Below are 57671 nucleotides of genomic sequence, written 5' to 3'. Positions count from 1 at the left end.
GGACCATTGCATACGGAAATCAGCTTTATTACAATCCAGGCATTCCTAAAGCTCAGGAGTTCATTGTCGGCGGTATAGAAGAAGTCGTGAAAAACTACGATATTGATGCAGTGCATATGGATGATTATTTTTACCCGAATAAAATAGCCGGTGTGCCGTTCCCAGATCAAGAAACGTATGAAACATATGGAAAAAAGGCATTTACGCATATAGAGGATTGGCGAAGAGATAATGTGAACCAATTGGTCAAGCAAATCAACGACACCGTGAAGAAAGTAAAGCCGTATGTGAAATTTGGTATTAGCCCATTTGGAGTCTGGCGCAATATAAAGGATGATCCGACTGGTTCAAACACCACAGCAGGGATGACCAATTACGATGATTTGTATGCTGATACAAGAGAGTGGATTCAGCAGCACGATATCGATTATGTCACCCCGCAAATTTACTGGAGCATCGGTTTTCAGGCGGCCGCCTATGACGTGCTCACGAAATGGTGGTCAAATGAAGTAAAGGGAGAGCCTGTTCATCTGTACATTGGTCAGGCGACGTATAAAATCAATCAAAACAGTGATCCTGCTTGGTCTGATCCTGAAGAATACTTTCGGCAGATCCAGCTGAACAGGCAGTCGCCTCTCGTGCAGGGAAGCATGCACTTTAGCCTAAAAGATATCAACCGTAACCCTTTGAATGTCAAAAATCGATTGATAGAAGACGCCTACCGTAAACCGGCTCTCATTCCAGAAATGCCTTGGCTTCATCAAAAAGCGCCAAAAAAACCAATCATTCAATCTATTAAAAAAACAGCAGATGGTGCGGCTTTACAGATCAAAAATGATCCGCACTCTACCGCATCCTATTATGCCGTCTATCGATTGACGACGAAAGGAACATATGAATTGCTTCAAACTGTTAGAAAAGAAACCGGCACGCTGACATCTGTCAAAGATCTTTCAGTTCATCAGAATAAGAGTGATATTTACAAAGTAACGGCTCTCAATCGACTACATCACGAAAGCAAGCCTTCTACAAAAAGAGTGAGATAACGAAAAAGCATGAATGAGGATTTTCTTCGTTCATGCTTTTTTCTATTATTTTTGTTTTAATTTTCTGAATTCAGCCAAGCTTGGCATGAAGCAGCCACTTGATTAATAAATATGATAGAAAATAGCCAAAGGGGGAAATATGATGGATTTTGAATTAACGAAAGAACAGCAAATGATCCGGCAAATGGTCAAAGAATTCGCCAAGGGGGAAATTGCACCACTCGCTCAAACCATTGATGAACAAGCTGTATTCCCAGCCCAAACTTTTCAAAAAATGGGGGAGCTCGGCTTGATGGGCATTCCTTTTCCAGAGAAATACGGAGGCTCAGGAGGAGATACAATCTCATATGCGCTCGCTGTAGAAGAAATCGGAAAACAGTGTGCCAGTACAGGTCTTAGCTATGCCGCGGCCGTTTCCTTAGGCGCAAGCCCGCTTTATTACTTCGGTACAGAGGAACAAAAAATGGATCACCTCGTCCCGCTGGCATCTGGAACAGCACTCGGTTCTTTTGGATTAACGGAGCCAAATGCAGGATCAGATGCAAAAGGGACGAAAACAAAAGCGGTCAAAGACGGACAAGAATATGTGATTAGCGGGGAGAAATGCTGGATCACAAATGCCAATTTTGCCAGAACCATTATCGTCACAGCGGTCACGGATCATGATGAGCACGGCCAGCCGATCATCTCCGCCTTCATTGTAGAAAAAGGGCAAAAAGGGCTGACCATTACAAATCCATACGACAAAATGGGGGTTCGCGGTTCAGATACAGCTGAAATCATTTTAGACAACGTACGTGTACCAGCGCATCATATATTAGGAGACCCAGCCAAAGGCTTCAAGCAATTTTTATATACATTAGACGGGGGACGCATATCCATTGCTGCCTTATCAGTTGGCATTGCGCAGGCTGCACTTGATGCCTCACTATCCTATGCTAAGGAAAGGAAGCAATTTGGGCAGACTCTTTCTTCCTTTCAAGCCATTCAGTTTAAGCTGGCAGATATGGCGATGCAAATAGAACTCGCTAGACAAATGGTGTGGAAAGCGGCCTGGCTGAAAGATCATGGCAAGCCATTTACAAAAGAAGCTGCCTACGCCAAACTTTTCGCTTCAGAAATGGCGACAAAAGCAAGTCTTGATGCTGTCCAAATTCACGGAGGAACAGGCTATATGAAAGAGTGCGGGGTAGAACGGCTTGTGAGAGATGCCAAGCTCATGGAAATCGGAGAAGGCACCTCTGAAATTCAGCGTTTAGTCATCGCAAGACAATTGTTAGCTTAAACCTGTTATGAAAACGCTTACTAATGATGGAGGAGGAAAATCATGATGTCGATTCATCCGCAAACGATTGGCTCCCTATTAAAAGAGAAAAAGGAGCAGCACCCAGCACATGAAGCCATTGTGTATCCAGAACGTTCATTACGTTATTCATACGAAGCGTTTTTTAGCGAGGTCAAAGAAACAGGAAAAGGTCTTATGGCATTAGGCGTTCAAAAAGGAGATCATATCGCCATCATGGCACCCAATGTACCTGAATGGCTCATGCTGCAATTCGCCTGCGCCTCCATTGGAGCCGTTCTTGTCACCGTGAATACGAACTTTCAATCACAAGAACTCGCTTACTTACTAAAGCACTCTGATAGCAGCATGCTGTTTATCGTTGATGGGTTTAAAGAGACATCATATGTCAGGATGCTTGAAGACCTCATCCCAGAGCTTCAAACAGCTCATCAGGGCGAAATCACTTCAACAGCATTTCCATATTTAAAAAGTGTCGTCTATATTGGCGAGCGCACGCCAAAGGGCATGCGCAGCTGGGACAGTATTCAAGCTGCTGCCAAAAGAACGGAGGATGATGAATGGCAGAAACGAATGGAGGAGCTGACGCCTGATGACGTCATTAATATGCAATATACGTCAGGGACTACCGGCTACCCAAAAGGCGTCATGCTCAGCCATACAAACATCGTCTGCAATGCCAGTCAAATCGCAGATTGCATGAAGCTCACCCGTGAAGACCGCATGTGTATCCCCGTGCCGTTTTTTCATTGCTTTGGGTCTGTTCTTGGCGTACTTGCTTGTCTCGCAAAAGGTGGCACGATCATTCCAATTGAATCTTTCCACCCAGAGCGAGTCCTTCAAACAGTGGAAAAAGAGAAGTGCACGGTTCTTCACGGCGTCCCGACAATGTTCATTGCAGAGCTTGATCATCCGAATTTCCACAAGTACAATCTGTCTACATTACGCACCGGCATTATGGCAGGATCTCTCTGCCCATCCCATGTGATGAAAGCCGTCATTGAACAAATGGGTCTGAAGGAGCTCACGATTGCCTACGGCCAGACTGAAAGCTCACCTGTCATTACCCAAACGAGAACGGATGATTCATTTGAAAGGCGGGTTCAAACAGTCGGCCGGGCGCTTCCTCACATCGAAGTGAAAATCACCGCCCCAGGTACCCCATATGAAGTACCAAGAGGAGAACAAGGCGAGCTGTGCACGAGAGGCTATCACGTGATGAAAGGCTACTATAAAAATGAAGAAGCCACAAATGAAGTCATTGATGAGGACGGGTGGCTTCATACAGGAGATTTAGCGGAGATGGATGAGGATGGCTATGTGAAAATCACAGGACGGCTGAAAGATATGATCATTAGAGGCGGAGAAAATGTTTATCCAAAAGAGATTGAAGACGTTCTTTACACGCATCCAGCCATTCTTGATGCACAGGTCGTCGGTCTTCCTGACGAGACTTACGGAGAAGAAGCCGCCGCATTCATTCGGCTCAAACAAGGTTGCGCGGTGACGATTGAGACATTAACCAGCTACTGTCAGTCACAAATGGCACGCTACAAAATTCCGAAATATTTTTTCATCACAGACGAGTATCCGATGACCGCCTCAGGGAAGATTCAAAAATTTCGTCTGAAAAAACAGGCGCTTGATCTAATAAAGGAGTGAGGGCAGCGATGTTCAAAAAAGTATTGATTGCCAATCGAGGCGAAATTGCTCGTCGAATTATTCGGACTTGTAAAAGGCTCGGGATCAACACCGTGGCTGTTTATTCAGAGGCAGATCAGCATGCGCTTCATGTGCAAGAAGCAGACAGCGCCTATCTGATTGGAGGTGCAAAAGTATCTGAAAGCTATTTAAACATGGAAGTGATCATTGAGGTAGCCAAGCAGACAAATACAGACGCCATCCACCCTGGGTATGGCCTTTTATCAGAAAATGCCGCCTTTGCTGAACGGTGCCGCAGCGAAGGAATCGCTTTTATTGGTCCATCTGCACAGGTCATTCAGCGCATGGGGAATAAAATTGAAGCGAGAAAAACGATGGATCATACGGGAATCCCCATTGTACCTGGCGTTTCAGCACCTCTCCATGACGCAGAAGAAGGAGTCAGTAAAGCGCAGTCACTCGGTTATCCGATCATGCTCAAGGCATCCAGCGGAGGCGGAGGTATCGGCATGCAGCTTGTCCGAAATGATGAGGAGCTGCGTAAAGCTTTCGAGGGAAATCAAAAAAGAGCGCAAAGTTTTTTTAACGACGGGACGCTTTATATGGAAAAGGTCATTGAAGACGCGCGGCACATTGAAATTCAAGTCCTTTTTGATTCATTCGGCCACGGGGTTCACTTATTTGAGCGCGACTGTTCACTCCAGAGAAGACACCAGAAAATCATCGAAGAAGCACCAGCTGCCTGTCTCGATGAATCCGTAAGACAAGAGATGGGACGGGTGGCGGTGAAAGCAGCCAAAGCCATCGGCTATGAAAATGCAGGGACAATTGAATGTTTAGTCGATCAAAATCAACAATTTTACTTTCTAGAGATGAACACGAGATTACAAGTAGAGCACCCTGTCACAGAAGAAATTACAGGTATTGATCTTGTCGAGGAGCAACTGAAAATCGCTGCATCAGAGCCGCTTTCCTTCAATCAGGAGGACATTCATCAAATCGGGCATGCCATCGAGGTCAGAATCTATGCGGAGGATCCCGTCACCTTTTATCCGTCACCAGGAACAATCACTCGGCTGTCTATACCAGAAGCTCCCTATATACGCCATGAATCAAGTGTGACAAACGGGAGCGTCATTACCCCATATTACGATCCAATGATTGCGAAGATGGTCGTTTACGGTGATACACGAAAACTTGCAATAGAACAATTAAACGCTGCGTTACAAGCATATGAAATAGAAGGGGTCAAAACCAACTTACCACTTTTGAGGGAAATGGCTGGATCATCTGCTTTCTTACGTGGCAGCATCACAACCGATTTTCTCATGAAAAAAAGGGAGGGGAACCGTTCATGAAAACGGTCACGATACAAATGGCGGGAAACTTATGGAAGCTTCTTGTGAAACAAGGCGATGAAGTGCAAAAAGGGCAGGAGGTCGCTATCTTGGAATCAATGAAAATGGAGATTCCAATAGTGGCAGAAGAGGCAGGTGTCATCAGCAAAGTGTATAAAGCAGAGGGAGAATTTGTCGATGAAGGGGAGGTTCTTCTAGAGCTGACAGAATAGGAGGGAGCGAGATGGCATTACCAAAACGTGTACTTATTAGGGAGGTCGGCCCGCGGGACGGATTGCAAAATGAATCCACTTGGCTGGACACAAGTGAGAAGCAAAGATGGATTGAACTGCTCACAGCAGCCCAGCTCCCTTATATTGAAGTGACCTCATTTGTTCATCCTAAATGGGTCCCAGCCTTAAAAGACGCCAAAGAATTAGCCCAATCCTTACACAAAAAAGGCGACATCACCTATGCAGCACTCATTCCTAACGAAAAAGGCTTAGCTCACTTTTTTGAAGCAAATCTTGACACAGGCGCTATGTTTATCTCTTCGAGTGAAACGCATAACAAAAAGAATATGAATCAATCCATCCACGAAACACTTCCTGTCATCAAACAAATGACAGCTGATTTAAAAGCAGCCGGAAAACACACACGCGCATATATTTCCACCGTGTTTGGCTGCCCTTATGAACATCAAGTGCCAATGGATCAAGTATTGCGGTTAACGGATATACTGCTCTCTTATGGCATTGATGAAATATCACTTGGCGACACCATTGGAGAAGCCCATCCGCTTCAAGTAGAAAGGCGCTTAGACATTTTACTTGAACGTTTTCCTGCTGATAAAATCGCTCTTCATTTTCATGATACGAAAGGGATGGGTCTTGCCAATATTTATACGGCATTAAAAGCGGGAATCACCACATTTGACGCCTCTAGTGGCGGGCTAGGCGGCTGTCCATATGCGCCTGGCTCTAGCGGAAATGTCGCGACAGAAGATGTCGTGCATATGCTTCAAAAACTAGGAATCGAAACCAATATCGATTTTCCATCATTGATAAAAGCGGCAGAATGGATCGAAACAAAAGTAAATCGAACCCTGCCTAGTCATTGTTTACGTGCTTTTCACTCTCATACTACTTCATAAAGGATGAATGTGACATGACATCATTGGTCAATTTTACGATACAAGATGAACAGATTGGGATCATGACCTTAAACAGACCAGAACAAGCAAATTCCCTATCTGCTGCGATGCTTGAGGAGATCAATCAACTCATTCAAGAAATCAAACATGATGAAAGCATCCGCTGCCTGCTCATGACAGGAGCTGGTTCTAACGTTTTTTGCGCAGGTGCTGATTTAAAAGAGCGACGATTGATGACAGAAGAAGAAGCAAAAGCGGCAGTTCTGTCAATTCAGCAAACCTTTACAGAAATTGAATCCCTTCCTGTACCTGTTATTGCCGTCATGAATGGACACGCACTTGGCGGTGGACTTGAGCTCGCGCTAGCTTGTGATATTCGCATCGCACGAGCCGGAGCAAGACTCGGTCTGCCAGAAACAGGACTAGCTATCATACCAGGGGCAGGAGGGACGCAGCGGCTTCCGCGTGTCGTCGGACTCGGTAAAGCAAAAGAACTGATTTTCACAGGTGCTTCATTACAAGCTGAAGAAGCCATTCAAATTGGACTAATTGAGCACCTCTCTTTAGCAGATTCCCTTATGAATGACGCCATTTCTCTCGCAAAACAAATCGCCAAAAACGGCCCAATTGCTTTAAAAGAAGCGAAACGAGCGATTCAAATGAGTCTTGATCACGATCTGCGTACAGGTTTGATGAAGGAATACGAAGCCTATGTACGGCTCATTGATACAGAAGATCGAATGGAGGGCCTTCAAGCTTTCCAAGAAAAACGAACGCCTCAATACAGAGGCAACTAGCAAGAAAGGGGAATGGGCATGATTGAAGAATACGAAGTGAAAAAACAGCGGATTGTCAAAGGAGGAGCGGAACGATACCATCAAAAAAACAAAGAAAAAGGAAAATTGTTCGTCCGTGACCGGCTCCAGTTGCTATTAGATCAGGATTCGTTCATTGAGGATGCGATGTTTGCCGAGTGTAAAGATGAGCATTTACCAGCAGATGGTGTTGTCACAGGGACAGGGCGGATGAATGGGCAAACCGTATGCGTTATGGCAAATGATTCTACTGTCAAAGCTGGATCATGGGGCGTCAAAACGGTAGAAAAAATCATTAGAATCCAAGAAACAGCGGAAAAGCTCAACTGCCCGATGCTGTATTTAGTCGACTCTGCGGGTGCAAGAATCACCGATCAAATAGCAATGTTTCCAGGCAGAAGGGGAGCGGGACGTATTTTTTATAACCAGGTGAAGCTGTCTGGACGTATCCCGCAAGTTTGTTTACTATTTGGTCCTTCTGCGGCAGGAGGTGCTTACATTCCTGCTTTTTGTGACATCGTTGTGATGGTTGAAGGGAATGCCTCGATGTATTTAGGCTCTCCGAGAATGGCCGAAATGGTGATTGGAGAAAAAGTAACACTTGAAGAAATGGGCGGAGCAAACATGCACTGCAGCATATCAGGATGTGGTGATATTTTAGCAAAAACCGAGGAAGAAGCGATTCAAATCGCTCGCGACTATTTAACCTACATGCCTGCCAACTATACAGAGAAACCAAAACCGGCAGCCGCAAAAGCACCTAAAGCATCTGAGATGACCATCCAAGGCCTTATTCCTAAAGGGCAAAATACCCCTTTTGATATGTATCAGCTCATTGATTTACTCATTGATGAAGGATCATTTTTTGAAATCAAAAAACTGTTTGCCGCAGAGCTCATCACAGGCTTTGGCCGAATGAACGGGCAGCCTGTCGGTCTTATTGCTAACCAGCCGAGGGTAAAAGGCGGGGTGCTGTTCCATGACTCAGCTGATAAAGCCGCTAAGTTTATTCAGCTATGTGACGCCTTTCATATCCCGCTCCTTTTCCTTGCGGATATACCGGGATTTATGATCGGAACAAAAGTGGAACAAGCTGGTATTATCAGACACGGGGCGAAAATGATCTCCGCTATGTCAGAGGCAACCGTTCCGAAAATATCAGTCATTGTGCGTAAAGCATACGGTGCAGGTTTATATGCAATGGCAGGACCAGCGTTTGAACCAGACTGCTGTCTCGCTCTTCCATCGGCACAAATTGCTGTCATGGGGCCAGAAGCGGCTGTAAATGCTGTCTATGCAAATAAGATTACTGAATTGCCTGTTGAAGAGAGAGCTGCATTTATCCATGAGAAACGCAAGGAATATCAAGAAGATATGAATATATATGAGCTTGCTTCTGAAATGATTGTCGACGGCGTCATCCCGTTCGACCACTTGAGAGATGAGCTTTGTCATCGCTTCCAAGCCTATTCCTCAAAAGAGATGACATTTACAAGACGAAAACATCCGGTTTATCCGGTCTAAAGGGGGCACCCTCATGATGAACCTGAAACCAGCATGGATACCGGAAGAGCAAATGATCAAACAGACACGTCTTTACAAATGGATGAACTCACTTGGTTTTTCTACTTATGATGCATTCTACAAAGCTAGTATCGAGCGTACCGATTGGTTTTGGAGAGAAGCCGAAAAGGCGGTCGGTATCAAGTGGAAAATGCCGTACGAAGCCGCATTAGGTCAAGATTCATTCATGTGGCCGAACTGGTATAAAGGCGGTCAACTCAACATAACCGAAACGGCCGTGGACAAATGGGCAGAGAACGCAGAAGCGCAGCATCAGCCAGCCGTGATTTGGAAAAACGAGACGGGAGAAGAGAGGAGATGGACGTATCTCGATCTACAGGAAAAGGTGAATCGCCTCGCTGCTGGCTTTTTGAAGAATGGGCTTCAAAAAGGAGATGTGGCAGTCATTTATATGCCGATGCTTCCTGAAACGGTCGCTGTCATGCTAGCCTTTGCGAAAATTGGCGTTATCTTTAGCCCCGTCTTCTCCGGGTATGGAAGCGAGCCTCTTGCCGTACGTATTCGTGCGTCAGGTGCAGCCATTGTCGTCACAGGCTCTGGCATGACGCGCCGCGGGAAGAAGATCAATATGCGGGAATGTGCAGCAGAAGCCATAGGCAAAACCACGACCGTCAAAACCGTCATTGTACACACCTCCTCTCATACTGAATATGAAGGAGATATCAGGCTAAATGATTTGTTAAAAGAAGAGCCGATAAGTGAAACGACCTATCTCTCAAATGAAGAGCCTCTCATGATCTTATACACTTCTGGAACGACTGGTACGCCAAAAGGAGCAGTCCATACACACGCAGGATTCCCTGTAAAAGCCGCTTTTGATGCCGGTCTTTGTATGGACGTTGCAAAAGGAGACCGCTTGTTTTGGCTCACAGACATGGGCTGGATGATGGGGCCATTTCTCGTCTTTGGGGGCTTGATCAATGGAGCTGCGCTTGTTTTATATGACGGCGCACCCGATTATCCAGATGAACAGCACCTCTGGTCATTCATTCACGAGCAAAAGGTCACCCACTTTGGGCTTTCTCCTACGTTTGTTCGATCTGCGATGCAGCAAAATCTTGCAGGTATAAAGTTGCCGCATGTCAAAGCCATCATTTCTACAGGTGAGCCGTGGAATGAAGCACCATGGCAATGGCTTTTTGACAAAATCGGTCAAAAGCACATTCCGATCCTAAACTATTCAGGAGGAACAGAAGTCTCTGGCGGAATTGTAGGAAGTACGCTGCTTCGCCCAATTAAGCCAGTCCTTTTTAATGCGGCGATTTTAGGAATGGCAGCTGATGTATATAATGAAGCAGGTCAGAGCGTCATAAATGAAGTAGGAGAGCTCGTTGTGAAAAAGCCATGGGTTGGCATGACATGTGGGTTTTGGAAAGATCCTAAGCGTTATGAAGACACGTATTTCAAACGATTTGATGGGGTATGGACACATGGGGATTGGGTGGTGCAATCAGAGGATGGCACGTTTCATATCACTGGCAGATCAGATGATGTCATTAATACAGCAGGAAAACGAGTCGGTCCAGCAGAAATTGAATCCATTCTTGTCGGACACCCAGCTGTACACGAGGCAGCAGTGATTGGGGTAAAGGATGAGGTGAAGGGGGAGGCACTTGTATGCTTCATCGTGACCAGCTCACAGTCTTGTGACGAAACAAAACTGATTCAAGAGCTCAAATCACATGTTGGTTCACATGCAGGAAAAGCGCTCACGCCAAAGGAAATTCATCTTATTTCAGCTTTACCGAAAACAAGAAACGGAAAAATCGTCCGGCGTTTATTAAAAGGAGCTTATGAACAGCAGCCTTCACCAGATCTTTCTTCTTTAGACAATCCTCATGTGTACAAAAGCATTTGCGAGTACTTGAAACGGAAACAGAACAGCATGTAAACAAGCCCTTATATCGGTGTTCAGGTCTGCGTGCCGGTACTCTTTCTTCCTAGGGCTGCAAAGATTTTCTATCACACTGAAAAAAGACAGGAGAGTGTCCTGTCTTTTTCTATTGCACATGAAAATTCGTGCCATCTGTTGTTTCTTTGACAATCCCTGCCCGAACGACAAAATCACCGAAATGTTCTTGGTCTTCTCGTTCTTTTGCATAGCGGGGGAGAAGAGCGCCAAGCTCGTTTAAAATCTCTTCCTCACCAACATTTTCACGGTACAGCTTACTTAATCTGCTGCCATCAAATGCAGCACCAAGATACATGTTGTATTTGCCAGGTGATTTGCCGATAAAGCCAATTTCACCTAGCGCATGACGGGCACATCCATTTGGACAACCAGTCATACGAATCGTGATTTCTTTATCACTCAAGCCGTTTTCTTCAACAATCTCTTCTATTTTATCAATCAAGCGCGGGAGGTAGCGTTCTGCTTCTGCCATCGCTAAGCCGCATGTTGGAAGAGAAACACAAGCCATTGAACTGCGGCGGAGTGCAGAGTGCTGCTGACCATCTGATAAGCCGAACTCCTGAATGAGCTGCTCGATTTGTTTCTTTTTATGAGAAGTGACATTTCCAATGATCAAATTTTGATTCGCTGTTAAGCGGAAGTCACCTGAATGAATCTTTGCGATTTCACGAATACCTGTCATCAGCGGATAATCATCATAATCTATGATGCGTCCGCCTTCTACAAACATCGTATAATGCCATCTGCCATTGATGCCTTTTACCCAGCCATAGCGGTCCCCATTATGATCAAAGTGATAACCTCTTGCGTCTAAAAGGGCAAACCCGAGGCGGCGCTCTAGCTCTTCTTTTACATTCTCAAGACCAAGGCGGTCCACTGTATATTTAAAACGGGCATTTTTTCGCACCGAACGGTTTCCATAGTCACGCTGAATGGTAATCACTTGTTTCGCAATCTCTACAACTTGTTCAGGTGTACAAAAGCCAATCACCTTTGCAAGCTGAGGATAGGTCGCTGTATCCCCATGAGTCATGCCCATTCCGCCGCCAATTGCGACATTAAAGCCGATCAATTGCTCATTTTCGATGATCGCAATAAAGCCTAAATCCTGCGAAAAGACATCAATATCATTAGCAGGAGGGACCGCCACACCAATTTTGAATTTCCTTGGTAAATAAAGCGGGCCATACATCGGTTCAACTTCCGTATCTGGCGTTGCCGCAACCTTTTCCTCATCAAGCCAAATTTCGTGATACGCCCTTGTTTGCGGGAGCAGGTCATCACTTAATTTTTTCGCCAGCTCGTAGACATCATGGTGCACTTCTGATTGATAGGGGTTTGATGTACACATGACATTCCGGTTCACGTCGCCGCAAGCAGCAATTGTATCAAGCATAGTAGAATGAATGTCTTGTATGGTTTTTTTCATGTTCCATTTTAAAATACCGTGAAGCTGAAAAGTTTCACGAGTAGTCAGCTTTAACGTACCGTTTCCGTATGTGTGAGCAAGCTCATCCATCACAAGCCACTGCTTAGATGTGGCGATTCCGCCAGGCAGGCGTACGCGCAGCATAAATTGATAGGCTGGCTCAAGTTTTTGTTTCTGCCGTTCATTTCTGAGGTCTCGATCATCCTGTAAATAGCTGCCGTGATGCTTCATCAGGCGATTGTCATCATCAGGAATTCCCGCTGAAATCGGATCAAGCATTACTTCTTTTAACGTACCCCGTAAATAATCACTTTTTTCTTTGATTTCTTCTACGTCGCTCGGAGGTCCATCCGGCGCTGTTAATGCTGTCTTCACCATGTAAGTAAAAGCTCCTTTCTTTCAAGCATCAAGTCCATTAATATACGTCGCGCTGATAGCGTTTTTGCTGCTGCAAGTTAGCTAGATAGCTTTCTGCTTTCTCTTTGCTCATCGCTCCTTCTTCTTGGATAATCGATAGAAGGGTATGATGAACATCATGCGCCATATGCTTTTCATCTCCGCAAACATATACATAGGCACCTTGCTCCAGCCATTCGAATAATTCTTTACTTTGCTTCTTCATTTGATGCTGAACATATACTTTTTCCTCTGAATCTCTTGAAAAGGCCACATCCATTTTCGTTAAGACGCCATCTTTTAACCACTTTTGCCATTCGGTTTGATATAAGAAGTCCGTCACAAAGTGCTGATCGCCGAAGAATAACCACGATTTTCCGCTTGCACCGATTTCTTCTCGTTCCTGCATAAACGAACGGAAAGGGGCGATACCTGTACCTGGTCCCACCATAATGATCGGTGCATCAGGGTTTTCAGGAAGCTTAAAGTTTTGATTGTGCTGAATATAAACAGGCAGCGTATCACCTGGTTCTAAGCGCTCTGCGCATAGAATGGAGCAGACACCTTGACGTTCTCTCCCGTGCGCATCATATCTCACAGCACCGATCGTCAAGTGAACTTCTTCTTCATTCGCTTTCAGACTGCTTGCAATCGAATAAAGGCGGGCAGGAATTTTTCTTAAAATCGCAGTAAAGTCTGCGGCTGTTCCTTCAAAAGGACCGAAGTCGCGTGCAGCATCGACTAAATCTCTTCCTGCTAAATACGCTTTTAACTTTTCTTCATTTCCTTCTTCAAAAAGGGCATGGAGTGCTTCATTTTTCGTCAAGTCCGCCAACTTTTGAAGAAGGGGTTTTGTTAATACTGTAATCTCAAAATGTGAGGTAAGTGCTTCTTTTAAAGGAAGAGTGTCACCGTTTTTATGAACAGTTACGGCTTCTTCCACGCTCCATCCACATGTCGTGATCAGTTCATCAACAAGCGCAGGATCATTTGTTGGATAAATTCCAAGGCTGTCACCTGGTTCATAAACAAGTCCTGATCCTTCTAGTGAAAGCTCCAAATGGCGGGTCTCTTTGTTAGAGCCGCGGCCATTTAGATTGATATTTTCAAGAACTTCCGCATAAAAAGGATTCGTTCTTGAGTATTCAGAAGCTGCTGTTTGGCTGTATGCTCCTGCTGAATCTTGCGGGAATGCTGCGGCTTCACCTTCGCTAAGTGACGCTGTCACCCCTTGAAGCCATTCAGAAAACGGCTCATCATAATCAAGGTCACAATCCACTCGATCTGTCAGGCGCGTTCCGCCAAGTTCTTTGAAGCGCTCATCAAATTCTTTTCCAGTCTGACAGAAGAATTCGTAGGAGCTGTCGCCAAGTGAAAGAACAGAAAAGCTTAAATGATCGAGCTTTGGCGCACGTCTACCATGTACATATTCATGGAAAGAAAGGGCATTATCAGGCGGATCTCCCTCGCCATGTGTGCTGACGATCATCAGTAAATTGTGTATTTTTTTCAGATTATTTGGTTTAAAGTCTGACATAGAAGAGAGCGTCACTTGAAAACCTTTCTCCTCAAGATGCTGTGCTGTCTTTTTCGCTAATCCTTCAGAATTACCTGTTTGTGATCCATAAAGGACGGTCACATCTTTACTGACAGGCTGCGCAGGTGCTGCGGCAGAAGGAGAAGGGGCTTGAGTAGCTGTTTCTGATCCGGCTAGAGCTGCTTGTGCTGATAAATAACCGGTAAGCCAAATTTTTTGTTGATCTGTTAAAGTCGGAAGCAGTTGATTAAGCAAGTCTGCCTGCTGCTGACTAAACGGACTGTTCAATACATGAAGTTGCAACGATATCCACCTCACAAGGAATATAAACATAGATTAATTCGATAGGAATTATATATATAGGTTCAATTTGAACTTTACCGAAAGTTTGCCATTAAGTAAAATATATAATATTGATTGTCATGATTAAGATTTCTAATACCTTTACAAGATGAATGAACTTGAGGATAAATTATCTTAAATGTATAAAGTATCTTAAGAAAATGCGCCGTAATATAAGCCGTTTTGATCTAAGAATGCTAGACTTGAAGAAGCATTGAAGGGGCGTATAAAGTTGATGCAATTTAAATTTAAAAAAATAATAAGTGTTCGATTTGTCATCGTGATTTTTTTCATTTTATTAGGAGGGTGCCACTCTACAACAAAGGACAATATAAAGAATCCACACAATCAAAATAAAATAGCAACGCCTTTTTCAAAAAAAGCATAGTGCTATATAAAGGGGAGACTGGTTTACTTCTTATTAACAATAAAACTCCTATAAAACGCGATTATTCATTAGATACTCCTCTTCTTGTCGATAAATATAAACACGATCTCATCATAATGGATTTAACGAAAGTTGATACTAAAGAGCTGTCACAGGGGCAAACGATTGAGATTTGGTTTGATGAGTTACAAGAATCGTTTCCTCCAAAAGCAACAGTCGAAAAATACAACATCATTATGGATAAGAATAAATAAGGGAGTAGTAAGCAGTTCTTAAAATTCGAAATGGGTTCTTATTAATTAAATAAAAAGGGGAGAAAAACCCTAGAGTTTTTCTCCCTTCTCAATTTATGCCGTTGGCAGTCCCATCACAGCTTTCACTTCTAAATATTCCTCGATGCCGAAGTCTCCCCATTCTCTTCCGATACCTGATTGCTTAAAACCGCCAAATGGGGCAAAGTAATCTGTTTCGGCATTGTTAATGGTGATTTGGCCAGCGCGAATATGTTCAGCGACATATTTTAATGTTTTTTCATCTTTTCCAACAACATACCCGGCAAGACCATACACTGTATCATTGGCGATCTCAAGGGCATGATCAAGATTCTGATACGTGATGACACTCATGACTGGTCCAAAGATTTCTTCTTGTGCAATGGTCATGTCATTTTTCACATTGGTGAAAATGGTATGCTTGGCGAAATATCCTTTATCGATTCCGTCTGGCTTTCCAGTTCCCCCAGCAAGAAGGGTAGCACCTTCTTCGATTCCTTTTTCAATATAAGATTGCACGGTATCCCATTGCTTTTTAGATACAAGCGGGCCTGTAGCATGATCTTCTCTTGGATCACCAACTGTAAACTTCGGCAGGGCGTTCAGCAGCGCTTTTTCAAACTTGTCTTTCATTGATTCTGGAATAAGCACACGCGTAGCTGCAGAACACACTTGACCTGTATTCATCGCAATATGATGAACAGCGGTTTCTGCTGCTATATCCACATCTGCATCATCTAAGACGATAAGAGGGGATTTCCCGCCAAGCTCAAGAGCCACTTTCTTCACATTGTCCGCAGCGTTTTCCATAATTTTAGAGCCAACAGCACCTGATCCAGTAAATGAAACAAAGTCAATATCAGGATGTGAGCTAATGCCGTCACCAATCACGTCACCCGTTCCGTTTACTAAGTTGAAGACTCCTTTTGGTACACCAGCTTCATCAATAATTTCTGCAAGAATCATTGCAGCAAATGGTGTAATTTCCGCTGGTTTTAAGACAACCGGTGAGCCTGCCGCAATGGCACCTGCGATTTTAAGAGATGTCTGATTCGTTGGGAAGTTCCACGGTGTAATCAATCCGCTGACGCCAATCGCTTCTTTTATAATGGTATGTCCGCCGCGGTCCTCGGTAAATGTATAAGATTTAAGTGCTTCCGCTGCTTTAGAAAAATGTTCATAGCCCATTTTGTAATGAACTTCTTCTGATACTTTTAGCGGTGCACCGAGCTCTTGTGTCATCACTTCTACAAGTTCATCCTTGCGTTTTTCGTAGCCGCGCACAATGTTTTCCAGCATCTTCACTCGTTCATTTCGAGATGTTTTTGAGAAAGAAGGGAAGGCGGCACGAGCTGCTTTCACTGCCTTATCTAAATCTTCTTTTGTTCCTAAGCTAATGGTGCCAATGACTTCCTCGGTCGCAGGGTTGATGACCTCTGTCGTTTCGTTTCCTGTTGATGCAACCCATTCTCCGTTAATAAAATGTTTCTCTTGATTTCTCATTCTGACATGTCTCCTTTTTATATGTGATTCATTCAATATTCTGTTTTCAGCTGATATAAAACTGTACCCACTGTGAAAAATCTAAAACGAACAAACTGCAAAAGAAAAAGTTTCTGATATAATACGCAATGTGGGACATATGTCCTTTTCAACCGGCAGGCATGTATCATTTAATGGAACTAGACTGAAAAAAGAAGGAGCTTTTGAACGAATGAAAGGTGTTATTTTCGCTTTATTAGGAGGCGCTTGTATTACACTACAAGGCGTAGCCAACGCAAGAATTAGCCAGGATATCGGTACATGGCAGGCAGCCACCATCACGCAGCTGACCGGCTTTATCATCTCGCTCGTCATTTTACTCATCGTACGAGACGGACACTTCAGGGAATATCGAAAGGTGCAGCCACTTTATTTAATAGGCGGCGCATTTGCAGCGATTATTATTTTTAATGAAGTCACCGCGATTCAAATCATCGGTGTGACACTCACTATCGCAGCGTTACTCATTGCACAGCTTGCTTTTACCTTTGCAATTGATGCAAAAGGATGGTTTGGTGTACAGAAGAAGAAAATGAAATGGCCACATTACGCAGGAATTTTATTGATGGTCACAGGTGTGATCATTTTAAAACTATAAAGGAGGGCGTCAGATGGAGGAGCTTCAAGATGAATCTCTTTTTGCCTCATATATGAAAGCACATCAATTAGAAAGTGTCTTTCATCAAAAGCTCATATCACACGTAAGTTTGTGGCGCTATGAGCAAGGGGAGCTCGTTTGTTCAAAAGGGGATAAGAGGGAGTACCTGTACTTGTTAGTGAAAGGAAAATTAAAGATTTTCACGACAACAAAAGAAGGGAAAACCTTTATTCTTAGCTTTAAACATCCCCTTGAAGCGATTGGAGATATTGAATACGTTCAGCAGACTGACATGGTCAATACAGTCGAAGCTGTCACAGAAGTACATATGTTAAGAGTTTCTCATCAAGCGCTCATGCGTCATGCGAAGGATGACGCGCGCGTGTTAACCTTTCTGCTAAAAGGCATCACAAACAAATTTTATACAAAATCAAACGATTTGAGTTTCCACCTGTTATATCCTGTGGAGGTCAGGCTTGCAAGCTACTTATTGTCTGTTATCACAGATGACGACAGCGCGAGCGCCCTTCGTCTCACTGATGCGGCAAGCTTAATCGGTACGAGCTACCGTCATATTAACCGAGTCATTCAGCAATTCAGTGAAAAAGGATTGATAGAAAGGCAGAGAGGAAAGATTACGATTTGTGACCGCAAAGGGCTCCTAGAAATAGCAGAGCACAACATTTATGAATAGAAGAAATGAAGGGATTTATATATGATCATAGGAATAGTATTAGCCATCACGGCTGGCGCACTCGTCAGCTTACAAACCATTTTTAACAGTAAGGTCAATGAGCAGACAGGCTCTTGGTCAACGACAACCCTCGTTCTTGGAATGGGCTTTATTGCTTCTCTCCTTATGGGGCTCTTACTAGAGGGGACTGGCATGTTTCGATTAAGACATATGGAAGCCTGGTACTGGATCAGCGGGGCCATTGGGGTAGGAGTGGTCATTTGTCTTGTTCAGAGTATCAAACGTCTTGGACCGACTTATGGCATCTCGATTGTCCTCACGTCACAGCTGGGCTGCGCGCTTTTGTTTGATTCGCTTGGCTGGCTTGGGTTAGAAAAAGTAGAATTCTCTTTGACAAAACTATTAGGTGTTATTGTGATTGTAGCTGGGATCTTGGTGTTTAAATTGACCAAATTGGAGTCGGCAGAAACAGATCAATCGCAAGAAAAAGGGCTGCCACAAGAGTAGCTGCCCTACTTTATATCAATCGCCGCCATAAAACCGTTATCGCGGATAATCCATTTAAAAGGAGCCTTTTCATCAAAGGCTTTTTTTTCTGTCCATAAGCGCTCGCATGAAGGACTGTTCGATCTTTAGCTACGAGATAACTGTAGGCGATTTTTCGTTCAATTGCCTGTGTAAGTGATAACGCAAACGGGGCACTGTCAATGACCAAAATTGACTCTGTGTTTAAAAAACTAGACCTCGCATCTAAGTTATATGTCCCAATAATACTCAAGTAATCATCAATCACCATTGATTTCGCATGAATGGAATACGGGCCTTCATATTCATACAAGTGAACGCCTGTTTTCATCAGTTCCTTTTTTGTGCTTAAATACCCTGCAAAGGCCAACGGATTTGGCGTCGCTGTAAGAGAATTCGTAACAACTGTCGTCTGGATCTCACTAGGTAAGGGAGTGAGTCCGGCTTTCATTGGGCGTGTTGGGATGACATATGGCGTCTGTATGAGCACAGAACGCTTTGCCCGGTGCGCAAGATCGTTCAGCTTTTTCAACACAAGCGGCCGCTTATTAAAGCGTTCCACAGGATTTATAAAAAAAGCAATCTGTTTCACAGAAATGGTATCTGCTGCCCAGTTAAAGGATGACATCACAAAAGGTTCTTTCGTGCGCATGGCTTCTTGATAGGATCTGAGCAGCTGTTTTCTTAGCTTTAACCCTTTTTTCGCTTTTGCCTTGGAAAACACATCTTTTGTTCTTTTCGTAAAATCATGATTCCATAAATAAACGAAATATTGCTCCATTTCATCTAACACTTTTCCCTTTTTCGCGTTATATAGAAGCACATCACGGTCAAAAGCAAAGTCTTTGGGCGGCTGGTCTGCAAAGTATTTATCACCGATATTTCTTCCGCCCATTACAGCCACTCGGCCATCTGCTAGTAGCAGCTTATCGTGTAGCCGATTATGCCACGTCCATGGCTTGAACAAACGAAAGGGCTCATAAAAACGAATCGACATGTTCGGATGATTTGCTACCGCATAGCGCAAATGCTTTAGCGGCCCGCGCAAACTGTGACAGATGCCATCTAACAACAGCTGCACTTTCACACCTCGATCAGCTGCTTCAATTAAAGCACCTAGTATCCATTCGGCTGTTTTTCCCTTTTGAATGGAGTAGTAACTGAGGCGGATCATCTTCTTTGCCTCACGAATCATTTGGAGCCTCACCTGACCAGATTCAAACCCGTCGTCAAGAAGCATCACTTGATTTGTCCCCTGATCGTCTCCTGAGATAGAAGAGGCTTTATAAATGCAATGTTCTTTGCATGTTTTTCGAACCGGTAAATAAAACAAGACAAATGCGGTCAAAAATACATAGACGACATAAAGAAGGATGAGATAAAACAAAAGATGAAGCAACATGATCAGCTCCTTTCACACAGACACAACTTTTCCTTAGTGTATGTCAAATATGAAATTTCACTCATTTTGGCTCTCTAACAAAATACGTGACAAAAGAATCAGCTTGTTTTTATTGGGCATTTAATTATAGTATGAAATGAGTAAGGGGGAATCGAATTGAATGAACCACTATTTAACATTCCAAGCGAAGTGTATCAAACGCTAAGTGAAACAGAACGTTATTTACTCCATTATATTCACCAGCATTTAGAGGATATCTCCACCTTATCCATCGTCACATTGAGTGAAAGAGCGAATGTGTCGACAGCCACAATTGTCAGGCTGATGAAAAAAATTGGCTACAACGGCTATACATCCTTTAAATATCGATTGAAACAAGAAAAGAAAATGACCGATGCAAGCGATCAGCTCAAAAACATTGATGAAGACATTAAACTAGCGATTCGGAAAAACGAAGAAGAGGTTTTAAAAACGATCCAGCTGCAAAGTATTGGGCAAATTGAAGATGCCGTTCAAAAAATACATAATGCGGACAAAATTTATATTTTCGGCAGAGGCTTCTCAGAGATGATTGCCAAAGAAATGACCATCAAATTACAGCTCATCGGAAAAACATGCGAAGTACATGACGATCCGAATATCATTCGGCTGAAATCGAGAGACATCAGTAAAAACGAACTTGCGATCTTTGTTTCATTAAATGGCGAAACAGCAGAGCTCGTTGAAGCGTGTCAAAATCTTAGCATGAGGCAAGTCACGACCATTACCGTCACAACGAGAATAGATTCTACATTAAGCAAAATATCAGATATGACTCTAGTCGGATATAAAGGCGAACAATCTTTCTTCCCAGATTATGAGGTCAGATCGCGTTTGTCTCTTCATGTCATTGCCCGCATTTTACTAGATGCCTACGTGATTCGAATGAAATAATCAATAAAGAAGCCTTCGAGACTTTGATCTAGAAGGCTTTTTGTCATGAAAACCTTTACACAATCTGAAAACATTTTCACTCCAGCGTATGAGATACTTTCTTTAGAGAAAAGAAAGAAGGTGAAACCAATTGATATATACCTGCACCTTAAATCCTGCTATTGACCTATATATTGCATTAAAAGAAATGAAGGCAAATGCAGTCAACCGCACCGAAGATGAAGATTATCAGCCGAATGGCAAGGGAGTCAATGTCTCCATTATGCTAAAGAAATATGGATTCACCAGCACTGCATTAGGATTTATTGCTGGGTTTTCAGGCTCTTATATTGAACAATCCTTAAAGGACCTTTCCATTCAAACCGATTTTATCTCAGTTGAAGGAATTACCCGCATTAATGTTTTTATTAATACGACAGAAGAATACAAGCTCGTGAACCAAGGACCTGCGATTGAAGAAAAAGCACTTCACGCCTTTCGTGAAAAAATAGCGGCCATCCCGCAGGGGGACATCCTGATCATGTCAGGCAGCCTGCCAAAAGGCGTACCAGCCAGCATTTTTTCAGAAGTAGCAGCTATTTGTCATCAGAACAACGTCAAGTTTATTTTAGACACAAGCTCCGCAGCAGTTCTTGAGACGCTTCAATACAAGCCGTATTTATTAAAACCGAATGAAGAAGAAATCGCTGCTTTTTTCGGCAAAACACAGCCTATGTCAGAAAAAGAACTCATTGAATCAGGAGAAAAGCTCATTGAGATGGGTGCAGAGCAAGTGCTTATTTCCCGCGGGGGAGAAGGGGCTTTGTTCATTACGAAAGACGCCGTCTTAAAAGGAAACGCACCGACAGGCATTGTAGTAAATACAGCTTGCTCTGGAGATGCGATGCTCGCAGCCTTTCTTAGTAAACAGCTTGAAGGTCATTCACCTGAAGAGTGCTTACGTTACGGCATTGCAACTGGCGCATCTACTGCATTTTCTAAAGGCTTAAGTGATTTACATGACATTCATTCATTAATTGATCAAGTACACATTGACAAGATATAAGGGGGAATAGACATGAGCCGCAAAAAAATTGTCGCTGCAACTGGCTGTCCAACAGGCATTGCACACACATTTATGGCAGCTGAGGCATTAAAAATAGCTGCTGAGCAACTAGGGGTCGACATCAAAGTCGAAACGCATGGTCAAGTAGGAATTGAAAACGCTTTAACCGATCAAGACATTCTGGAGGCCGATGGGGTCATTGTCGCAGCTGACAAAGATGTAAATACAGATCGTTTTCACGGCAAACCACTGATTGAAGTGCCTGTTGCGAAGGGTATCCGCACGCCAAATGAACTGATCCAAGGCATTATCAATGGAGAAGCTCCCGTTCATCAAGTGAAAGGAAGAGCTACTGGAACAGAAAAAACATCTGCTTCTTCTTCACCAGCTCAACAAAAGTCGGCGAATAAGTGGATACACACCATCTACAAACATTTAATGAACGGTGTATCACACATGCTTCCATTTGTTGTTGGAGGCGGGGTCTTAATTGCTTTATCTTTTCTATTCGGTATTTACTCAGCTGATCCTCAGCATGAAACGTATCATCCGTTTGCAGCCTATTTGAAAAGCATTGGTGGACTCGGCTTTAGCTTAATGGTGCCTATTTTAGCAGCATTTATCGCTGATTCAATCGCCAGACGACCAGGGATGGTTGTCGGATTTATCGGCGGCCTGCTTGCAAACGATGGAGGCGCTGGATTCTTAGGTGGTATTATCGCAGGTTTCGCAGCAGGGTATATCATCGTACTCCTTCAATTCCTGCTTCAAAAATTACCTGCATCACTTGACGGATTAAAATCAATCTTCATCTATCCTGTCATCGGTATTTTCTTAATTGGGGCTGTGATGACACCTCTATTAGTTCCAATCACGGGGCTAAATAATTCATTAATGGATTTTCTCTCAGCTGTTCAATCCACGAATCCGCTGCTCTTAGGTTTAATTGTTGGAGCGATGTGTGGATTTGACATGGGAGGACCTTTTAACAAAGCAGCCTATGTCACAGGAACGGCTTTACTTGCAGAAGGTAACCTTTACTTTATGGCAGGTGTGTCAGCAGCATGTATCACACCACCGCTTATTATTGCGATTGCCACAACGATTTTCCGAAAACATTTCACACCGCAGGAACGAAATGCAGGGGCCATCAACTATATTCTAGGAGCGACACATATAACAGAAGGGGCCATCCCATTTGCGGCAAAGAACCCGATCGTTGTCCTGCCAATTATCATGTTTGGTTCCGCCATCTCTGCTATATTGACGTATCTCTTTGGCGTACAGGTTCCAGCTCCGCATGGCGGATTCCTTGTCCTTCCAGTCGTCACAGGTGCATTCCAGTGGGTACTATCCATACTGATCGGATCACTTGTAGGTGCCATTCTATACGGACTTTATCGTAAAAAAATAGACAAACCCGCAGTTTAATAGGGAGGAAGAGAAATGATGGAACATATTTATATGAATCTTCATGAAACCGCGTCGTCACAGGCTGGCGTTTTCGCAGCCATTGCTGACATTGCCTACAAAGCAGGTATTTGCACATCACCAGAAGATGTTAAAAAAGGCTTAGCTGAAAGAGAAGCACTGAGCACAACTGGATTTCAAGATGGATTTGCCATTCCACATACACAAACAGACGCCATCACAAAACCAGCACTCGTGATCGTACGCACGGAAACAGGCATTGAATGGGACGCTTTTGATGAGAAGCCTTGCTTTTTCTTCTTATCCTTACTGATCCCCAAAAATGAAGCAGGGACCACTCATCTAAAGGCCCTTTCTGCCCTTTCACGAGGATTAATGGATGAAGCGAAACGACAAAAGCTGCTTGAAACAAGAACAAATGAAGACATGCTAACTGTATTAGAAACAGATATTTTAACGAGAGAGGATGTTTGATCATGCCTTTACTATCAACAACACCGATGCTTGAGACTGCGAAAAAAGAAAAATACGGAATCATTGCATTCAATGTACATTCCTTTGACAGTATTTATTGGGTGCTCGAAACGGCGGCAGAATTAAAGTCACCTGTCATTTTGCAAACAACGGTTGGAACCGTTCAATCTCTTGGAGCAAAAGCGATTGCAGATACAGTCAAAGCGGCGGCTGATCAATATCAAATCCCAATCGGTCTGCACCTCGATCACTGTACGGACTTTGATGTGATTCTCACCTGTATTCGCGCGGGATATACATCCGTCATGATCGATGCATCGATGCATTCATATGAAGAAAATGTTCGCCGCACAAAAGAAGTGGTGGACCTCGCATTAAAAATAGGGGTGAACGTTGAAGCAGAATTAGGCAAGGTAGGCGGCGTAGAGGATGATATCGTCGTCGATGAAAAGGATGCTGAAAAAGCCATTCCATCAGAATGCCGTCAATTTGTAGAAGAAACTGGGGTACCAACTTTAGCACCTGCAATTGGTACCGCACATGGCATTTATAAAGGGGTTCCGGATATTGACTTTGACCGCATTGAACAAATTGCATCACTGGTCAATGTTCCCCTTGTGCTGCACGGCGGTTCCGCTGTACCGGATGAAGACGTCAGACGATGTGTGGCACTTGGTATGGCAAAGGTCAATGTCTCAACTGAATTAAAAAATGCGTACTCTGAAGCCATCCGCGATCATTTTTCAAACGAACCAGAAAGCTTAGATCCACGTATGTATTTACAAAAAGCAAAACAAGCAGCAAAAGATATGGTCACATCGAAAATACGGATCGTTGGCAGTGAGGGCAAAGCCCTTCCTCTATATCAGTGAAACAAAAAAGCAGAGCCGCTTAAGCTCTGCTTTTTCACATTATTCGTTTTCTTTCATTTCATTTGATGTGTGTACCCGTGCATTTCCCATAAACAGGACCGTAATCGCTGCAAGGGCAATAGGAAACAATGCAATCAAAAATAAGTACGTAATACTTTGTGACATCGCATCGATGACTTTATTTAAAATATCAGGCGGAATTTGTGAGCGAGCACCTTCTTGAAAAATGGCTTGTGGATCGCCAATTTGAGAAGGGGCGCCTTTTATTCCGCTAAAGGCATCTGCTAAGCGATTCGATAGGACATTTGTTTGAATCGTCCCAAAAATCGTGACACCAAGTGTCATCCCAAGCGATCTCATAAATGAATTGGTCGAGTTTGCACTGCCTCGGTAACGAGGAGACAGATCATTCATTGAAGCTGACGGCAGAAGGGAGAAGCTGAATCCGACACCAAATCCTGATATCATCATAAAGAGTGTGAGCCAAAGTCTAGCTGTATCTGGTGACATATTGGCAAGGAGCAGCATTCCCGCGAAAAATGAAATAACAGAGATCGCCATAAGACGTCTAAAAGGCACTTTCGTCTGCATCGTTCCGCCAATCATACTGCCAATGACAGACCCAATCATCATCGGTGTTAAAATGAATCCTGCACTAGTGGCAGATTCACCGTACACCGCTTGAACGAAAATAGGAATGAAGACGGCAAGAATAATAAATGTTCCACCATATAAAAACGCCAAAATTTGAGATGTCGCAAATAAACGATTTTTAAACATCCAAAATGAAATAATCGGTTCCTCCGCTTTACGCTCAACAATAAAGAAGATGGTACCAAACACAAGAAACACGGCAAAAAGTGTGAGGATTTGCACCGAATCCCACGCATAAGATTTACCACCAAGCTCAAGAGCGAACATCAAGCTCACAACCGCCACGACAAGTGTGATAGCACCTGACCAGTCAATTTTCTGCTTGCGATGTTCTAGCGATTCCCGGTAGTATCTGGCAATCAAGACCACACTAACAATACCAATTGGCACGTTAATATAGAAAACCCAATGCCAGCCGATTGAATCTGTGATAATAGCTCCTAATAGAGGTCCTAGTACACTCGATAAACCAAACACTGCACCAAACATACCGGACATTTTTCCGCGTTTTTCAGGCGGGAAGATATCAAAGATGATCGTAAACGCGATTGGAAGAAGGGCACCGCCTCCAAGCCCTTGAATGGCTCGGTAAATAATGAGCTGATCCATCGTTTGTGCGATACCGCACAGCGCAGATCCAATTAAAAAGAAAATAAGTCCAAACAGAAAAAAACGCTTTCGACCATACATATCAGAAAGCTTTCCGTAAATCGGCATTCCAGCCATTACTGCCACCATATAAGAAGCCGTCACCCAAGCAAATTTATCAAAACTGCCCAAATCTGCTACGATGCTTCCCATTGCTGTTGCAACAATGGTATTGTCCATCGCCGCCATAAAAATTCCTAACAGCAAACCGATGACAACTAAGCGAGTGGATGCCTTGCCTTTATCCACATGATTCATTCATTTACCTCCTGCTTACGTTCTCTCCTTATTTTTGCTATGATCAACTTAAATATAAAGGAAGAGAACATTTATCTTGATGATCAAGATAAATTGATTTTAAAGGGAGGAGAACAAGTTGTCAATAAAGAACGACGCAGAAGACAGAGCAGACCTGATCATCCATACAATGAGGCGCCTCGCCACACGAACGGTTTTATTCCACCAAGCGGCCGCACAATCGCTTGGCCTTTTCCCAACAGACCTCAAATCAGCCGATTTATTAAACGAACTCGGTCCGCTCACAGCAGGAGAATTAAGTGAAAAAACAGGTCTTAGCTCAGGTGCGGTCACAGCTCTGATTGACCGCCTTGAAAAAGCGGGCTACGCCAAAAGAGAAAAGGACCCAAAAGACAAACGAAGAGTCATCATCGTTCCATTAACAGCAGGGAAATCACAAGTAAAAGAACTCTTCCAATCCTTATTGACATCAACAAAGCAGCTTACAAACGAATACAAACGAGAAGAATTAGACTTAATCATTCAATTTATTACCGAAGCAGCAGATATTATGGACCAAGAGCTACAATTGCTTAAGTCTAAGTCGTAAGAGAGCACACTGTTGCGGGTGTGCTTTTCTATAAGTTGTTCAAATAAGGTAGCGAGGATTATAATTGGCTCAATTAGTGGTCTCTTCTTACCATGGAAGTGCTCTATAACCTTGTTTACATTGGAACATCTCAAATGATTTTAGTAAAGGATGGTTTAAAAATCGTGTCTTAATGATTACTGACGATAGCGGAGCTAAAGCGTTCTAATAAAACACGGTTCATGACATATTAAGTACTTTTTTGTATCTTTATTCCTATTTAATGACAAACTTTGTGTTGGTAAAATTGACCTTGTCAATGAATAGGAAGGAGTGAATTCTTCTGGGGAAGATACTTGATGCAAAAGCACTAACAAGTGCCATGGATGCAAGGGCAAAACACTACCAGGAACTCCGCGAACAATTGGTAGATTTAAAAAAAGCATTACAAGGTGTTTCTAATCTTGGTGATGATTTCACTGGAAAAGGTGCCGATAACATTAAAAGCTTTTATAAAGAACTGGCTGGAAATGTAGATATGTTTATCAGCTTCATTGATAAGCAAAAAGCCTTTCATGAAGGTGTTTCTGGGACACTAGATGATACAAACTTTGGCGGCGACACCTTTGTAGAAGAACACTTTTTAGACAACGCTGTACATATGGGCATCAAAAATGCCAAAAGCATTGTGAAGGATCAAGAAAAGGCGCTTAAAACGATTTTTCAAGACATCGACGACCTCATTTCACTAGAAGTATTTGATAGTCAAACCTTTGATGAAAAAATTGCAGATGCGGAAGACGAGCGAAAAAAGACAGTGAAAGACCTAAGAGAGCTTGATCAAAATTTAAAAGATGAATATGCTTTGTCAGAAACGGAGCAGCAAGCTACAATGGCATTGTACGCAGAAATGATGAATGCCACAAATGATGGAAAAGCGATTTCGCCAATGAATTTTGACAAGAAAGCTTATCAAAATAGCGAAATCTACAAGGCAAAAAGCGATATTGAAAAGCAAACTTCTGAATATCTCAAAATCAAAAAAGAACAAGAAGAAGCCCGCGAGATCGCAAAGGAACAAGAAGCACTCGCTAACCGTCCTTGGTATGAAAAAGCACTCGATTATGGCGGAAATATCGTCAATGAATTGACAGGCGTGAACGATGCAAAACGCGCCGCAACAGGCGTTGACCCGATCACAGGCGAAGAACTTACCGCAGGACAGCGCGTCGCCGCAGGCGGCATGGCAGCGGCAGGCTACATCCCTATCGTCGGTTGGGCAGGACGCATTTTCAAAGGCGGAAAAGCCGTCTATAAAACGACCCAAGCCACCTCAGCCGCAGTCAGAGCAGTCGACATTTACAAGACATCGCAAAAATCCTTTGACGCCTTAAAAACATCGCAAAAAGGCTTATACGGCCTCACCGCCACCAACGGTTTCAGCGAAGCGATCACAGGCCGAGATATGTTTGGAAATAAAGTCTCGAAAGAACAGCAGGAAGCGAGTATGAACGCCGCGCTGGGAATGCTTTTGCCGTTTGGGGCGAAAGGGATTCACGGTAAAATAGGGGTTAAGGCTACAAATAAAAACAAGTCATATGAGCAATCTCGAAATGAAGCATTGGTTTGGTTGGAGGAAAGAGGCTTCAAATCTGAAAAACAAACCTTTGGAAAATTTGGATATACTAGAAATAAACCTATAGGTAGACAAACTGAGGATGGTAAAGTAGGTTTCCGAATCGAACATGATAGTAGAAGTGGTGCTCATATTAACGTTTGGGCTGGGAAAGAAAAGGGACCGCATTTTCAATTTGATGCATCCGAAAAAACAGTTAAAAAAATACAAAAACATTTTAGATAAAGGGGTTAATTTTATTGAATACTTATGATGAAGATCTAATAAAGGATTTGGAATTAAAAGACCTTCTTAATTGTGTCAAAGTAAATAAAAATCCAGAAATTTATTTAGATTTAATAGAACAAAAATTTGAATTTGATGGGTCGAAAATAGATTGGTTACAAACTAATAACCATCATAGTAAGAACTCAAATAATGAATCTTTACTTCCTGATGCTCTTCTATTTATAACTGAATTAAAAGAAAAATATTTAGCTAATAACTTACAAGTAATTTACATAGGGGATAATCTTACAGAGTTTGGGTACCAGTTTGAATTAAAGCATATAGAAGAGTTACTAGTCTATTTTTTAGATATCCCACAGCATCACTACTTTGTACCATTAGAAGGTGATTGGTGTATTTGCATTTCTTATGAAAACTATTTGGATTTCGGTTTTAGTTTAAACAAGAAATAATTTTAAGCGTCACGTATAGGAAAAATAAAAGATTATAGAAAGTAGAAAAACCTTGTTTGACTTTATGCCTTTCAAGGTTTTTGCGTTTATTGGGCTTTAAACCGAGAAAAAGCCGACAAAAAGGGAACCTTTTTCAGCGTGGATCATCAGTACATATTGTGTGAATAAGAATGCCAAAAGCATTGTGAAGGATCAAAAAAGGCATGTGAAACGATTTTAAGGACATTCATGACCTCATTACGAAGGGTTTGTTTCTATCACGAAAAAAAGACAAAGGACTAAAATAAACATTACAAGTCTGAAAGCATACTCATACGGGTGTGCTTTTTCTTATAGCAAAAGAACACCCAAAAAGCTGCACAGCATTTGCTGAAGACATTTGGGCTTCTTTGATGCATGTGAGTTGATTAGACTTATAACCAAAGGGAAGAAGGGAGGAATTCGAACTGTATTTAACCAAAAGGGGCACGACTTTATTATCGATGCTGCTTCACACAACCTCTTATCTATCAATTGAAGATTTACAGAATCGACTGAATGTCTCTACTCGAACCGTCTACTCTGAAATCAAACGAATGAATAGCTGGCTGAAAACTCACCAGCTTAGTGGCGTTCAGCGAAAAGATCAACTTGGCTACTACTTAAATCCACATGAAAAAGAAGTCATTATTCAAAAAGCTGACACCATTCTTGTCGGTAACGATTATGAACCATGTGTAAAGGAAAGAAGGGCGATCCTGCTCTTATCCATTGCATGCAATGAGAAATATCTAAAAATAGATGATTTTATGAAGCTGACCAAAGTGAGCCGGAATACATTGCTTGAAGATATGAAACAGCTAAAAGAAGCACTTTCAAAGCAGCAGCTCACGCTTCACTATCAGGCAGCCTGTGGCTATTTGATTTCAGGAAAAGAAAGAGCGATTCGATTGGCGCTGAAACCTTATATTCATTCCATTCGCACCATGATAAAAAACGAAAAAGTGTTTCCATCTTTTTGGTTAAAAGGGCCAATTTCATATAAGCGGTTAAAGCATCTCCTCCAGCAGTCAGAACAAGAGCTCAAGCTCGAGTTTGCAGATGAAATGCTGGATCAGCTGTCTTTGGATCTCTTTTTCTACTTTAAGCGGATGAAGCTAGGGCGTGCTGTACACCTTTCAAACGAAGAAAAGCGTACATTGCAGGAAACAGATGAATGCTTGGCGGCTATTCGTTTCATGGCACGAATTCAAAGAGAAACCGGCCTTCAAGTTCATGATGATGAAATCTATTTTCTTAGCACTCTATGGCTCAGCGCCAAGAAACAAAAGCTTCCATCAAGTCAAAAGCCAGAAGAGCATCTCATTCGCACCATTGCCAGACAAATGATTTTTGATTTTCAGCGGTATGCTTGTATCTCCTTTCAAGAGTACGAAGCCTTGGAGCAAAACTTAACCATGCATCTCATCCCAGCCTATTACAGACTCATTTATCACATTGATATCAGCAATGAATTAACAGAATCTATTAAAAAAACACAGCCAGAGGTGTTTGACATCACTCAAAAGGTCGTATGCCATTTAGAAAAGGCGACCTGCTCAAAGATAAGTGATCATGAAATTGCTTACGTGGCGATGCATTTTGGTGGTTGGATGAGAAGAGAAGGAATTTCGCCAATTGTGCGGCGTTCTGTATACATTGTTTGCGGCGAAGGAATTGGCACAAGCCATATGCTAAAAACACAGCTTATCGAATTAATCGGTTATATCGAAGTTCGTGATCTATTATCAAAGCGATCATATGAAGAAATGTCATCCATTGATGTCGACTTTGTTGTGTCAACAACACCTATTTCGTTTAAAGGAAAGCCCGTTCATCTCGTTCATCCCATCCTTACTGCCTATGAGAAAAAAACCTTACTTCAATATGGAGAAGGTGCAGAAACTAGGTTTGATGAGAAAAATGTGAACGTTTTATTCAAGATCATTCAACAGCACACCATCGTACAAAATGAAAAAGCACTGCTTCGTGATCTTAAAGAGCTACTTCATCCCGCATATGTATCCCATCAGAAAGGGTGGAAACCAGTGTTAAACGATTTATTAACAGAAAAAACCATTCATCTCCAGCAGACAGCAGAAACGTGGCAAGAGGCCATCACAAAAGCAGCACAGCCTTTACTCGAACAAAACGCCATCCAGAAAGGTTATGTGGAGGCCATGATTCAGTCCGTTGATCAAAATGGACCTTATATTGTGATTGCGCCACAAGTAGCCATTCCACATGCTAGACCAGAGGACGGCGTGAACGAATTAAGCATGTCACTCATGTCATTCGAACGGCCCGTTTTTTTCTCTAAGGATGAAAAAAAACAGGTTCGTCTCATCATCGTGCTAGCAGCCATTGACAGTATGACCCACCTGAAAGCACTCAAACAGCTGACCATGCTGTTAAGTGATGAAAAACGGAGGGAACAACTGGTTGAAGCAAAGGAATTAGCATCGGTGCAAAAACTAATTGATCAATTTTCACAACGATAAAGGAGGAATAAGAGAATGAAAAAAATTCTTGTTGTGTGCGGAAACGGATTAGGAAGTAGCTTTATCGTAGAAATGAATGTCAAAAAAGCATTAGAAGAGTTAGGACTTGTAGCTGAAGTTGATCATACCGATCTCAGCACAAGTAAAAACGAACTGGCTGATCTATATATCGGAGCAACAGATATTATCGATCAGCTGGATGACGGCACAAGAAAGATCGCTGGGTTAAATAACTTGTTAGACCAGGAAGCCATTAAAGACGTCCTTCGCAAACATATTTAAGCCACGAAAAAGGGGGATTCACATCATGATAGAACTGATCATGAACGATATATTGGGCACACCAGCCATTCTCATCGGGTTGTTTGCACTGGCCGGTTTACTTTTGCAGAAAAAATCAGCCGCAGATACCGTGTCAGGTACCTTGAAAACAACGATGGGTTTTTTAATATTAGGAGCGGGCGCCACAGTCGTATCTGATTCACTTGGCGTTTTTCGAAAAATGTTTGAAGCAGCATTTCACATTCAAGGGGTTGTCCCAAATACAGATGCCATGGCGGCCATTGCTCAAAAGGAATTCGGGACACAGACGGCTCTCATTATGATTTTTGGCATGCTGGTCAATTTATTATTGGCAAAATTCACGCCCTTTAAATACGTCTTTTTAACAGGACACCATACCTTGTATATGGCTGCAATGCTCGCAGTCGTTCTCTCGACAGCTGGAATGCAAGGAGCGTTTCTTGTCACCACCGGTTCGATTATATTAGGGACAGCTATGGTCATTGCACCCGCTATTCTTCAGCCATTCACAAGGAAAGTCACTGGAAGCGATGATCTCGCGCTTGGACACTTCAGTACTTTCGGTTATTTTACAGCGGGAATGATCGGAAAATGGATCGGTCGTCCGGAGAGATCAACAGAAACCATTCAAGTGCCTAAATCACTCGGCTTTCTACGAGATACATCTGTGGCCATTTCAATCATGATGGCTTTGCTGTTCTTTGCGATTGCACCATTTGCTGGGATTCCCTTTATAGAACAAATGAGTGGGGGCACGAACTTCGCTGTCTTCATTCTCATTCAGGCTATAACCTTTGCTGCTGGTGTGTACATTATTTTAGCCGGGGTGCGGATGGCAATCGGTGAAATCGTGCCTGCTTTCAAAGGGATTGCCGATCGTTTTGTGAAAGGGGCAAAACCGGCACTTGACGCACCAACCGTTTTTCCATTTGCTCCAAATGCAGTCATTATCGGTTTTTTATGCAGCTTTGCAGGAGGCATCGTATCCATTTTTCTTTTACCTTTGTTTGGTTTAACTGTCATTGTTCCTGGTCTTGTCCCGCACTTTTTTTGCGGCGCTACAGCAGGAGTGTATGGCAATGCAACAGGAGGCGTGAGAGGGGCTGTCGCTGGGGCATTTGCGAATGGGTTGCTTCTTTCTTTTTTACCTGCTTGTTTATTACCTGTGTTAGGAACCCTTGGTTTTGAAGGGACAACTTTTGGAGATACAGACTTTGGTATCATTGGAATCTTGATTGGATTGATCAAGCTTTTATTTCAACTGTAAAAAGGAGGAACCTGGGAATGGCAGCCATTTTTTCACCTTCACTGATGTGCATGGATTTAACGCATTTCCGCGAACATATTCATATTCTCAACACAAGAGCAGATCGATATCATGTCGATGTCATGGATGGTCATTACGTGAAAAATATCACCTTATCACCCTTTTTCATAGAACAGCTTCGAAAACTGACAGATAGACCAATTGATGTGCATCTTATGGCAGAATACCCCCAAGAATTTTTAATCGATGCCTGCATTGATGCAGGCGCAAGCATGATCTGCTTACACCCAGAGGTCGTGCAAAGAGACGTTTTTAGAATCATTCGGCATATCCATCAAAGAGACTGCGAGGTTGGCTTTGTCTTAAATCCCGCCACACCAATTGCAGCGTTAGATTCCTATCTACATTTAATAGACCGGGTGACGATCATGACGATTGATCCAGGCTTTGCAGGTCAGCCTTTTATTAAAGAAATGCTTCAGAAAATGAAACAGGTGAAAGATGTAAAGGAGAAGGGAGGCTACTCGTTTTCAATTGAAGTAGACGGCTCTTGTAATGAGAGCACGTTCCGGCTGCTTGCTGAGGCTGGAAACGAGATCTATATTATCGGCAACTCAGGTTTATTTGGACTTCACCATCAACTTGATACAGCTTGGGAGACAATGAAGCAATTGTTTTCAAAAGAAACAGCCTCAATTGAATCACGTTAGTAAAAGAGGATGAAACCCATCCTCTTTTTTACGCAACTTTACTAAAACCTCACATCTAACCAAAACATACTCAAAAACAAAATAAAAAATCACGAATTCACACTTGAAAGCGCTTTATCAACATGTTATCCTTCAAATATCTTTAGTAAATATTTAGTCAAAAACCAAGAGGAGTTTGCCTGTGACCACACTCAAAGATATTGCTCATGATGCAAAAGTGTCCGTTTCTACTGTATCCCGTGTGTTAAATGGCGATCAAACCCTTGCCGTTTCGCACGCAACAAGACAAAACATCCTCGACATTGCAAAGAAGTTAAACTATACCCCAGTGAGAGCAAGAAAAGCCGATCAAGCAGAGGAAAAAAGCCCATCTGAATCCCCAGTCATCGGTATCGTTGTCGCTCAATCCATTGACGAAGAATTAAATGACCCCTTTTTTTCATCGATTCGAAAAGGAATTGAAAAAGAATATGCCAAACAAGGGCTCTCCACCCTCCATACCTTTCGCCTGAGAAGCATGGATAAAGGGGCGATGCTAAAGGATATTGACGGTTTGATCGTCATTGGACGAATTAGCCCTGATACGGTGGAAAAAATGACAAATCGAATGGAACACATTGTTTTTATCAATCATTATGCCGATGAGGATTTATATGATTGTGTACATGTCGATTTTGTCAGAGCGGCAGATCGAGCGATTCGCCATCTACAATTGCTTGGCTATACACATCTAGGCTATCTTGGCGGAAAGGAGCGAGAGCATTATTTCGAAGGTAATGCTGTGATTGAGGACGAAAGACAAACGACGTTTATGAAAAGAATGCAAGAGGCAGGTGGTCTTCATCTGGATGACATCCATATTGGAGAATACTCCATGCAAGAAGGCTATACGCTCATGCAGAAGGCCATTAAAAAAGGAAACCTGCCACAAGCCTTTTTTATCGGAAGTGATTCAATGGCGATCGGTGCAATGCGCGCGCTCAACGAAGCCGGTCTAAGTGTTCCTTCAGATGTATCTATTGTTGGGTTTAATGACATTGAAGCTGCTTCATTTTCAAGCCCGCCGCTTACAACCGTCAAAGTATATACAGAAGAAATGGGGGAAGTCGGTTTGAAGCTTTTGCTTGAGAGAATAAACGGCAGAAAGCTTCCTCTAAAAGTTGTCATGCCAACAAAACTCATCGAAAGAGGCAGCACATGCCTCATCCATGAAAGGGGGTGAACCGCGTTTTCAGCAAACAAAAAAGAGACAAAAAAGCAGAAAGCAAGCTGCTTCGCATGATGGCCAGATCATGCGAAGAACAAGGCAGCCTACCGGTATGCTCTCTTATCTCTTGAAAAGAATAGAATTCCAGTATAATGGACTTCTTTTGTTTCCGCAACTGCATGAATTCTACCGATTATCGTCTGAATTTTCAGTGATTAAAAGGAGGAAACCATGAATAAAAAAATCATGCTACTCACTGCGGCCTTTATCTTGACCATTCTTTTGTCTGCTTGTAGCAATAGCGGAACGTCCGAAGCAAACGGAAAGGTCACCCTAACTCTCTTTTCGACGATGAGCAACAGCGGGGAAAGAAAAGCGTTTGAAGAAGTGATTCGTAAGTTTGAAAAAGAGCATCCACATCTTCGAATCGATGCCAACTTCCCAGGCAACAGCTATGAAGATACGATCCGTGTCAAAATGGGGGCAAATGATATGCCAGATCTGTTTGACACACACGGCTGGGCCAAACTGCGCTACAGCGAGTATGTCGCTGATCTAAAAGAAATGGATTGGGTGAAACAGCTTGATCCTTCACTCGATCAAATTTTAAAGGACCAAGATGGAAAAGTATACGCGTATCCGCTGAATCAAGCAAAAGACGGGCTTAGCTTTAATGCCAATCTATTAAAGGACTATGACATTGAAGTTCCTAGAACACTTGATGAATTCAAATCGGCTTTGCTGACAGTGAAGGAAAAGAGCAAAGGAGAGGTTGTGCCGCTCTGGATACCAGGAGGAGACAACTCAAATATCGCCCAAGTCTTTGATGAACTCGCCACACCTTTATTAATCACCAGTCCAAACCATCGATACGGAAAAGATCTTGAAAACGGATCATTTGATTGGTCTCTCTATACACCGCTTGCACAGTTCATGAAGGATCTGAAGGATCAAGATCTTTTAAACAAAGATGTCCTCACAGCAAAACTATCTCAAGCACCTGAACTGATGGCACAAAACAAAATAGCTTTCACCTTTGTCGGAGGGTCTTTAGGACCTGAGGCGACAGAACTCAATCCATCGATCAAAGTAGGCACGATGCCTGTTCCTTCCATTCATGAAGGAGATAAGCAAAGCTGGATTGGGGGAGAACGGTTTACGGTCGCTGCATGGAAGGACTCCAAACATCTAAAAGAAGCAAAACAATTCATCGATTTTCTCGCAAAGCCTGAAAATGCGAAAAAAATCGCAGAAGGCACCTCCTCTGAAGCAGCCTTAAAGCAAGTTAAAGCGAAAAACTATTACTCTATGTTTTACGATCAATACGAAGAGGTGAAGATTGAACCGTATTTCGATCGAAAATACTTACCAAGCGGCATGTGGGCTGTCATGGCAACAACGGGTCAAGAATTATTAGCAGGCTCCATCACACCAGAACAATTATCGAAGAAGATGGAAGAGGAATATAAGCGTCTGAAAAAACAATAGCAGGCTCATGCTGAAACAGGAGTGAATCCAATGAATGACATCACAAAAGCACAGCAGCCAGCCGCATTCACCTCTTTACCAAAGCAGAAAATGAAAAAAAGCCAAAATTCATCCCTTTGGTGGATGTACTTGCCAGCTGTTCTCATTGTCAGTAGCTTTATCATTTATCCTTTTTTGAACGGAATTCAGCTATCTTTTACGAATTGGAATGGGTTCTCACAAACTTATGAATGGATTGGGCTTGATCAATATAAGCGTCTGCTTCAGGACCCAACCACATGGCTTGTTGTTAAAAATACGCTTCTATACGGAATCGGTAGCACAATCTTACAAAATATCATCGGACTTGGATATGCTCTTTTATTAAATCAAAGCTTAAAGATGAGAGCCATTACAAGAACAGTCATCTATTTACCTGTCATGATTAGTCCGATTGCGATGGGCTATATTTGGTATTTCGTGTTTGCTTACCAAGGCGGTGCCTTAAACGATGTGGTGACGCTTTTTGGATTTGATCAAATGAATGCGCTTGGCAATCCCCAATTAAACACATGGATCATTGTGCTCGTCAACACCTATCAATTCGTCGGGATTGCGATGATCATTTATTTAGCAGGACTGCAAAGTATTCCTAAGGATTATTATGAAGCGGCACAATTAGACGGTGCATCCAGCCTCCAGCAATTCAGGCGAATCACATTGCCGCTCCTTATACCGTCTATCACCATTAATGTTGTGCTGAATGTCATTGGCGGGCTCAAGCTCTTTGATGTCATTGTGGCGCTTACTGGCGGCGGACCGGGAGATTCCTCACAATCGATGTCGACCTTTATGTATGATCTGTATTTCAAACGTCAGGATGCAGGCTATGCAGCAACTCAAGGGGTCTTCATGGCGGTCATCATCCTTGTCATTAGTGTCGCAGCGTTGATGTATTTCAAACGAAAGGAGACCGAAGTGTGATGGAAAATGCCTTTAAACGTAAGAAGAGATGGTATACCTTCCTCGCCCTTTTGGTGACATTGCTTCATCTCATTCCATTTTATATCTTGGTAACGACATCATTAAAGGGGATAGGAGATTTCAGTTCAAAATGGCTATTTCCAAAAGCGCTTCATCTTGAAAACTTTCGCACGGCATGGACAGAGGCTCAGCTTGGCCAATCCTTTTTGAATACCGTGATCATTACGTTCAGCTCTGCTGTATGCCTTATCTTTCTTGGCTCTCTTGCAGCCTATCCGCTCGCAAGAAGAAACACAAAACTGAATAAAGCAGTTTATGTTTTATTCATCGCCATTATGGTCATTCCACCACTCACAGCCCTTGTCCCGCTCTATAAAATGGTCGTTCAGATCGGGATGATGAACACCTATCAAATCGCTATTTTAAATAATGTCGCTGCTTTTTTGCCGCTAACGATTTTCTTATACGCAGGCTTTATCCGGTCAACCATTCCAAAGGAGCTTGAAGAAGCAGCCCGTATTGATGGAGCTGGGACACTTAGAGTTTTTTTCACCGTCGTTTTTCCGCTTCTGAAACCCATTACCGCTTCTGTTTTAATCATTGCCTGTGTGTATATTTGGAATGACTATCAATTTGCCATCTTCTTTTTACAAGATAAAGAGATGCATACACTCACAGTCGCCCTATCCCATTTTTTTGGTCAAAATCAACATCAGCTTCAACTCGTTGGTGCTGCTGCGCTCATTGCAATGCTGCCGATGGTGACAATGTTTTTACTGTTGCAAAAATATTTTATCGCAGGGCTTTCACAAGGCTCTGTCAAAGGGTAGTTCAATATGGATGCGAAAAGGAGAGTCGTCTATGTCTAAAATTACATTTATCGGTGCAGGGAGTACCGTGTTTGCTAAAAATATATTAGGAGATTGTTTGTTCGTCCCTGCACTAAGCGGTTTTGAATTCGCTTTATATGATATCGACCACAACCGGCTGAAAGAATCCGAAACGATGCTCCGCCATTTAAAAGAGAACTACGGTGCACATGTGACCATTACGTCCTATCACAACCGAAAAGAAGCCTTAAAGGATGCAAAATATGTGATCAATGCCATCCAGGTTGGAGGCTACCGGCCAAGCACGGTGATTGATTTTGAGATTCCGAAAAAATATGGGTTAAGACAAACGATTGCGGATACGGTTGGCATCGGCGGGATCTTCCGCTTCCTTCGAACATTTCCTGTGATGCTTGATTTTGCAAAGGAGATGGAAGAGGTTTGCCCAAATGCTTTATTGTTAAATTACACAAATCCAATGGCCACACTGACAGGTGCGATGCTGCGCTATACACCGGTTCAAACGGTGGGTCTTTGTCATAGTGTGCAGGTATGTACAAAGGATCTATTTGCATCACTTGAAATGGATCATGAAGGCATTGAAGAAAAAATTGCTGGCATCAATCACATGGCGTGGTTATTAGAAGTGAAACGGGACGGAAAAGATTTGTACCCTGACATCAAAAGAAGAGCGAAAGAAAAGCAGAAATCACGGCATCATGATATGGTACGTTTTGAGCTGATGGATAAATTCGGCTACTATGTCACAGAATCCTCAGAACATAATGCCGAATATCATCCTTATTTCATTAAATCACGCTATCCAGAACTGATCGGTCAATTTAACATTCCGCTCGATGAATACCCGAGACGCTGCGAGGAACAAATCAACAACTGGAATACCATGAAGCATGACCTTGTGGGCAATACACAGATCACACATACTCGCTCAAAAGAATATGGTTCTCGTATCATTGAAGCGATCGAAACGAACGTTCCCTTTAAATTTGCCGGGAATGTGCTGAATACAGGAGGCCTCATTCACAACCTGCCTGAAAAAGCGTGTGTCGAAGTGCCGTGTGTTGCAGATCGAAGCGGTATCATGCCATGCTATGTCGGAGAGATCCCTGAACAATTGGCTGGACTCAATCGGACCAATATCAGTTCACAGCTCATGACAATCGAAGCAGCAATCAGCGGCAAAAAAGAACACATTTATCAAGCGGCATTACTAGATCCACACACAAGTGCTGAACTATCGATTGATGACATCATCAAATTATGCGATGAACTCATTGAAGCACATGGTGAAATGCTCCCACATTTTGCAGAACCGAATCAATATGCCGCATCAACCAACTTACAGAAATAAACCAGCCTCTACCTGATGCAACGCGCATCAGGTTTTTTTATGCTGCAAAAAAGAGGATTGACTGAAAGCGTTTTTAATATTATGATTTTTCTAAAGTTAACCAAAAGTTAATCAAAAATACACCATGAATGAATCACATTCCGGAATTATTTCTCATAAACAAATGGATGGGCGGCAACCTTTCACACGTTAGAGCAAGCTTTTATCACAACGTAAACCAAAACGACAATAATATTTGACAAAGAGTGTATACAGATGGACGCCCGTTAGGTGAGACAATGACAACCAAACACATGCTATAAGCATGACACATTTTTTCATAAAAAGGAGAGAGGGAACATGACCAAAACAGATGTACAAATGTTGAAAAATTATATTGGCGGACAATGGATTGAGGCAGAAACTAGTCAAACAGAGGCAGTATATAACCCAGCTACTGGCGAGATCATCGCAGAAGTGCCGCTTTCAACAAAAAAAGATGTCGAACGTGCGGTACTGGCAGCACAAGAAGCATTTACCACTTGGTCGAAAACACCCGTTCCCCGCCGTGCACGCATTTTATTTAAATACCAGCAGTTACTCGTTGAAAAATGGGATGAGCTGGCTGAACTCGTCACGATTGAAAATGGAAAAAGCATAACAGAAGCAAAAGGAGAAGTGCAGCGCGGGATTGAATGTGTCGAATTTGCCGCTGGTGCACCAACCTTAATGATGGGAAAACAATTACCAGATATCGCATCTGGACTCGAATCTGGCATGTATCGCTATCCAATTGGCGTCATCGGCGGGATTACTCCATTTAACTTTCCGATGATGGTCCCTTGCTGGATGTTTCCGCTTGCCATTGCCTGCGGAAATACGTTTGTTTTAAAACCTTCAGAGCGCACGCCGATTCTTGCCGCACGTTTAGCCGAGCTATTTGAAGAAGCAGGTCTTCCAAAAGGTGTTCTCAACATTGTCAATGGGGCTCACGATGTCGTCAACGGTCTGCTTGAACACCAAAAGGTCAAAGCCATTTCATTTGTCGGCTCTCAGCCAGTCGCAGAATACGTCTATAAAAAAGGCACAGAGCATGGCAAACGTGTCCAAGCACTTGCAGGTGCAAAAAATCACTCCATTGTCCTCAAAGATGCAGATTTAGATGCGGCAACGAAACAAATCATTGGTGCTGCCTTTGGATCAGCAGGAGAGCGCTGCATGGCCGCGGCCGTTGTCGCAGTGGAAGAAGAAGTGGCAGATGAACTCATTCAAAAATTAGTTGATGAATCGAACGAGCTCGTCATTGGAAATGGAATAAATGAAGAGGTCTTTCTTGGTCCAGTCATTCGAAAGGACCATAAGGAGCGAACGCTTCAATACATTCAGTCAGGGATTGAAGAAGGCGCAAGTCTCATTCGAGATGGTAGGAAAGATCACGAAACAAATGGAAAAGGGTATTTCGTTGGACCAACGATCTTTGACCATGTGACAAATCAAATGAAAATTTGGCAGGACGAGATTTTCGCCCCAGTCTTATCAATTGTTCGTGTCTCTTCACTAACAGAAGCAATCGACCTGTCCAATCAATCAAAATTTGCGAACGGTGCCTGCCTGTACACAGACAGTGCATCAAGCATCAGAGAATTTCGCGAAAACATCGACGCAGGGATGCTCGGCGTCAATATCGGTGTTCCCGCACCAATGGCATTTTTCCCGTTTTCCGGCTGGAAGGATTCTTTCTACGGGGATTTGCACGCCAATGGAACAGACGGAGTGGAGTTTTACACAAGAAAGAAAATGGTGACCGCTCGTTATATGTGATCTACAGTCATGAATAAGCTAAGAAAATGCAGTTCCAAAAGGGGAACTGCGTTTTTTTGTTGTCTCCTAGTCAAAAAGTAAGGGTTTACATGGTTGTGTTAGCAGCGATCCCTCAAGAAATCATCCTTTGTATTCATTCTTCATCAGCGTCTATCAACATAATTTGAAATTGGGCGTAAACCCCAATATTAGGAAGATGAAAACAGGAGGAAAATGACACGATGAGAAAGAGGATGAAGTGCGGTGTAGGTTTTTTGATTCTAGCTTTGGTACTAAGCTGTATACCCGTTTATGATGCGAGTGCAGCAAGTACCCCCATTGCAAAACGAGTAGGAAATGCAAATCCGCTCATAGACCATCACCTGGGAGCAGATCCGTTTGCGCTCACCTATAACGGCAGGGTGTACATTTATATGTCGAGTGATGACTATGAATATCACAGCAATGGAACGATTAAGGACAATTCTTTTGCAAATTTGAATAGGGTCTTTGTCATCTCTTCGGCGGATATGGTGAACTGGACAGATCACGGAGCGATTCCAGTAGCTGGCGCAAATGGGGCCAATGGCGGAAAAGGGATTGCCAAATGGGCAGGCGCTTCTTGGGCTCCAGCCGCTGCGGTGAAGAAGATCAATGGGAAGGATAAATTTTTCCTTTATTTTGCTAACAGCGGCGGAGGGATTGGCGTCTTGACAGCGGACAGCCCGATTGGTCCTTGGAAAGATCCTATCGGAAAAGCGCTCGTCACGCCAAATACACCAGGGATGTCCGGTGTTGTATGGCTGTTTGATCCAGCCGTATTTGTAGATGATGACGGGACCGGTTATCTATATGCCGGCGGAGGCGTTCCAGGCGGTTCAAATCCAACGCAGGGACAATGGGCCAACCCTAAAACAGCAAGAGTTCTGAAGCTAGGGCCTGACATGACAAGTGTGGTCGGCAGTGCATCAACCATTGATGCTCCTTTTATGTTCGAAGATTCAGGGATGCATAAGTATAACGGTACCTATTACTATTCCTATTGCATCAATTTTGGCGGCTCCCACCCAGCAGATAAACCACCAGGCGAGATCGGTTATATGACGAGCTCAAGTCCTATGGGTCCCTTTACGTATAAAGGACACTTCTTGAAAAATCCAGGTGCATTTTTCGGTGGCGGCGGTAACAACCATCATGCTGTGTTCAATTTTAAAAACGAGTGGTATGTCGTGTATCACACGCAAACGGTGAGTTCTGCCTTATATGGAGCAGGGAAAGGCTACAGATCTCCCCACATTAATAAACTTGTGCATAATGCTGACGGCTCCCTTCGAGAGGTCGCAGCCAATTTTGAAGGCGTTAAACAGCTTTCCAACCTAAATCCTTATCAACGGGTAGAAGCTGAAACATTCGCTTGGAATGGACGCATTTTAACAGAGGCCTCCTCAGCACCTGATGGGCCAGTCAATAACCAGCATGTCACAAACATTCAAAACGGCGATTGGGTGGCTGTCAGTAATGTCGATTTCGGATCGAGAGGTGCCAGAACCTTTAAAGCCAATGTAGCAGCCGCTTCAGGCGGACAAATTGAAGTACGTCTTGGCAGTCCAGACGGCAGAATTGCCGGAACACTCAATGTCCCTTCCACAGGCGGAAACTGGCGAGAAATAGAAACAGCTGTAAACGGGGCAACGGGAGTACACAACGTATTTTTTGTCTTCAAAGGAAATGGTGCCAATCTATTCCAATTTGATTCCTGGCAGTTTACTCAAAGGTAAACAAAATCTGATGCTACGGCATCGATTAATGGTTGATGGGAGAGTGGGGAAATTTGATGTCCATAATCAAAAAACCAATTTGCACTTTATTGGTCTGCTTCACTATGTTGTCTGTCATGTTCATAGGACCCAGCGTAACTGAGGTGTCAGCGGCAAGTGATGCGAATATTAATCTCAACGCGGAAAGACAAGTGATCCGCGGCTTTGGCGGGATGAACCACCCGGCTTGGATTGGTGATTTGACCGGCCCTCAAAGGGAAACCGCCTTTGGCAATGGGCAGAATCAGTTAGGATTCTCCATTTTACGGATTTATGTAGACGAGAACAGAAATAATTGGCACAGAGAAGTCGCCACCGCTAAAAGAGCGATAGAGCACGGTGCTTTCGTGATTGCTTCGCCTTGGAATCCTCCAAGCCATATGGTAGAGACTTTCAATCGTAATGGTGCGTCTGCAAAGCGGTTGAGATACAATCAATACGCCGCATATGCTCAGCATTTGAATGATTTCGTAACATACATGAAAAATAATGGCGTCAACCTCTATGCCATTTCTGTACAAAACGAGCCTGATTATGCACATGAATGGACATGGTGGACACCTCAGGAAATCCTGCGATTCATGAGAGAAAATGCCGGCTCCATTAATGCACGTGTGATTGCACCAGAATCCTTTCAATACCTTAAAAATATCTCAGATCCTATCTTAAACGATCCACAGGCGCTTAGAAATATGGACATTCTCGGTGCCCATCTGTACGGAACCCAAATCAGCCAGCTTCCGTATCCTCTTTTCAAACAAAAAGGAGGGGGAAAAGAGCTGTGGATGACAGAGGTCTACTACCCGAATAGTGATAACAATTCAGCGGACCGCTGGCCTGAGGCATTAGGGGTATCAGAGCATATTCACCATTCAATGGTGGAAGGGGACTTTCAGGCGTATGTATGGTGGTACATCCGGAGATCATACGGTCCTATGAAAGAAGATGGAATGATTAGCAAGCGCGGATACAACATGGCGCATTTCTCCAAGTTTGTGCGTCCAGGATTCGTCAGAGTTGATGCAACGAAAAGCCCTGAACCGAATGTTTTCGTCTCAGCCTATAAAGGAAACAATCAGGTCGTCATTGTCGCGATTAACAAAAACAATACAGGAGTCAATCAACACTTTGTCATGCAAAATGGAACTGCTTCGCAAGCGTCAAGATGGATCACGAGTAGCAACAGTAACCTTCAGCCTGGAACTGATTTAAATATATCAGGAAATCAATTTTGGGCTCATCTCCCTGCTCAAAGTGTGACAACATTTGTGGTCAAACGCTAAAAAAACACAAAAGCCAATTTTCTCATTAAAAAAGAAAATTGGCTTTTTTCTATGCAAATAGAAAGTTGTTTTTTCACGACGTCTACACTTTGGGTATAATAATAGCAATGACTTCAGGAGAGTGATCATAATGCCAAAGCTACAAAGCAAAGTATTGATTATAGATGACGAAAAAGAAATCTTGGAATTAATCCATACAGTATTAACAAGGGAAGGCATTGACCGGGTGATAACAGCTTCAACTGCCCGTGATGGGCTCATGCAATTTCATCAAGAACAACCCGATCTCGTCATACTGGATATTATGCTGCCAGACGGTGAAGGCTACGATATTTGCAAACAAATCAGAACCGTCTCACATGTTCCGATTATCTTTTTATCAGCAAAGGGAGAGGAATCAGACAAAATTGTAGGACTTGCCATTGGCGGCGATGATTACATTACAAAACCGTTCAGTCCAAAAGAAGTCGCCTACCGGGTAAAAGCTCAGCTAAGACGGTCATCATACTTGCAGCCTTCTCAAGCTGATCCCGTCATCAAAAAAGGGCCATTTGAGTTAAACGAGCAGCAAGCCGAACTGACAAAAAACGGAGCGGCGATTGAGCTCACTCCGAAAGAACTTATGTTGATGACCTATTTCTTGCAGCATCCGAATCGCGTGATCAGTAAAGAAACGCTTTATCAAACGGTTTGGGGAGAGGATTTCTTCGGTTCTGATAATACAGTGATGGTTCATATACGAAGACTTCGGGAGAAAATAGAAGATTCCCCATCTACACCAGAATTTCTCGTGACGGTTAAAGGGCTTGGCTATAAATTTGTTGTAAAGGATGCGTAAAGATGAAATGGCGATTAACAGGCAGATATATGGTCTCTGTCATTATCGTGACCATTATCACGGTCTTTATTAACTTATTTGGATTCATGATTTGGCTTGTACTACAAGCAAGCAGCCAGCAAAACGAAGAAAATACGCCGGAAACCTTCACAAGAACATTTGAACAATACATCACCTTGTCCAATCAAGATATCACTGTGAGCAAAGAAGGACAGCAAGCTTTAAAACAACAAAATGCATGGATTCAAATATTAGACGAAAATGGACAAGATGTTTATCATGCACAAGCACCTAAAGGCTTAAAGAGCAAATACACACCTATAGAAATCGTAAATTTACATAAATATAAGGATAAGCAATTGCTATCGACTATTTATGCCGGGGGAAAAAAAGGAAAGGGTAAGGAATACAGCTACTTTATCGGATTTAAGGACCCTTCCATCGGAAAATATTTATTTTCGTTCGATACGAAAGACTTAATATCAAGATTCAATATCGGGACGATGATTTTATTATCGATTGATGCCATCATTGCCTTAGTCATTGGATACTTATTCAGCCGGCAGCTCATCAAACCGCTCGGCCGTGCTATTCATGGCATCCAGCGGCTCGCAAATGGAGATTATTCGACGAAGCTGCCAACTAAGGGGATATATAAAGATGTTTTCTATAATGTTAATCACTTATCAGAGCAGCTCGCTTCAAGCCAAAAAGAAAAAGACAAATTAGAGCAAATGCGGGAAGAGTGGATCAGTCATATTTCTCATGATATTAAAACACCATTATCATCTATTCAAGGCTATGCAGAAATCATGAAAGATCCAAATTATCCTCTTTCAGATCAAGACATCAAACATTATGCCAGCATCATAGAGAATAAATCACTGTACATTAAAGATGTCATGGAGGATCTCAATTTAACAACAAGGCTGAAAAATAACGATGTGATGCTGCATAAAGAGCTGGTGAACATTGTGCCGTTGCTGCGAGAAACGTTAATTGATATCCTCAACGATTCGAGATATGCAGATCAAAGCATTGAGCTGCAAACGAATGTAGACAAGCTTATGCTGAATATTGATACGATCCTCATACGAAGAGCGGTCACCAATCTCATTTTAAATGCCCTTGTTCACAATGATGCTGATGTGAACATCATTGTACAGCTTGAACAAAAAGAACATACCCACATCAAAATTCAAGACAACGGCAAAGGAATTGAAGAGGCAGAGCTAGAAAAAGTGTTTGACCGCTACTATAGAGGGACGAATACAGGAGGGACCCATGCAGGCTCTGGTCTTGGAATGGCGATTGCAAAGGATATCATCCAAAAACACGGCGGAGATATTACGATACAAAGTATGATAGGGGAAGGAACAACGATTGATATCCAATTACCCGCTTGAACGGACATACAAAAAACGGTTCTGCTCAATCACAGAACCGTTTTTTTCATCTATTATTCTGAAAACACTTTAATGCCTTTCACAATGTTCCAAATGAAGAAGTAGATCGCGACAAGGAATGTCACAGCATACGTTGCAATTAAGAACGGACCAGCATGACTGATATCGTTCATGCCAAGTAAACCTGAACCGGCAATACCAAGACCGAAAATCAAATAAGGAATAATATGTGTCCATAGTGATTTTTTCGCATGCTCTTTCACTTCGTCCTTTCCTAAGAAATAGACGATAATCGGAAACAGAAACGGTGCAAAAAAGATACTGAAGTAACATAATGAAGACAAAATTTTATTTTCTCTCAAACCTTTTCACCTCTATGATTGATTTAGAAGAGGGGACCATTTGACTCATCCCTCAATTCCTTACAAACCCATTGTACAACCTCAACCTTAACTTGTATTAATCCGAACCTTACAGCAACCTTAAAAATGTTAAACCGTAAAATGATTCTAGTTAATTCATTAATCAAGCTGTATGACAGATACCAAAAACCTTTGTTTGTTTGTGAAAATGGACATGGCGCAAGAGATACATTGACACAAGACGGAAAAATACACGATGATTATCGAATTGATTATTTGAAAAAACATATTGAACAGATGAAAGAAGCAGTCAAAGAAGGTGTCGACTTAATGGGGTATACGCCTTGGGGATGCATAGACTTAATTAGCTGCGGAACTTCTCAAATGAGTAAGCGCTATGGTTTGATCTATGTGGATCAAGACGACAGAGGGAATGGTACATTAAATCGTTACCGAAAAGATTCCTTCTACTGGTACAAAAATGTGATTGCAACAAATGGAGAAGATTTATCATAATTCAAATTGATTGATGAAAAACATCATTGCGCCCGGCTTTATTTGTCGGGTGCCTTGGTGTTTTATTTGTTTAACGAAAAGAAATCTAATCATGTCATAGCTAGCACTATGGATCTCTTCGCTCAACTCATCTGAAAGCAAAAGCTGGCCAATAAATGTTTCACCTTGACCTTGAAGTATAGTTCAACCTTTATAATGTACATATAGTAAGACAAAATAATGACAAAGGAGTAACGATGGAGTTGATGACTAGAGGAGAACTTGCCAAAAAAACAGGAGTAAGTCCTGCCGCAATTCGTTACTATGAAGAGCACAACATATTACCTACTCCAAGACGTCGTTCAAACGGTTACAGATTCTATACAGAAGACTATGTTGTGAAGATTCAATTGATCAAAGATGCGAAAACACTGGGTTATTCATTAAAGGAAATAGCTGAAATTATGGACATGCTAAGTCAAGACATAGAACTTGATACGTTAAGAAAAATTGTCCATCTTAAACATGAAGAAATTGAAAGAAAAATCAAAAGCCTTCGTCTCATTCAAGACCTTTTATCTAACTTATTAAAGACCCCCGAAAAAAAAGTACAAGTCTATCTGGAATCATTTCGTGTACCAAATGAGGATGATCAATCATCATATTGAGTGAAAGGAGAGAAAAAAATGAGTGTAGAAATGTATCATGGTGAACGTTCTGAAGAAAGTATTCAATTTGAAACATTATTCGCTTCGCAAAGTAATAAAGAGAGTTTTTCTAGTATCGAACAAACAAAAAAATTTCTTAAGCAAAAAGGAATGGAAAATACGCAGCCTTATGCCATTGGGAATGATGTGAAGTTAATGAGTGAGGTACAAGAGCAGACATTCGAAGGCATGCAAGTTTTCACATTGAATGAACAAGCATCACAAAACCAAAAAGTCATTCTCTATCTACATGGTGGCGCATGGACAAATCAGCCTTTGAATGTCCATTGGTGGTTCATGGATGAAATGGCGCAATCACTTGATGCGAAAGTGGTCGCTCCTATTTACCCAAAAGTGCCTCATTATAGCTACCAGGATACGTATCCGAAAATTCTTAACCTATATAAAGACCTTCTGAAAACTGCCGGAAGTGCCAATCAATTGACGATCATGGGAGATTCAGCTGGCGGAAATATCTCTCTTGGTCTGGCGCACCTTTTAAAGAAGGAGGATCTGCCGCAGCCGAAGGATATTATTTTATTATCTGCATGTGTTGACATGAGCTTAAGCAATCCTCTCATGTTTGAATATGCAAAAAAGGACCCGATTCTAGGTCATGAAGGAATGGAAGTCATTGCAAAGATTTGGACAGCTGATCAACATGTAACTGACCCATTGATCAGTCCCATTTACGGTGACTTTAAAGGACTTGCGAAGATTACTCATTTCATTGGAACACATGATATGTTATATCCAGATGCCATAAAGCTCGATGAAAAACTAACAGAACAAGGAATGGACATCAAAACCTTTGTTTATCCTGAAATGCTGCATGTGTTTGTTGTCATGCCAATCCCTGAGGCACAAGATGCTCAGGAGAAAATCATTCAGGTGATCAATCGTTAGGGATTCAGTTCACACCAAAAAGACTGCTACAAGTAAGCAGTCTTTTTAAATACAATCACAATATCAAATCATGAAAGATTAAACTTCCTTAAATTCCAATTTATGAACAAGAGATGCATTAGAGATGCGAAATCTTGTGACAGACTATACGAAGACCTTTTTTGATCATTACATCCTGCAAAAGGCTGTACGTGTAGAAAGCCTGTCATATGAAGGTGTAGACTTAATCAAGAAAACCAGCAACAAGTGAGATAGGGGAAGCTGCTGATAGCAGCCTTTTAAAGAGTCAGTTTAAAGTTGAATATCTTATTTAATTCATAAGCAAAAAGAGCAGCCAACAACCACTCTTTTTTCGTGTGTTAATCTTTATGTTTTTTAATGGACCTTTTGTGATATGAGTCAGCTTATACCACATTCTTTAAGTTCATATTAAGGTGAGTCACAATAACCTAAACAAATCTCCATTGTTCTAATGGTGGATTGTGTTTAGGTTTTTTAGCGATTGAATCGTTTTCGAAGAACTAGGCATGAGATAGCAAAAACTGCGAAAGCGCCTGCTGATACAGCAGCAAACATCAGCCCAGATTGTTCTAGTTTGGATTTGAATAACAAAGGGACAGAAAGAATGAGAGCGGCACCACTAAAGCCCAATCCTAATATCAACATTGCCAATAATTTATTCATAGAAACACCTCTTACACTTAGAGTTAGAACAATGGAAACCTTTAACATTCCTAGATGGAGTGTAACATATGATAGCAGGCGATTGGTTTCTTTTCATTAAAACACAATCATGAAACAAACGATTTTAAACGAACGCTGTTCTTTACGAACAATGTTCGTTATAATATAAATGAGAGGTAGTTTTAAACGATTTCCATAAAGGAAGAGGAGATGCATACGATGACGGCATTATCTAAGGACCAAAAGCAAATCGCTATTATTGGAGGGGGACCTGGGGGGTTAACACTCGCCTTAATTCTGCAAAATTATGGTATACAAACAACCATCTATGAACGGGAGATGTATGACAAGAGTCTTGAAAGAGGGGGTTCACTGGATATTCATGAAGAAACAGGCCAAAAAGCATTAAAAGAAGCAGGAGTTTATGAGAAATTTCAAAGGAATGCCCGTTATGAAGGAGAAGATTTCCGATTACTTGATAAATCAGGAAGAATTTATTTAGATGAAGAAACGGAATCAGATCAAAAAGGCACTCGTCCAGAAATTGATCGTGGTGTGTTGTGCGAACTGCTGTTAGATGAAATTGATGCTGCAAACATCAAATATGGTTATAAACTAGAAAGATGCGTTTCATTAGAAAGCGGCATGACGGAGCTTCATTTTGAAAACGGGGTTGTCGAGACAGTTGACCTTTTGATTGGGGCTGATGGTGCTTTTTCTCGTGTTCGTCCTCTGTTAACAGATATTGAGATTGAATACTCTGGGCTCACGATGCTGGAATTGAATGTCCTAAGCGTAGAGGGGGACCACCCTGATTTAGCTGAATTTAATAAACGTGGTAAGATGTTTGCTTTAGCAGACCATAAAGGACTGATTGGTCAATTAAACGGAGATGGACGAATCAAAGTGTATGCAAGCCTTATGGTAGACCGCAACTGGATCGAGACTTGTGGTATACCGTTTCACCAAGCGAAAGAAGCAAAAGAACAATTATTAGAGTTATTTAGTGATTGGGATGATCAGCTGAAAAATTATATTCGTTATGCAGAAGATGCCATCATCCCAAGACGGATTTATACGCTTCCTATCGGTTTTAAATGGAATCGTCATAAAGGAGTAACGCTTATCGGTGATGCAGCTCATGTCATGTCACCATTCGCAGGCGAGGGTGTAAACATGGCGATGTTTGATGCAATGGAGCTTGCACTTGCTATTGTCCGACATCCTCATGCTATTGAAAAGGCTATTGAGGAATACGAAGACATGATGTACGAATATTCATCGGAAAAGGCTCATGATTCGGAGAATAGTTTAAAACTGTGTTTTTCAAAAGACGCTGCGGTCAAGCTTGCAGATATGATGAATTCTTTTCAAGAAAACGGTGATTGATGCTCAATTTACTATTTTACTTTGACATGTTATAAAGAGAGTATGAACAATTCAAATCGTCGTATTATAAGTCGCCGGTCTCGTCCGGCTAAAGAGCCCTTAAGCCGTGAGCTCATTGTGAAAACGGCCTATGAGCTTCTTAAGGAGCAAGGAATAGAGGGCATGAGTATGCGTAAGGTGGCTAAAGCATTGGATACGGGACCTGCATCCTTGTATGTCTACGTGAACAATTTTCAAGAACTCAGTGCTTACGTATTGGATTATGGTCTCGGCCAAATGGTTTATCCAGATTCAGAAGATAGCACATGGAAAGAACAGTTATTTGACATATTGCAGACTTATTTCCTACTGCTATTCGAAAAACCTGGTCTCGCTGAAATTTCTCTTTCCACTATTCCACAAGGAACGAACTTTCTTCAGTTGACCGAACATATTCTCGCTGCATTGCATGAAGGCGGGATCAAATATACATCCGCTGCATGGGGAGTAGACCTATTACTGTTATACGTATCTTCGGTAGCTTACGAAAAGGTCTCTTGGAAGAAACATGACTCTTCGCAGATTTCAGACACAAAAAAAACATTTCATAATGCAGACAAAACGCGTTTTCCTTTCATTCATAGTGTAAAAGAAGAAATGTTTTCAGGTGATCCCGTATCAATGGAACGGTTCCGATGGGGAATTGACGTCATTTTGTATGGAATCCAGAAAGAAATCAATTAGAAAGGAGCACAAGCAAAAAGCAGTCAATGGCTGCTTTTTTTATATGGTGATTTTCACATTTATGATCTTTTGAGCATCATGATATATAAATAAATCTATATATTGTATTTATATATAAAAAATTATATAATCTAGTGGAATAAAAAAATGAGGTGCTTAGGCATGGAACATATTAAAAAGTTATTAGAGAGTTATATTCCTTTAGCAAAATCTACTGCAAAAATGTTTGGACCAAATTGTGAAGTTGTGATTCATGATTTAACGAACCCTCAAGCATCTGTCATGTTTACAGTAAATAACCATGTGACAGGAAGAGAAATCGGTCAATCATTTGATCATCTAGTAAAGACTGTATTACAATCAGAAGATTTTAAAGAAGATTATCTGGCTGGTTATACATTTGTAACAGAAGATATGCGTACGATTCGTTCTTCGACTTCATTAATACGTGATTCAAAACAAAAAGTGATCGGTGCTTTCTGTATCAATTTTGATGTTGAAGCCCTAAATCAAATGCAACATTTTATGGATACTTTTCTTTCTACACAAGTGGAATCTCAAGAGAAAGAAACAACATCAAATGATGATCTTGAAAATGTGGAAGAAATAGTAGATCAATTGATTCAACAGATCATTCAAAACAGTGTTCATCCAGTCATGAAACGTCATGAAAAAATTGAACTAATTAAATTCATGGATGAAAAGGGCATTTTTTTAATGAAAGGATCTGTTGAGAAGGTCGCATCTATGTTAGGCATTTCCAAAGTAACCGTCTATAGCTATTTGGATGAAATCAAAAATAAATCGAGATAAGGAGTGTCAAAATGGAAAGCATACTCGAGGTAGGAAATCTAAAATCAAACGGACACTATGCATTCGCAACCATTCATCAAAACACGGTCTATGTTTCAGGACAATTTGCCATCAACCCCGAAACGAGAGAAAAAGAGTTCGGCCCCATTGAAGAAGAGACATTACAAGCGCTTAAGAATGTAGAGATGATTGTAGAGGCTGCTGGAAGTAAAAAAGAAAAGATTTTGCGCATGACATTATACATTTCGGATATTCATTTATGGGACAAAGTCGATGCTGTTTATACTGAATTTTTCGGTGAACATAAACCAGCACGTACTATTGTACCAACGAATGAATTACATTTTGGTTTCAAAATTGAAATGGATGCCATTGCATATATTTAAGATCTTTTTTTGCCTACTCTATATAAAAAATTATATTTCGTATAAAAAAATATTGAAGGGGTTGATGATTGATGAATCAATTGATTTGTAACCATTGCGGGAAAAAATATGAGATGACACCAACTCTATGGAAATGTGATTGTGGTGGAGTATTAAATCTAGTGAAAGATACCCCGAAAATAGACGTCGCAGCTTGGGATCACTATCCAAATTCATTATGGCGTTATGTTGAAACCATGCCATTTTCAAAAGCTTCTAAGACTTGGGAAACTGTCACAATGGGGGAGGGTCAATCCCCTTTAATCGTTCTAGATCCTAATGAGCCTAACACTTATGTAAAAGTTGATTATATGATGCCAACATTATCCTTTAAAGACCGAGGAGCCGCAGTTCTAATGACAAAGGCTAAGGAACTCGGGGTATCAAAAGTGATTGCTGATAGTAGTGGAAATGCAGGAACAGCGATTGCAGCTTATGCAGCACGTTGCGAGATTGCCTGTGACATCTATCTAAGCGATGACACTTCACCTAAAAAGGTCGCTCAAATAAAAGCACATGGAGCAACGATTAAAGAAATTCACGGGACGCGAGAGGACATTGCAGCTGCGGCACAAAAGGCAGTAGACAATGAAAGCGTTTTTTATGCAAGTCATGTTTATAACCCTTATTTTTTTGAAGGAACAAAAACATACGCCTATGAAATCTATGAGCAACTAAAAGGAGCACCTGATGCTTTAATCATTCCGGTTGGAAACGGTACTCTCCTCCTAGGTGCATATTATGGCTTTAAAGAGTTATTTGAAAATGGTCTCATTCATAACATACCGAAAATCGTTGCCATACAAGCGAAAAACTGTGCACCCCTTGTGAAAGCTTATCAAAATGAAGAGAAATCAGCATCACCTGTGACGAATAAAGGGACCTTAGCAGAAGGGATCGCCATTGCTGCTCCAGCACGCTCCAAACAAATTTTAGAAGCTGTACTAGATACTAATGGTACGTTTATTGATATTGAAGAAGATGAAATTCTGAATGCACGTTCTAAACTAAGTGAGAAAGGATTTTATGTCGAAATGACATCTGCAGTCAATTTAGCTGGCTACATGAAATATCAAAAGAAACCAGAAGAAACCATTGTCATACCTCTTTGTGGTGCAGGGATTAAATCAAAATAACCCTCCATTGCTGGATCTTTCGGATTCTGATAGTTACTTAATGCCAGATGTTTGTAAGACCGTTGCTGTTAGGTTACGTCAACTGATCCGATGACAGCTCATTAAATGCACTTTGATTCAAAAACCTTTATGACCGATTTGATTTATTGAAGAGGTAGTAGAGGTTTTTGATATTTATTCATTTCTTTTTATTAGTTTACATAATATATATTCTAGGAAGTTAAAACATGAATGAATTTTCGGTGTCTCAACACTAAGTATACTTATCTTATTGAGACAAAAAAGAAAAAATCAAAATCCAACATTTAATCTTCAGATTTTGATTCATGTAAATGCTTTATGAGTTTTCGTTTGCCAAATATCAAAATTCGCGAAAAAATGCTCATCGACCTCGATATTGTATTCATCATCACATTGCAACCTACCTTCAAAAACTACATTGTCACTGCAAGCGCCCAACAATTCCTTTAAAATGGATTGTCTTTTTTGTGGATGACCTGTTTGCTGTCAATTGTCTCGCTTTTTTCCGATCTGTCATCAGCGTTTGATCATTAGATAGAAAAGATTCTCCGTGGATCATCTTTTCTTGTTGACCCTCCCTTCTATTTATATAGATTCATGGTTTGAAGGAATGCCTCTGTGAATTGGGTCGTCGTCTCGTTTCCTCCTAAATCTTTCGTTTTAATGTTCATTTTCATGATCTCATGAAGTGTACGTTCGATAAGAGCTGCCGTCTTTTTTAACCTTTCATCATGATATTTCGCATGTAACCAGTCACAAAGCATCACTGTAGAAAGAATCATGCCAATTGGGTTGGCGATATTCTGCCCAGCGATATCCGGTGCTGATCCATGTGCCGCCTGTGCCATGGCTTGGTCTTCGTTACAATTTAATGAAGGCGCTATTCCTAAACTTCCGACTAGCTCACCTGTTAGATCAGATAAAATATCACCAAACATATTCTCTGTCACAATGACATCAAAATCACTTGCACGCCTCACTAAGTGAGCCGCCATTGCATCGATATGTACATCCTCTACCGCCACTTGCGGATACGCTTTTGCTACCTCTTGGCATGTTCGCAAAAACAAGCCAGACCCTAATTTGATAACATTTGCCTTATGAACAATAGTAACCTTTTGCCTGCGCTTCATCGCACTTTGAAAGGCTGCATGAGCAATACGTGTTATCGCTTTTTTTGTAAATACACCTGTAGATATAGCGACATCTGGTGTAATCATCCACTCTCCTACCCCATGATACATGTTCCGATCTGGATAGAAGCCTTCTGTATTTTCTCGAAAAATAACGAGATCGACGTCTCGTACAAGGCTTTGTACCCCTGGTAACGATTGAGATGGACGAATGTTCGCAAATAGATCAAACGTATGACGGAGCTCTCCGCTTGGATTTCTCCTCTCTTTAAATATGTCTGGGTATGAAGCAGAATCATGAGGCCCTAAAATCCATCCATGGCATTTTTTCAATTCGTCTTTAGTAGATGTCGGCACAGGATCTTGGTGAAGAGAATGGATGGCTTCAAAACCGATTGGACATTCTACAAATTCCACAAATGACTCATGAAACTGTGACAGCGCTGCCTCTAAGATGCACATACTTGCTTGTACAATTTCTGGTCCAATTCCATCACCTTTCAATACACCGATTCGATATGACTGCATAAAATCCGCCTCCTTTGTCTTTATTTTACTTCTCACTAGAAGAATTGTGAAGGCGCCATTTCTTGTTACTAAAATTTCAGCATGACCTTTTCTCATGTTATTTACGAATCAGGAAGTCTCATTTATAATCGAGTAGATTTGTTCTGTAATATATATCATTAAATGTGAGGGATTAGATGGAATTAAAATGGTATAAAGCAATCATCATCATTTTCACGATGTCTGGTATTTCCATCTCTACATGGTTTTCACGGACACCAGAAGTTAGAGATTTATTACAAGCGAATACAGGGACAATGGGACTTATTTTACTTGGCTTATCTGTTGGTTCTATTGTTGGACTTGTCCTTTCCAATATATTCGTTCGAAAAAAAGGCGGACGAGTGGCCATTGTGATCAGCGCTTTTTTGATGTTCACTGGATTCACGACTCTCGCTATTGGTTCAACGCTCTCTTCTACCCTTGTTGTCACAGCCGGTCTTTTTCTTTTTGGAGCGGGCTCAGGCATGTGCAATGTGGCCATGAACTTAGAAGGGACAGAAATTGAGTACAGCATCAGGAAAACCATCCTGCCTATTTTGCACGCTTCCTTCAGCATTGGCACGTTAATCGGTGCAGGTGCTGGCATTCTCTTTATCCATCTAGGGGTATCTGTGTTGATTCACCTTCTGATCATTGCCATTCTTTTCTTTCTCAGCATTTTGATTTGTACACGGTTTATTCCGCACGGGACAGGAAAGGATCAGCTTGAGAAGCAAACAGATACAACTGATGGTTCTCATTCGGCATGGCTGAACAAACGGACGATATCTCTTGCGATGATCGCCTTATGTCTTGCATTTGTAGAAGGCTCTGCAAATGATTGGATTCCCCTTGCGATGGTAGATGGGTACCAGGTTTCACATTCCATGAGTACCGTCATCTATGCTTTATTTTTGTGCGGGATGATTAGTGGACGACTGATCAGCGGGCGTTTAATTGATCGATTTGGCAGGGTGTTATTGCTAAGAGTCGCTATTTTTTCAGCAGCTGCCGGACTCTTGTTAGTCATTTTAAAGATTTCACTCGTAGTGTGTATGATATCCATCTTTTTATGGGGACTTGGCGCTTCTTTAGGCTTTCCGCTAACCATTTCGGCAGCTGGTGATGATAGCCGCTACGCCGTCAAACGCGTCAGCATTGTGACCTTATCTGGTTACACAGCCTCTCTTTCTGGTCCTCCTATTTTAGGACTGCTCGCCAATGAAGTGGGACTGCTTCATGCCTTTATATTTGTTCTATTCGCTATATGTATAGCGGGAATCTTTACAAAAGCTGTAGCAAAACCACATTCATTACATTCTCACTAAAAAGTGTCTGATCCTCGATCATGGCACTTTTTTTAAATTAAAAAATAAAATTGAAACCTTTCATGAAGTGAAACAGTCCTAT

52 protein-coding genes and 2 pseudogenes (1 of these 54 cut by a window edge) are annotated in these 57671 nt (G+C 42.0%); 45 read left to right on the top strand and 9 right to left on the bottom strand.

Annotation, left to right across the window (positions count from 1 at the left end; all coding sequences use genetic code 11):
* From NST39_RS09540 to NST39_RS09500, 9 genes are all read left to right on the top strand, one after another.
* Nucleotides 1–1046, top strand: partial view of a glycoside hydrolase family 10 protein gene (locus NST39_RS09540; RefSeq protein WP_341028101.1) — the 3' portion only. The gene continues 493 nt to the left of window position 1, outside the view; only the last 1046 of its 1539 coding nucleotides appear in the window; its start codon lies off the left edge, out of view; it ends in the stop codon at nucleotides 1044–1046.
* A 142-nt stretch (nucleotides 1047–1188) separates the two neighbouring features.
* Nucleotides 1189–2331 carry an acyl-CoA dehydrogenase family protein gene (locus NST39_RS09535; protein ID WP_111913522.1) on the top strand — a complete coding sequence of 381 codons (1143 nt, stop codon included), beginning with the start codon at nucleotides 1189–1191 and terminating at the stop codon, nucleotides 2329–2331.
* Nucleotides 2332–2373: 42 nt separating this feature from the next.
* Nucleotides 2374–4011, top strand: coding sequence for an AMP-binding protein (locus NST39_RS09530; RefSeq protein ID WP_283923756.1), 1638 nt, complete (start codon nucleotides 2374–2376; stop codon nucleotides 4009–4011).
* Nucleotides 4012–4019: 8 nt separating this feature from the next.
* The gene (locus NST39_RS09525; protein WP_278179411.1) at nucleotides 4020–5369 is read left to right on the top strand and encodes an acetyl-CoA carboxylase biotin carboxylase subunit; all 1350 of its coding nucleotides are present in this window, start codon (nucleotides 4020–4022) and stop codon (nucleotides 5367–5369) included.
* Nucleotides 5366–5581 carry an acetyl-CoA carboxylase biotin carboxyl carrier protein subunit gene (locus NST39_RS09520; protein WP_034322699.1) on the top strand — a complete coding sequence of 72 codons (216 nt, stop codon included), beginning with the start codon at nucleotides 5366–5368 and terminating at the stop codon, nucleotides 5579–5581. The genes NST39_RS09525 and NST39_RS09520 overlap by 4 nt, the downstream gene beginning before the upstream one ends.
* Before the next feature lie 11 nt (nucleotides 5582–5592).
* On the top strand, nucleotides 5593–6501 hold the full coding sequence (locus NST39_RS09515; protein WP_341028094.1) for a hydroxymethylglutaryl-CoA lyase: 909 nt from the start codon (nucleotides 5593–5595) through the stop codon (nucleotides 6499–6501).
* Nucleotides 6502–6515: 14 nt separating this feature from the next.
* Entirely contained in the window at nucleotides 6516–7298 is a 783-nt protein-coding gene (locus NST39_RS09510; protein WP_111913530.1) for an enoyl-CoA hydratase, read from the top strand.
* 18 nt (nucleotides 7299–7316) lie between these two features.
* Nucleotides 7317–8840, top strand: a complete 1524-nt coding sequence (locus tag NST39_RS09505) for an acyl-CoA carboxylase subunit beta (protein WP_080773012.1) — start codon at nucleotides 7317–7319, stop codon at nucleotides 8838–8840.
* A gap of 13 nt (nucleotides 8841–8853) precedes the next feature.
* Nucleotides 8854–10791: an AMP-binding protein gene (locus NST39_RS09500; protein ID WP_341028090.1), complete on the top strand. Its 1938-nt coding sequence runs from the start codon at nucleotides 8854–8856 to the stop codon at nucleotides 10789–10791.
* 109 nt (nucleotides 10792–10900) lie between these two features.
* Here NST39_RS09500 and cysI read toward each other — a convergent pair whose 3' ends face one another.
* Together cysI and NST39_RS09490 are read right to left on the bottom strand one after the other, a co-directional pair.
* Nucleotides 10901–12619, bottom strand: a complete 1719-nt coding sequence (cysI, locus tag NST39_RS09495; protein ID WP_341028089.1) for an assimilatory sulfite reductase (NADPH) hemoprotein subunit — start codon at nucleotides 12617–12619, stop codon at nucleotides 10901–10903.
* Nucleotides 12620–12656: 37 nt separating this feature from the next.
* Nucleotides 12657–14477 (bottom strand): assimilatory sulfite reductase (NADPH) flavoprotein subunit, encoded by a 1821-nt coding sequence (locus NST39_RS09490; RefSeq protein WP_341028088.1) that lies wholly within the window; start codon nucleotides 14475–14477, stop codon nucleotides 12657–12659.
* Nucleotides 14478–14903: 426 nt separating this feature from the next.
* On the opposite strand from NST39_RS09490, the gene NST39_RS19985 reads away from it, so the two are divergent.
* Entirely contained in the window at nucleotides 14904–15158 is a 255-nt protein-coding gene (locus tag NST39_RS19985; RefSeq protein ID WP_165840242.1) for a DUF3221 domain-containing protein, read from the top strand.
* 93 nt (nucleotides 15159–15251) lie between these two features.
* Here NST39_RS19985 and NST39_RS09485 read toward each other — a convergent pair whose 3' ends face one another.
* Nucleotides 15252–16679 (bottom strand): aldehyde dehydrogenase family protein, encoded by a 1428-nt coding sequence (locus tag NST39_RS09485; RefSeq protein WP_044141342.1) that lies wholly within the window; start codon nucleotides 16677–16679, stop codon nucleotides 15252–15254.
* Nucleotides 16680–16890: 211 nt separating this feature from the next.
* On the opposite strand from NST39_RS09485, the gene NST39_RS09480 reads away from it, so the two are divergent.
* From NST39_RS09480 to NST39_RS09470, 3 genes are read left to right on the top strand one after another with little or no spacing between them, the layout of a single operon-like run.
* Nucleotides 16891–17316 (top strand): DMT family transporter, encoded by a 426-nt coding sequence (locus NST39_RS09480; RefSeq protein WP_012010174.1) that lies wholly within the window; start codon nucleotides 16891–16893, stop codon nucleotides 17314–17316.
* Between the two features lie 13 nt (nucleotides 17317–17329).
* Nucleotides 17330–18010, top strand: a complete 681-nt coding sequence (locus NST39_RS09475; protein WP_111913540.1) for a Crp/Fnr family transcriptional regulator — start codon at nucleotides 17330–17332, stop codon at nucleotides 18008–18010.
* A 21-nt stretch (nucleotides 18011–18031) separates the two neighbouring features.
* Entirely contained in the window at nucleotides 18032–18517 is a 486-nt protein-coding gene (locus tag NST39_RS09470; protein ID WP_044141344.1) for a DMT family transporter, read from the top strand.
* Between the two features lie 10 nt (nucleotides 18518–18527).
* Here the strand turns inward: NST39_RS09470 and NST39_RS09465 are convergent, their stop codons facing one another.
* Nucleotides 18528–19934 (bottom strand): phospholipase D-like domain-containing protein, encoded by a 1407-nt coding sequence (locus NST39_RS09465; RefSeq protein WP_341029966.1) that lies wholly within the window; start codon nucleotides 19932–19934, stop codon nucleotides 18528–18530.
* Between the two features lie 159 nt (nucleotides 19935–20093).
* Here NST39_RS09465 and NST39_RS09460 point away from each other — a divergent pair, with 159 nt between their 5' ends.
* From NST39_RS09460 to NST39_RS09440, 5 genes are all read left to right on the top strand, one after another.
* Nucleotides 20094–20870, top strand: coding sequence for a MurR/RpiR family transcriptional regulator (locus NST39_RS09460; RefSeq protein ID WP_113768443.1), 777 nt, complete (start codon nucleotides 20094–20096; stop codon nucleotides 20868–20870).
* Between the two features lie 130 nt (nucleotides 20871–21000).
* The gene (gene pfkB / locus NST39_RS09455) at nucleotides 21001–21915 is read left to right on the top strand and encodes a 1-phosphofructokinase (protein WP_106065384.1); all 915 of its coding nucleotides are present in this window, start codon (nucleotides 21001–21003) and stop codon (nucleotides 21913–21915) included.
* Nucleotides 21916–21927: 12 nt separating this feature from the next.
* Entirely contained in the window at nucleotides 21928–23346 is a 1419-nt protein-coding gene (locus tag NST39_RS09450) for a PTS fructose transporter subunit IIC (RefSeq protein WP_003211208.1), read from the top strand.
* Nucleotides 23347–23361: 15 nt separating this feature from the next.
* Nucleotides 23362–23820, top strand: coding sequence for a PTS sugar transporter subunit IIA (locus NST39_RS09445; protein ID WP_044141347.1), 459 nt, complete (start codon nucleotides 23362–23364; stop codon nucleotides 23818–23820).
* 2 nt (nucleotides 23821–23822) lie between these two features.
* Entirely contained in the window at nucleotides 23823–24692 is an 870-nt protein-coding gene (locus NST39_RS09440) for a class II fructose-bisphosphate aldolase (RefSeq protein ID WP_268486498.1), read from the top strand.
* A 39-nt stretch (nucleotides 24693–24731) separates the two neighbouring features.
* On the opposite strand, the gene NST39_RS09435 is transcribed toward NST39_RS09440, so the two are convergent.
* Nucleotides 24732–26252 (bottom strand): MDR family MFS transporter, encoded by a 1521-nt coding sequence (locus NST39_RS09435; protein WP_341028081.1) that lies wholly within the window; start codon nucleotides 26250–26252, stop codon nucleotides 24732–24734.
* 169 nt (nucleotides 26253–26421) lie between these two features.
* Here NST39_RS09435 and NST39_RS09430 point away from each other — a divergent pair, with 169 nt between their 5' ends.
* From NST39_RS09430 to NST39_RS09350, 17 genes are all read left to right on the top strand, one after another.
* Nucleotides 26422–26841 carry a MarR family winged helix-turn-helix transcriptional regulator gene (locus NST39_RS09430; protein ID WP_341029965.1) on the top strand — a complete coding sequence of 140 codons (420 nt, stop codon included), beginning with the start codon at nucleotides 26422–26424 and terminating at the stop codon, nucleotides 26839–26841.
* 322 nt (nucleotides 26842–27163) lie between these two features.
* A complete protein-coding gene (locus NST39_RS09425; RefSeq protein ID WP_341029964.1) occupies nucleotides 27164–28681 on the top strand; it encodes a T7SS effector LXG polymorphic toxin in 1518 nt (505 codons plus the stop codon).
* Nucleotides 28682–28695: 14 nt separating this feature from the next.
* Nucleotides 28696–29136, top strand: a complete 441-nt coding sequence (locus tag NST39_RS09420; protein WP_212046441.1) for a rhs-associated protein — start codon at nucleotides 28696–28698, stop codon at nucleotides 29134–29136.
* Between the two features lie 446 nt (nucleotides 29137–29582).
* Nucleotides 29583–31655 (top strand): BglG family transcription antiterminator, encoded by a 2073-nt coding sequence (locus tag NST39_RS09415; RefSeq protein WP_341029962.1) that lies wholly within the window; start codon nucleotides 29583–29585, stop codon nucleotides 31653–31655.
* Between the two features lie 15 nt (nucleotides 31656–31670).
* Entirely contained in the window at nucleotides 31671–31937 is a 267-nt protein-coding gene (locus tag NST39_RS09410; protein WP_003212211.1) for a PTS sugar transporter subunit IIB, read from the top strand.
* 25 nt (nucleotides 31938–31962) lie between these two features.
* Nucleotides 31963–33225 (top strand): PTS ascorbate transporter subunit IIC, encoded by a 1263-nt coding sequence (locus tag NST39_RS09405; RefSeq protein WP_341028079.1) that lies wholly within the window; start codon nucleotides 31963–31965, stop codon nucleotides 33223–33225.
* A 17-nt stretch (nucleotides 33226–33242) separates the two neighbouring features.
* On the top strand, nucleotides 33243–33935 hold the full coding sequence (gene alsE, locus NST39_RS09400) for a D-allulose 6-phosphate 3-epimerase (protein ID WP_341028077.1): 693 nt from the start codon (nucleotides 33243–33245) through the stop codon (nucleotides 33933–33935).
* A 181-nt stretch (nucleotides 33936–34116) separates the two neighbouring features.
* Nucleotides 34117–35157, top strand: a complete 1041-nt coding sequence (locus NST39_RS09395) for a LacI family DNA-binding transcriptional regulator (RefSeq protein ID WP_341028076.1) — start codon at nucleotides 34117–34119, stop codon at nucleotides 35155–35157.
* A gap of 216 nt (nucleotides 35158–35373) precedes the next feature.
* Nucleotides 35374–36630 (top strand): ABC transporter substrate-binding protein, encoded by a 1257-nt coding sequence (locus NST39_RS09390; protein ID WP_341028074.1) that lies wholly within the window; start codon nucleotides 35374–35376, stop codon nucleotides 36628–36630.
* Between the two features lie 30 nt (nucleotides 36631–36660).
* Complete coding sequence (locus NST39_RS09385) at nucleotides 36661–37593, top strand: carbohydrate ABC transporter permease (protein ID WP_341028073.1); 933 nt, start codon at nucleotides 36661–36663, stop codon at nucleotides 37591–37593.
* On the top strand, nucleotides 37593–38423 hold the full coding sequence (locus NST39_RS09380; protein WP_341028072.1) for a carbohydrate ABC transporter permease: 831 nt from the start codon (nucleotides 37593–37595) through the stop codon (nucleotides 38421–38423). The genes NST39_RS09385 and NST39_RS09380 overlap by 1 nt, the downstream gene beginning before the upstream one ends.
* 31 nt (nucleotides 38424–38454) lie before the next feature.
* Nucleotides 38455–39795 (top strand): alpha-glucosidase/alpha-galactosidase, encoded by a 1341-nt coding sequence (locus NST39_RS09375; RefSeq protein ID WP_341028070.1) that lies wholly within the window; start codon nucleotides 38455–38457, stop codon nucleotides 39793–39795.
* Nucleotides 39796–40134: 339 nt separating this feature from the next.
* On the top strand, nucleotides 40135–41595 hold the full coding sequence (locus tag NST39_RS09370; protein WP_341028069.1) for a CoA-acylating methylmalonate-semialdehyde dehydrogenase: 1461 nt from the start codon (nucleotides 40135–40137) through the stop codon (nucleotides 41593–41595).
* Nucleotides 41596–41816: 221 nt separating this feature from the next.
* Nucleotides 41817–43352 carry a glycoside hydrolase family 43 protein gene (locus NST39_RS09365; RefSeq protein ID WP_445662384.1) on the top strand — a complete coding sequence of 512 codons (1536 nt, stop codon included), beginning with the start codon at nucleotides 41817–41819 and terminating at the stop codon, nucleotides 43350–43352.
* Between the two features lie 53 nt (nucleotides 43353–43405).
* On the top strand, nucleotides 43406–44674 hold the full coding sequence (locus NST39_RS09360; protein ID WP_341028068.1) for a glucuronoxylanase: 1269 nt from the start codon (nucleotides 43406–43408) through the stop codon (nucleotides 44672–44674).
* A gap of 130 nt (nucleotides 44675–44804) precedes the next feature.
* Nucleotides 44805–45512: a response regulator transcription factor gene (locus NST39_RS09355; RefSeq protein ID WP_341028066.1), complete on the top strand. Its 708-nt coding sequence runs from the start codon at nucleotides 44805–44807 to the stop codon at nucleotides 45510–45512.
* Between the two features lie 2 nt (nucleotides 45513–45514).
* Complete coding sequence (locus tag NST39_RS09350; protein ID WP_341028063.1) at nucleotides 45515–46918, top strand: HAMP domain-containing sensor histidine kinase; 1404 nt, start codon at nucleotides 45515–45517, stop codon at nucleotides 46916–46918.
* A gap of 53 nt (nucleotides 46919–46971) precedes the next feature.
* On the opposite strand, the gene NST39_RS09345 is transcribed toward NST39_RS09350, so the two are convergent.
* Nucleotides 46972–47280, bottom strand: coding sequence for a DUF4870 domain-containing protein (locus NST39_RS09345; protein WP_341028061.1), 309 nt, complete (start codon nucleotides 47278–47280; stop codon nucleotides 46972–46974).
* 156 nt (nucleotides 47281–47436) lie between these two features.
* Between NST39_RS09345 and NST39_RS09340 the strand changes: the two are divergent.
* From NST39_RS09340 to NST39_RS09325, 4 genes and pseudogenes are all read left to right on the top strand, one after another.
* Nucleotides 47437–47796 (top strand): annotated as a pseudogene (locus NST39_RS09340) (family 1 glycosylhydrolase); the annotation flags it as partial.
* A gap of 236 nt (nucleotides 47797–48032) precedes the next feature.
* On the top strand, nucleotides 48033–48443 hold the full coding sequence (locus tag NST39_RS09335) for a MerR family transcriptional regulator (protein ID WP_341028060.1): 411 nt from the start codon (nucleotides 48033–48035) through the stop codon (nucleotides 48441–48443).
* An 18-nt stretch (nucleotides 48444–48461) separates the two neighbouring features.
* Nucleotides 48462–49388 carry an alpha/beta hydrolase gene (locus NST39_RS09330; RefSeq protein WP_341028059.1) on the top strand — a complete coding sequence of 309 codons (927 nt, stop codon included), beginning with the start codon at nucleotides 48462–48464 and terminating at the stop codon, nucleotides 49386–49388.
* 109 nt (nucleotides 49389–49497) lie between these two features.
* A pseudogene (locus NST39_RS09325) lies at nucleotides 49498–49638 on the top strand (choline esterase); the annotation flags it as partial.
* 245 nt (nucleotides 49639–49883) lie between these two features.
* On the opposite strand, the gene NST39_RS09320 reads toward NST39_RS09325, so the two are convergent.
* Nucleotides 49884–50072, bottom strand: coding sequence for a hypothetical protein (locus NST39_RS09320; protein ID WP_339207239.1), 189 nt, complete (start codon nucleotides 50070–50072; stop codon nucleotides 49884–49886).
* Nucleotides 50073–50291: 219 nt separating this feature from the next.
* Here NST39_RS09320 and NST39_RS09315 point away from each other — a divergent pair, with 219 nt between their 5' ends.
* The 5 genes from NST39_RS09315 (at nucleotide 50292) to NST39_RS09295 (ending at nucleotide 54558) form a co-directional block, all read left to right on the top strand.
* Nucleotides 50292–51461, top strand: a complete 1170-nt coding sequence (locus tag NST39_RS09315) for an FAD-dependent oxidoreductase (protein ID WP_341028057.1) — start codon at nucleotides 50292–50294, stop codon at nucleotides 51459–51461.
* 42 nt (nucleotides 51462–51503) lie between these two features.
* Nucleotides 51504–52184, top strand: a complete 681-nt coding sequence (locus NST39_RS09310; protein WP_341028056.1) for a TetR/AcrR family transcriptional regulator — start codon at nucleotides 51504–51506, stop codon at nucleotides 52182–52184.
* Between the two features lie 162 nt (nucleotides 52185–52346).
* Nucleotides 52347–52997, top strand: a complete 651-nt coding sequence (locus tag NST39_RS09305; RefSeq protein ID WP_341028054.1) for a helix-turn-helix transcriptional regulator — start codon at nucleotides 52347–52349, stop codon at nucleotides 52995–52997.
* 11 nt (nucleotides 52998–53008) lie between these two features.
* Nucleotides 53009–53383 carry a RidA family protein gene (locus tag NST39_RS09300; protein ID WP_217012479.1) on the top strand — a complete coding sequence of 125 codons (375 nt, stop codon included), beginning with the start codon at nucleotides 53009–53011 and terminating at the stop codon, nucleotides 53381–53383.
* Nucleotides 53384–53454: 71 nt separating this feature from the next.
* Nucleotides 53455–54558, top strand: a complete 1104-nt coding sequence (locus NST39_RS09295; RefSeq protein WP_341028051.1) for a threonine synthase — start codon at nucleotides 53455–53457, stop codon at nucleotides 54556–54558.
* A 442-nt stretch (nucleotides 54559–55000) separates the two neighbouring features.
* On the opposite strand, the gene NST39_RS09290 is transcribed toward NST39_RS09295, so the two are convergent.
* Both NST39_RS09290 and NST39_RS09285 read right to left on the bottom strand, forming a co-directional pair.
* Nucleotides 55001–55138 carry a hypothetical protein gene (locus tag NST39_RS09290; protein WP_331205557.1) on the bottom strand — a complete coding sequence of 46 codons (138 nt, stop codon included), beginning with the start codon at nucleotides 55136–55138 and terminating at the stop codon, nucleotides 55001–55003.
* A 22-nt stretch (nucleotides 55139–55160) separates the two neighbouring features.
* A complete protein-coding gene (locus NST39_RS09285) occupies nucleotides 55161–56240 on the bottom strand; it encodes an isocitrate/isopropylmalate dehydrogenase family protein (protein ID WP_268508446.1) in 1080 nt (359 codons plus the stop codon).
* A 176-nt stretch (nucleotides 56241–56416) separates the two neighbouring features.
* On the opposite strand from NST39_RS09285, the gene NST39_RS09280 reads away from it, so the two are divergent.
* On the top strand, nucleotides 56417–57589 hold the full coding sequence (locus NST39_RS09280; protein ID WP_341028048.1) for an MFS transporter: 1173 nt from the start codon (nucleotides 56417–56419) through the stop codon (nucleotides 57587–57589).
* Nucleotides 57590–57671 lie beyond the last annotated feature (82 nt).

Source organism: Bacillus sp. FSL W8-0645 (assembly GCF_038007905.1).
Taxonomy (GTDB): Bacteria; Bacillota; Bacilli; order Bacillales; family Bacillaceae; genus Bacillus; species Bacillus pumilus.
This window is presented reverse-complemented; position numbering and strand designations above follow the sequence as displayed.

Coding starts and splice junctions, on each gene's coding strand:
- NST39_RS09300 (WP_217012479.1), top strand. CDS start 53,009: ATGGAAAGCATACTCGAGGTAGGAAATCTAAAATCAAACGGACACTAT.
- NST39_RS09510 (WP_111913530.1), top strand. CDS start 6,516: ATGACATCATTGGTCAATTTTACGATACAAGATGAACAGATTGGGATC.
- NST39_RS09385 (WP_341028073.1), top strand. CDS start 36,661: ATGAATGACATCACAAAAGCACAGCAGCCAGCCGCATTCACCTCTTTA.
- NST39_RS09365 (WP_445662384.1), top strand. CDS start 41,817: ATGAGAAAGAGGATGAAGTGCGGTGTAGGTTTTTTGATTCTAGCTTTG.
- NST39_RS09435 (WP_341028081.1), bottom strand. CDS start 26,252: ATGAATCATGTGGATAAAGGCAAGGCATCCACTCGCTTAGTTGTCATC.
- NST39_RS09335 (WP_341028060.1), top strand. CDS start 48,033: ATGGAGTTGATGACTAGAGGAGAACTTGCCAAAAAAACAGGAGTAAGT.
- NST39_RS09520 (WP_034322699.1), top strand. CDS start 5,366: ATGAAAACGGTCACGATACAAATGGCGGGAAACTTATGGAAGCTTCTT.
- NST39_RS09485 (WP_044141342.1), bottom strand. CDS start 16,679: ATGAGAAATCAAGAGAAACATTTTATTAACGGAGAATGGGTTGCATCA.
- NST39_RS09290 (WP_331205557.1), bottom strand. CDS start 55,138: ATGATCCACGGAGAATCTTTTCTATCTAATGATCAAACGCTGATGACA.
- cysI (WP_341028089.1), bottom strand. CDS start 12,619: ATGGTGAAGACAGCATTAACAGCGCCGGATGGACCTCCGAGCGACGTA.
- NST39_RS09470 (WP_044141344.1), top strand. CDS start 18,032: ATGATCATAGGAATAGTATTAGCCATCACGGCTGGCGCACTCGTCAGC.
- NST39_RS09355 (WP_341028066.1), top strand. CDS start 44,805: ATGCCAAAGCTACAAAGCAAAGTATTGATTATAGATGACGAAAAAGAA.
- NST39_RS09350 (WP_341028063.1), top strand. CDS start 45,515: ATGAAATGGCGATTAACAGGCAGATATATGGTCTCTGTCATTATCGTG.
- NST39_RS09445 (WP_044141347.1), top strand. CDS start 23,362: ATGATGGAACATATTTATATGAATCTTCATGAAACCGCGTCGTCACAG.
- NST39_RS09410 (WP_003212211.1), top strand. CDS start 31,671: ATGAAAAAAATTCTTGTTGTGTGCGGAAACGGATTAGGAAGTAGCTTT.
- NST39_RS09450 (WP_003211208.1), top strand. CDS start 21,928: ATGAGCCGCAAAAAAATTGTCGCTGCAACTGGCTGTCCAACAGGCATT.
- alsE (WP_341028077.1), top strand. CDS start 33,243: ATGGCAGCCATTTTTTCACCTTCACTGATGTGCATGGATTTAACGCAT.
- NST39_RS09320 (WP_339207239.1), bottom strand. CDS start 50,072: ATGAATAAATTATTGGCAATGTTGATATTAGGATTGGGCTTTAGTGGT.
- NST39_RS09390 (WP_341028074.1), top strand. CDS start 35,374: ATGAATAAAAAAATCATGCTACTCACTGCGGCCTTTATCTTGACCATT.
- NST39_RS09375 (WP_341028070.1), top strand. CDS start 38,455: ATGTCTAAAATTACATTTATCGGTGCAGGGAGTACCGTGTTTGCTAAA.
- NST39_RS09535 (WP_111913522.1), top strand. CDS start 1,189: ATGGATTTTGAATTAACGAAAGAACAGCAAATGATCCGGCAAATGGTC.
- NST39_RS09370 (WP_341028069.1), top strand. CDS start 40,135: ATGACCAAAACAGATGTACAAATGTTGAAAAATTATATTGGCGGACAA.
- NST39_RS09405 (WP_341028079.1), top strand. CDS start 31,963: ATGATAGAACTGATCATGAACGATATATTGGGCACACCAGCCATTCTC.
- NST39_RS09310 (WP_341028056.1), top strand. CDS start 51,504: ATGAACAATTCAAATCGTCGTATTATAAGTCGCCGGTCTCGTCCGGCT.
- NST39_RS09475 (WP_111913540.1), top strand. CDS start 17,330: ATGGAGGAGCTTCAAGATGAATCTCTTTTTGCCTCATATATGAAAGCA.
- NST39_RS09315 (WP_341028057.1), top strand. CDS start 50,292: ATGACGGCATTATCTAAGGACCAAAAGCAAATCGCTATTATTGGAGGG.
- NST39_RS09280 (WP_341028048.1), top strand. CDS start 56,417: ATGGAATTAAAATGGTATAAAGCAATCATCATCATTTTCACGATGTCT.
- NST39_RS09530 (WP_283923756.1), top strand. CDS start 2,374: ATGATGTCGATTCATCCGCAAACGATTGGCTCCCTATTAAAAGAGAAA.
- NST39_RS09500 (WP_341028090.1), top strand. CDS start 8,854: ATGATGAACCTGAAACCAGCATGGATACCGGAAGAGCAAATGATCAAA.
- NST39_RS09505 (WP_080773012.1), top strand. CDS start 7,317: ATGATTGAAGAATACGAAGTGAAAAAACAGCGGATTGTCAAAGGAGGA.
- NST39_RS09515 (WP_341028094.1), top strand. CDS start 5,593: ATGGCATTACCAAAACGTGTACTTATTAGGGAGGTCGGCCCGCGGGAC.
- NST39_RS09430 (WP_341029965.1), top strand. CDS start 26,422: ATGAGGCGCCTCGCCACACGAACGGTTTTATTCCACCAAGCGGCCGCA.
- NST39_RS09305 (WP_341028054.1), top strand. CDS start 52,347: ATGGAACATATTAAAAAGTTATTAGAGAGTTATATTCCTTTAGCAAAA.
- NST39_RS09380 (WP_341028072.1), top strand. CDS start 37,593: ATGGAAAATGCCTTTAAACGTAAGAAGAGATGGTATACCTTCCTCGCC.
- NST39_RS09285 (WP_268508446.1), bottom strand. CDS start 56,240: ATGCAGTCATATCGAATCGGTGTATTGAAAGGTGATGGAATTGGACCA.
- NST39_RS09330 (WP_341028059.1), top strand. CDS start 48,462: ATGAGTGTAGAAATGTATCATGGTGAACGTTCTGAAGAAAGTATTCAA.
- NST39_RS09440 (WP_268486498.1), top strand. CDS start 23,823: ATGCCTTTACTATCAACAACACCGATGCTTGAGACTGCGAAAAAAGAA.
- NST39_RS09480 (WP_012010174.1), top strand. CDS start 16,891: ATGAAAGGTGTTATTTTCGCTTTATTAGGAGGCGCTTGTATTACACTA.
- NST39_RS09525 (WP_278179411.1), top strand. CDS start 4,020: ATGTTCAAAAAAGTATTGATTGCCAATCGAGGCGAAATTGCTCGTCGA.
- NST39_RS09295 (WP_341028051.1), top strand. CDS start 53,455: ATGAATCAATTGATTTGTAACCATTGCGGGAAAAAATATGAGATGACA.